At 35.6% G+C, this 57,671-nt stretch carries 43 protein-coding genes, 2 tRNA genes, 1 rRNA gene, 2 pseudogenes and 1 riboswitch (1 of these 49 running past the window's edge); of the genes and pseudogenes, 38 read left to right on the top strand and 10 right to left on the bottom strand.

All coding sequences use genetic code 11. The features are described from left to right. Window positions 1-9: 9 nt before the first annotated feature. The 14 genes from rrf to fusA all read left to right on the top strand — a co-directional run bounded on the left by rrf (window position 10) and on the right by fusA (window position 11,356). Window positions 10-125: ribosomal RNA gene (gene rrf / locus HOY35_RS00005) — 5S ribosomal RNA — on the top strand. Between the two features lie 33 nt (window positions 126-158). Beyond that, a tRNA-Asn gene (locus HOY35_RS00010) sits at window positions 159-232 on the top strand. 45 nt (window positions 233-277) lie between these two features. Then, window positions 278-348 (top strand) — tRNA-Cys (locus HOY35_RS00015). Between the two features lie 188 nt (window positions 349-536). Further along, window positions 537-899 carry a ribonuclease P protein component gene (rnpA, locus tag HOY35_RS00020; protein WP_172209972.1) on the top strand — a complete coding sequence of 121 codons (363 nt, stop codon included), beginning with the start codon at window positions 537-539 and terminating at the stop codon, window positions 897-899. After that, on the top strand, window positions 883-1,695 hold the full coding sequence (locus tag HOY35_RS00025; protein ID WP_172209973.1) for a YidC/Oxa1 family membrane protein insertase: 813 nt from the start codon (window positions 883-885) through the stop codon (window positions 1,693-1,695). The genes rnpA and HOY35_RS00025 overlap by 17 nt, the downstream gene beginning before the upstream one ends. Before the next feature lie 34 nt (window positions 1,696-1,729). Continuing rightward, window positions 1,730-2,704: an RNA-binding cell elongation regulator Jag/EloR gene (jag, locus tag HOY35_RS00030; protein ID WP_172209974.1), complete on the top strand. Its 975-nt coding sequence runs from the start codon at window positions 1,730-1,732 to the stop codon at window positions 2,702-2,704. A gap of 114 nt (window positions 2,705-2,818) precedes the next feature. Further along, on the top strand, window positions 2,819-2,953 hold the full coding sequence (gene rpmH / locus HOY35_RS00035) for a 50S ribosomal protein L34 (protein ID WP_172209975.1): 135 nt from the start codon (window positions 2,819-2,821) through the stop codon (window positions 2,951-2,953). Between the two features lie 141 nt (window positions 2,954-3,094). Continuing rightward, a complete protein-coding gene (gene mnmE / locus HOY35_RS00040; protein ID WP_172209976.1) occupies window positions 3,095-4,492 on the top strand; it encodes a tRNA uridine-5-carboxymethylaminomethyl(34) synthesis GTPase MnmE in 1,398 nt (465 codons plus the stop codon). Between the two features lie 118 nt (window positions 4,493-4,610). Then, a riboswitch (FMN riboswitch) is annotated at window positions 4,611-4,727 on the top strand. 100 nt (window positions 4,728-4,827) lie between these two features. Beyond that, window positions 4,828-5,409, top strand: a complete 582-nt coding sequence (locus HOY35_RS00045) for an ECF transporter S component (RefSeq protein ID WP_172209977.1) — start codon at window positions 4,828-4,830, stop codon at window positions 5,407-5,409. A 188-nt stretch (window positions 5,410-5,597) separates the two neighbouring features. Beyond that, window positions 5,598-6,596 (top strand): catabolite control protein A, encoded by a 999-nt coding sequence (gene ccpA, locus HOY35_RS00050; RefSeq protein ID WP_172209978.1) that lies wholly within the window; start codon window positions 5,598-5,600, stop codon window positions 6,594-6,596. A 244-nt stretch (window positions 6,597-6,840) separates the two neighbouring features. Next, window positions 6,841-7,821, top strand: a complete 981-nt coding sequence (locus tag HOY35_RS00055; protein ID WP_172210523.1) for a GMP reductase — start codon at window positions 6,841-6,843, stop codon at window positions 7,819-7,821. Between the two features lie 348 nt (window positions 7,822-8,169). Next, complete coding sequence (rpsL, locus tag HOY35_RS00060) at window positions 8,170-8,583, top strand: 30S ribosomal protein S12 (RefSeq protein WP_172209979.1); 414 nt, start codon at window positions 8,170-8,172, stop codon at window positions 8,581-8,583. An 83-nt stretch (window positions 8,584-8,666) separates the two neighbouring features. Beyond that, on the top strand, window positions 8,667-9,137 hold the full coding sequence (gene rpsG, locus HOY35_RS00065; protein WP_172209980.1) for a 30S ribosomal protein S7: 471 nt from the start codon (window positions 8,667-8,669) through the stop codon (window positions 9,135-9,137). Between the two features lie 134 nt (window positions 9,138-9,271). Continuing rightward, entirely contained in the window at window positions 9,272-11,356 is a 2,085-nt protein-coding gene (gene fusA, locus HOY35_RS00070; RefSeq protein WP_172209981.1) for an elongation factor G, read from the top strand. A gap of 128 nt (window positions 11,357-11,484) precedes the next feature. Here the strand turns inward: fusA and HOY35_RS00075 are convergent, their stop codons facing one another. From HOY35_RS00075 to HOY35_RS00095, 5 genes are all read right to left on the bottom strand, one after another. After that, window positions 11,485-11,994: an HdeD family acid-resistance protein gene (locus HOY35_RS00075; protein WP_172209982.1), complete on the bottom strand. Its 510-nt coding sequence runs from the start codon at window positions 11,992-11,994 to the stop codon at window positions 11,485-11,487. 63 nt (window positions 11,995-12,057) lie between these two features. Next, window positions 12,058-13,263, bottom strand: a complete 1,206-nt coding sequence (locus tag HOY35_RS00080) for a hypothetical protein (RefSeq protein ID WP_172209983.1) — start codon at window positions 13,261-13,263, stop codon at window positions 12,058-12,060. Between the two features lie 14 nt (window positions 13,264-13,277). Continuing rightward, the gene (locus tag HOY35_RS00085; protein ID WP_172209984.1) at window positions 13,278-14,117 is read right to left on the bottom strand and encodes a YitT family protein; all 840 of its coding nucleotides are present in this window, start codon (window positions 14,115-14,117) and stop codon (window positions 13,278-13,280) included. Between the two features lie 6 nt (window positions 14,118-14,123). Then, window positions 14,124-15,245: a M20/M25/M40 family metallo-hydrolase gene (locus HOY35_RS00090; RefSeq protein WP_172209985.1), complete on the bottom strand. Its 1,122-nt coding sequence runs from the start codon at window positions 15,243-15,245 to the stop codon at window positions 14,124-14,126. A gap of 167 nt (window positions 15,246-15,412) precedes the next feature. Next, window positions 15,413-16,903 (bottom strand): helix-turn-helix domain-containing protein, encoded by a 1,491-nt coding sequence (locus tag HOY35_RS00095; protein WP_172209986.1) that lies wholly within the window; start codon window positions 16,901-16,903, stop codon window positions 15,413-15,415. A 265-nt stretch (window positions 16,904-17,168) separates the two neighbouring features. Here HOY35_RS00095 and HOY35_RS00100 point away from each other — a divergent pair, with 265 nt between their 5' ends. From HOY35_RS00100 to HOY35_RS00135, 8 genes and pseudogenes are all read left to right on the top strand, one after another. Beyond that, window positions 17,169-18,596 carry a MucBP domain-containing protein gene (locus tag HOY35_RS00100; protein WP_172209987.1) on the top strand — a complete coding sequence of 476 codons (1,428 nt, stop codon included), beginning with the start codon at window positions 17,169-17,171 and terminating at the stop codon, window positions 18,594-18,596. A gap of 148 nt (window positions 18,597-18,744) precedes the next feature. Next, window positions 18,745-20,025, top strand: coding sequence for a leucine-rich repeat domain-containing protein (locus tag HOY35_RS00105; protein WP_172209988.1), 1,281 nt, complete (start codon window positions 18,745-18,747; stop codon window positions 20,023-20,025). Window positions 20,026-20,174: 149 nt separating this feature from the next. Next, window positions 20,175-21,362, top strand: coding sequence for an AI-2E family transporter (locus HOY35_RS00110; protein ID WP_172209989.1), 1,188 nt, complete (start codon window positions 20,175-20,177; stop codon window positions 21,360-21,362). Window positions 21,363-21,935: 573 nt separating this feature from the next. Next, the gene (locus tag HOY35_RS00115; protein ID WP_172209990.1) at window positions 21,936-22,259 is read left to right on the top strand and encodes a hypothetical protein; all 324 of its coding nucleotides are present in this window, start codon (window positions 21,936-21,938) and stop codon (window positions 22,257-22,259) included. Window positions 22,260-22,262: 3 nt separating this feature from the next. Then, window positions 22,263-22,649 carry a biotin/lipoyl-containing protein gene (locus HOY35_RS00120; protein ID WP_172209991.1) on the top strand — a complete coding sequence of 129 codons (387 nt, stop codon included), beginning with the start codon at window positions 22,263-22,265 and terminating at the stop codon, window positions 22,647-22,649. 11 nt (window positions 22,650-22,660) lie between these two features. Next, window positions 22,661-23,756 (top strand): annotated as a pseudogene (locus HOY35_RS00125) (sodium ion-translocating decarboxylase subunit beta). Between the two features lie 16 nt (window positions 23,757-23,772). Continuing rightward, entirely contained in the window at window positions 23,773-23,910 is a 138-nt protein-coding gene (locus tag HOY35_RS00130) for an OadG-related small transporter subunit (RefSeq protein WP_172209992.1), read from the top strand. Continuing rightward, complete coding sequence (locus tag HOY35_RS00135) at window positions 23,907-25,295, top strand: oxaloacetate decarboxylase subunit alpha (protein WP_172209993.1); 1,389 nt, start codon at window positions 23,907-23,909, stop codon at window positions 25,293-25,295. Before HOY35_RS00130 ends, HOY35_RS00135 begins: the two co-directional genes overlap by 4 nt. A gap of 517 nt (window positions 25,296-25,812) precedes the next feature. On the opposite strand, the gene HOY35_RS00140 is transcribed toward HOY35_RS00135, so the two are convergent. Beyond that, a complete protein-coding gene (locus HOY35_RS00140) occupies window positions 25,813-26,253 on the bottom strand; it encodes an NUDIX hydrolase (protein ID WP_172209994.1) in 441 nt (146 codons plus the stop codon). Between the two features lie 13 nt (window positions 26,254-26,266). Further along, a complete protein-coding gene (gene treR / locus HOY35_RS00145) occupies window positions 26,267-26,989 on the bottom strand; it encodes a trehalose operon repressor (RefSeq protein WP_172209995.1) in 723 nt (240 codons plus the stop codon). 220 nt (window positions 26,990-27,209) lie between these two features. Between treR and treP the strand changes: the two genes are divergently transcribed. Continuing rightward, window positions 27,210-29,159, top strand: a complete 1,950-nt coding sequence (gene treP, locus HOY35_RS00150; RefSeq protein WP_172209996.1) for a PTS system trehalose-specific EIIBC component — start codon at window positions 27,210-27,212, stop codon at window positions 29,157-29,159. Between the two features lie 111 nt (window positions 29,160-29,270). Then, complete coding sequence (gene treC, locus HOY35_RS00155) at window positions 29,271-30,890, top strand: alpha,alpha-phosphotrehalase (protein ID WP_172209997.1); 1,620 nt, start codon at window positions 29,271-29,273, stop codon at window positions 30,888-30,890. Between the two features lie 294 nt (window positions 30,891-31,184). On the opposite strand, the gene HOY35_RS00160 is transcribed toward treC, so the two are convergent. Then, the gene (locus tag HOY35_RS00160; RefSeq protein WP_172209998.1) at window positions 31,185-32,645 is read right to left on the bottom strand and encodes a UDP-N-acetylmuramoyl-L-alanyl-D-glutamate--L-lysine ligase; all 1,461 of its coding nucleotides are present in this window, start codon (window positions 32,643-32,645) and stop codon (window positions 31,185-31,187) included. Window positions 32,646-32,863: 218 nt separating this feature from the next. Here HOY35_RS00160 and HOY35_RS00165 point away from each other — a divergent pair, with 218 nt between their 5' ends. The 4 genes from HOY35_RS00165 to HOY35_RS00180 all read left to right on the top strand — a co-directional run bounded on the left by HOY35_RS00165 (window position 32,864) and on the right by HOY35_RS00180 (window position 38,651). Beyond that, window positions 32,864-33,829 carry an ornithine cyclodeaminase family protein gene (locus HOY35_RS00165; RefSeq protein ID WP_172209999.1) on the top strand — a complete coding sequence of 322 codons (966 nt, stop codon included), beginning with the start codon at window positions 32,864-32,866 and terminating at the stop codon, window positions 33,827-33,829. Window positions 33,830-34,078: 249 nt separating this feature from the next. Beyond that, window positions 34,079-35,731, top strand: coding sequence for a polysaccharide biosynthesis protein (locus HOY35_RS00170; RefSeq protein WP_172210000.1), 1,653 nt, complete (start codon window positions 34,079-34,081; stop codon window positions 35,729-35,731). After that, a complete protein-coding gene (locus HOY35_RS00175) occupies window positions 35,728-36,435 on the top strand; it encodes a pseudouridine synthase (RefSeq protein WP_172210001.1) in 708 nt (235 codons plus the stop codon). The genes HOY35_RS00170 and HOY35_RS00175 overlap by 4 nt, the downstream gene beginning before the upstream one ends. Window positions 36,436-36,548: 113 nt before the next feature. Next, on the top strand, window positions 36,549-38,651 hold the full coding sequence (locus HOY35_RS00180; RefSeq protein WP_172210002.1) for a penicillin-binding transpeptidase domain-containing protein: 2,103 nt from the start codon (window positions 36,549-36,551) through the stop codon (window positions 38,649-38,651). A gap of 53 nt (window positions 38,652-38,704) precedes the next feature. Here the strand turns inward: HOY35_RS00180 and HOY35_RS00185 are convergent, their stop codons facing one another. Continuing rightward, window positions 38,705-38,887: a YjzD family protein gene (locus HOY35_RS00185; protein WP_172210003.1), complete on the bottom strand. Its 183-nt coding sequence runs from the start codon at window positions 38,885-38,887 to the stop codon at window positions 38,705-38,707. A gap of 155 nt (window positions 38,888-39,042) precedes the next feature. Here HOY35_RS00185 and dnaE point away from each other — a divergent pair, with 155 nt between their 5' ends. From dnaE to HOY35_RS13415, 5 genes and pseudogenes are all read left to right on the top strand, one after another. Continuing rightward, the gene (gene dnaE, locus HOY35_RS00190) at window positions 39,043-42,255 is read left to right on the top strand and encodes a DNA polymerase III subunit alpha (protein WP_172210004.1); all 3,213 of its coding nucleotides are present in this window, start codon (window positions 39,043-39,045) and stop codon (window positions 42,253-42,255) included. A gap of 105 nt (window positions 42,256-42,360) precedes the next feature. Next, complete coding sequence (pfkA, locus tag HOY35_RS00195) at window positions 42,361-43,326, top strand: 6-phosphofructokinase (protein ID WP_172210005.1); 966 nt, start codon at window positions 42,361-42,363, stop codon at window positions 43,324-43,326. Between the two features lie 77 nt (window positions 43,327-43,403). Then, a complete protein-coding gene (gene pyk, locus HOY35_RS00200; RefSeq protein ID WP_172210006.1) occupies window positions 43,404-44,903 on the top strand; it encodes a pyruvate kinase in 1,500 nt (499 codons plus the stop codon). Window positions 44,904-45,657: 754 nt separating this feature from the next. Beyond that, window positions 45,658-48,282 (top strand): annotated as a pseudogene (locus tag HOY35_RS00210) (S8 family serine peptidase); the annotation flags it as partial. Between the two features lie 33 nt (window positions 48,283-48,315). Beyond that, window positions 48,316-48,711 carry an S-layer homology domain-containing protein gene (locus tag HOY35_RS13415; protein WP_249641454.1) on the top strand — a complete coding sequence of 132 codons (396 nt, stop codon included), beginning with the start codon at window positions 48,316-48,318 and terminating at the stop codon, window positions 48,709-48,711. 167 nt (window positions 48,712-48,878) lie between these two features. Here the strand turns inward: HOY35_RS13415 and argR are convergent, their stop codons facing one another. Next, entirely contained in the window at window positions 48,879-49,334 is a 456-nt protein-coding gene (gene argR, locus HOY35_RS00215; protein WP_172210009.1) for an arginine repressor, read from the bottom strand. A 152-nt stretch (window positions 49,335-49,486) separates the two neighbouring features. On the opposite strand from argR, the gene argS reads away from it, so the two are divergent. The 5 genes from argS to HOY35_RS00240 all read left to right on the top strand — a co-directional run. Next, complete coding sequence (gene argS, locus HOY35_RS00220; RefSeq protein ID WP_172210010.1) at window positions 49,487-51,178, top strand: arginine--tRNA ligase; 1,692 nt, start codon at window positions 49,487-49,489, stop codon at window positions 51,176-51,178. Window positions 51,179-51,751: 573 nt separating this feature from the next. Continuing rightward, window positions 51,752-52,351 (top strand): peptide deformylase, encoded by a 600-nt coding sequence (gene def / locus HOY35_RS00225; RefSeq protein WP_172210011.1) that lies wholly within the window; start codon window positions 51,752-51,754, stop codon window positions 52,349-52,351. Window positions 52,352-52,575: 224 nt separating this feature from the next. Continuing rightward, the gene (locus tag HOY35_RS00230) at window positions 52,576-54,201 is read left to right on the top strand and encodes an alpha-glucosidase (protein WP_172210012.1); all 1,626 of its coding nucleotides are present in this window, start codon (window positions 52,576-52,578) and stop codon (window positions 54,199-54,201) included. 484 nt (window positions 54,202-54,685) lie between these two features. Then, the gene (locus HOY35_RS00235; protein ID WP_172210013.1) at window positions 54,686-57,064 is read left to right on the top strand and encodes an InlB B-repeat-containing protein; all 2,379 of its coding nucleotides are present in this window, start codon (window positions 54,686-54,688) and stop codon (window positions 57,062-57,064) included. Between the two features lie 303 nt (window positions 57,065-57,367). Next, a protein-coding gene (locus HOY35_RS00240) for a CtsR family transcriptional regulator (RefSeq protein ID WP_172210014.1) crosses the window boundary here: on the top strand, window positions 57,368-57,671 show its 5' portion. It continues 155 nt past the right edge of the window; the window shows 304 of its 459 coding nt (coding positions 1-304); its start codon is at window positions 57,368-57,370; the stop codon falls past the right edge of the window.

The following is a 57,671-nucleotide window of genomic DNA, read 5'->3' on the forward strand; positions in this document are numbered from 1 at the left end:
GACGCCCAGTGTGGCAGCGATAGCAAGAAGGACACACCTGTTCCCATGCCGAACACAGAAGTTAAGCTTCTTCACGCCGAATGTAGTTGGGGGTTTCTCCCTGCGAGACTAGGAAGTTGCCATGCGAGAGAAAGAGATCAGTTGATCTCTTTCGTTATTCCGGCATAGCTCAGTTGGTAGTAGCGCATGACTGTTAATCATGATGTCGTAGGTTCGAGTCCTACTGCCGGAGTTTTAACGCCATCTTGTAAGATATGGCGTTTTTTTATTAATTAATGGCGGTATAGCCAAGTGGTAAGGCACGGGTCTGCAAAACCTTGATCACCAGTTCAAATCTGGTTACCGCCTTTATGAATTTTCTGGTGAATGAGAATGTTGCTTGTCAACGTTCTCATTTTTAATAATCTGATTTGTTTAATTGCTTTTGATGAAAATATTACAAAATGATGACAGATAAAGAGGTTTTATTTTTAAGTTAAAAATCAGGGTTTTCTGTGGTATGATAACATTTAGAGGATTTAGAAGGACGGTGCTTCGTGAAGAAAAGCTATCGTGTAAAGTCGGAAATTGAATTTCAAAGAGTGTTTGATCAGAAGAATAGTATAGCGAATAAATATTTTATTATTTATCAATTTAAACGTTCACAAAATAAACATTTTCGAGTTGGCATATCAGTTGGGAAAAAAATTGGTAACGCAGTTAACCGAAATTTTGTAAAAAGAAGAATCAGGCAGGTTATTTATCAATTTTCCAGTTCGTTAAAAAGTGATGTTGATTTTATAATAATTGCTCGTCCTGAGGTTAATGTTCTAGAATTTGATGAGTTTAAAAAAAATTTAAAGCATGTCCTAAGGATTGCTAATTTATTTGAGGATGATATTAATGAAAAAAAAGACTAAAATATTACTATTAGGCAGCTTCATATTAGTTTTTCTTTCTGGTTGTGGCCGTTCTGATATTACCCAGTACACACCAGGTGCTTGGGAAAAATTTGTTTATTTATTTGGTGAGGCGATTAAGTTTCTTTCAATTGGTGGTAATGTTGGTCTTGGGATTATTATTTTCACCTTGATTATTAAAACACTTTTACTACCGTTGATGCATTTTCAAACCAAGTCAACGCGTAAAACGCAGGAGCTACAGCCACAAATCAAAGCAATTCAAGCCAAATATCCTGGTAAAGATGCGGAATCTAGACGATTAGTTGGTGAAGAGACACAACGCCTTTATAGTGAAAATAATGTTAATCCTTATATTGGATGCTTACCATTGTTAATTCAAATGCCAATTTTATGGGCATTATATCAATCTCTAACTAGAATTCCTGAATTAAGGGTTGGTAATTTTTTGTGGCTGAACATTGCTGAAAAGGATCCGTATTTTATTCTGCCAGTATTAGCTGCTATTTTTACTTTCTTGAGCTCTTGGTTGTCAATGAAATCATCTCCTGAGCAAAATGGAATGACTAAATCAATGACTTATTTGATGCCAGCTATGATTTTCTTTTTTGCGCTTTCTGTTTCAAGTGGTGTCTCGCTATACTGGGTGGTTTCTAATGCCTATCAGGTTTTTCAAACTTTACTATTGAACAATCCCTTTAAAATACAAAAGGAACGTGAAGCAAAAATTCAAGTAGAGAAGGATAAGGAAAAACGAATCCGTAAGGCACGGAAAAAAATTCAAAAAAAGAAATAGGGTATTTTCATTCTTATTGAAAAGGAGTTATGAAATGGCAATTTTCAGTGGAAAAGATGTTCATGAAGCGATTGATAAAGGCTTGCAGGAGCTTGGTTTGCCGAGAGAGCGTGTGCACATTAATGTTATTCAAAAAGAAAAGAACGGTTTTTTTGGCTTTGGGAAAAAAGAGGCAAAGGTTAATATTGAGGAAATTTCATCACACATTCGCCAACAGGCAGATCGCCATGCAGTTCGTGGTATTCCTGATGAGGTCAAGGCCAAATCAGATAAGGTACCTACTGCTTCTGAGGCAACGGTTGAGCTATCACAAGTAATTGCTGCAGTTAAAGAGGCTGAAGCAAACAATATTAAGGTTTCAAAGCTTGAGAAAAAAAAGATTTTTGAACAAAAATCTGATAAAATTGTGCCTATTGCTCAAGAAGAAGTCTATACGGAAACGATTATTTCTAATGATCCTACTTCCAATACTGTGCCTGATTTAGCTGTCGAGCTTTTAAATGAGAGTAGTAAAGAGTTAATTAATAATCAGGAAAGTATTCCAGAAATTCATGAGGTCGCTGAAAAATTATCAATTTATTTAAGTGAAATTACTAAGGAAATGGGAGTTCCGACCTTAATCAAGGTTAAAGAATCTGGTAGAAATTTGAGTCTTGATTTAGAAACTTCAAAACAGGGTACGTTAATCGGTAAGCATGGTAAGACCTTGAATGCCTTACAATATATAGCGCAGGTCTTTGTCCATCGTCATACTGAGGAGCGAATTAATTTAATAGTTAATATTGGTTCTTATCGTGAAAAGCGAAAGGAAATTTTAGTTAAGCTAGCTACTCGGACAGGTGAGAAGGTTCAAAGAACTGGTAATCCAGAATTTTTAGAGCCGATGCCTGCGTATGAGCGAAAATTAGTGCATAGTGTGATTGCTAAAAATCCTTATTTAACAACGCATTCAGAGGGGGAAGAGCCCTACCGTTATCTAGTAATTCAAAAATCCAAAAAGCAAATTTAAACAGAAATTAGATTGACAACCATCGTAAAAGAAGCTATACTATCATAGTATGTTTTAATAGTTGATGGAACACTCTAAGATAAACATAAAACTTAAACGGAGGTAATTGAACTTATGAAACGCACTTATCAACCTAGCAAACGTAAACGTCAAAAAGTACACGGTTTCAGAAAACGTATGTCTACTAAAAATGGTCGTCGTGTTTTACGCAAACGTCGCCAAAAAGGTCGTAAGACTTTAGCAGCATAATTATCGTTGAATATATAAAATTTGAAAGTATGGGTGCATAGCATCTGTACTTTTTATTTTATATTTTCTTCCAACTAACTGTGTTTTTTTTTCTGTGATAGAATAAAGTAAATCATCAAGCAAAAAGGAAGTATTAATATTATGAGTAATATAATTAAAGAGTTTGATACGATTGCAGCAATTTCAACCCCACCTGGAGAGGGAGCAATTAGTATTGTGAGATTATCAGGTAGTGAAGCAGTAAGAATCGCCAATTCAGTGTTTAATATGGGTGAAAGTCACTTATCTTCAGTCAGCAGTCATACAATTCATTATGGTCATATTTTTGATCCGAAACGTGCAAAAATCTTAGATGAGGTAATGCTTTCTGTCATGAGGGCGCCTAGAACCTTTACTCGTGAAGAGGTAGTAGAGATTAATACCCATGGAGGAACGGTGGTTGTTAATCAGGTCTTGCAATTATTGCTTCGTCAAGGTGCTCGTCTAGCTGAGCCGGGCGAATTTACTAAACGTGCATTTTTAAATGGTCGAATTGATTTATCACAGGCCGAAGCAGTTATGGACGTCATTCGAGCAAAAACTGACCAAGCAATGCAGGTTGCTGTGAGTCAGTTAGATGGTGATTTATCTAAGCTGATTCGCCATTTGCGACAAGAAATTTTGGAAACCTTAGCGCAAGTTGAAGTTAATATCGATTATCCAGAGTATGATGATGTTGAGACCTTGACAACACAATTATTGCTAGAGAAAACGAGCGAGGTTAATCAGCATTTGGATGCACTATTGCGCTCAGCGAAGCAAGGTAAAATCTTACGTGAGGGTTTAAAAACAGCAATTATTGGTCGTCCTAATGTAGGTAAATCATCGTTATTAAATCATCTCCTTCAAGAAGATAAGGCGATTGTAACTGAAATAGCTGGTACAACGAGAGATGTAATTGAAGAATATGTGAATATCAATGGTGTCCCTTTGAAATTAATTGATACTGCTGGTATTAGAGAAACGGATGATATTGTAGAAAAAATTGGTGTTGAACGCTCTAGACAAGCGCTTGACGAGGCGGAACTAATTTTATTAGTATTAAATGCCAGTGAAACTTTAACTGAACAGGACATACGATTAATTGAGCTGACAGACAATCATAAACGAATTGTTTTATTAAATAAAACTGATTTGGTGGGACAATTAGATTTAGAAGAACTTAAAATGCTAGGTATTGACAAGCCTTTGTTGATTTCGGTTTTAAATAAGGATAATTTAAATTTGCTTGAAACAGCAATTAGTCAATTATTTTTTGAAGCAGGTGATTTAAATAATCAAGATGCAACGTATATATCTAATACTCGTCATATTTCCCTAATTGAAAAGGCCAAGGCCTCATTAGATGAGGTTGAAGCAGGCATTGAAGCAGGCATGCCAGTTGATATTGTTCAAATGGATATGACAAGATGCTGGGATTATTTGGGTGAGGTTGTTGGAGATAGTGTACAGGATGAATTAATTACGCAGCTTTTTAGTCAATTTTGTTTAGGTAAGTAACCAATTAGTTATTTTTTCACTGGGCAGTATGGGAATTGTATGCTATTTATATGTAATTGGAATGTTTTATTTTACACTAAGTATAAAATATGCTAATATGATATGGTAATAAAAATTTAATAGTCTTCAGGGCACCGTGAAATTCGGGACCGGCAGTTAAAGTCTGCGAACCTTAACAGGTTGAATCAGTGAAATTCTGATACCGACAGTAAAGTCTGGATGGGAGAAGTAAGTTTAGCTAGTGATTTCACTGCTCTCCTTTTTTGGTGAGCAGTTTTTTTCGTTTAGCAGAACAAAACTCCCTAAATTTGATGAAAATTTAGGAGGATTTTTTTATGTCAAATCAAAAAACGCGTCAAATGGCAATTGTTGCAATGCTAACGGCCTTTTCGGTTCTGTTTATGGAAATATTTCAATTTCCGATTATTCCAGCCTTTCCGTTCTTAAAGGTCGATTTATCAATTATTCCAGTAATTGTTGGACTGTATACCTTAGGCCTATCGAGTTCAATCTCGATATTAATGCTGAGAAGTTTGATTCATTTATTTATCGCACCAGATATTTCAACATTTATCGGTTTACCGATGAATATTGCTGCAATGACAATCTTTATTTTAGGCATTTGGTATTTTTCAAAGAAAGCGAAGCAAATTGTTGTTAAGGATTATTTTATTGGCGGTGCAGTTGGAACAATCAGTTTAACATTAGTTACAACAGTTCTCAATATTGTCTATGCGATGCCTTTATATAGTAAGCTTATGAATTATGAATTGCCCTCAACTTATATTACTGCTGGTGTTCTACCATTTAATTTAATACAGGGTATTATTTTAACCACAATTTCAGGTGTTATTATTTTTTCTCTAAAAAAAGTGATTGAAAAACAGCGTCAAATTGTACATCCAGTTAAACATTAAGAATTAAATCATGATTATTAATATTACCTTAGAAAACGCTATTAATTCTAAGGTATTTTTTTATAACTTTTTTCATTCTTAAAAAATGTGAAAAAATATGGAAAATAGTTGAAAACGCTTTAAAATATTGTTATTATAACCTATGAAATGAAAATGAAAGTTTCAGAAAAAAATAAAGGATGATGAAAATGGCAAATGAATCAATAACAATTTATGATGTTGCACGAGAGGCAAATGTTTCTATGGCAACAGTATCACGAGTGGTTAATGGCAATCCTAATGTTAAGCCACAGACCAGAGAACGCGTATTAGAAGTTATCGATAAATTAGATTATCGTCCTAATGCGGTTGCTCGTGGTTTAGCAAGCAAAAAAACAACAACGATTGGTGTGATTATTCCAGATATTGCCAACGTTTATTTCTCAACCTTGGCTCGAGGTATCGATGATATTGCAACGATGTATAAATACGATATTATCCTGACCAATTCTGATGGGGATCCTAAAAAAGAGGTTCATGTCTTTAACAATTTATTAGCTAAACAAGTGGATGGCATTATTTTCCTTGGTCATCGGATCACTGATGCGCTCCGTGCTGAAATTTCACGATCTAAAACACCTGTTGTTTTAGCGGGTTTAATTGATCCAGATAAACAGGTCGGATCAGTCAATATTGACTATATCCGTGCAACAACAGCGGCGGTCAATATTCTTGCAGAGCATAATAAAAAAATTGCTTTTGTATCAGGGCCACTTGTAGATCCAATTAATGGTAAGGATCGTTTAACTGGGTATAAAAAAGCACTTCGTAAAAATGGTGTTGAATATCAAGAAAGCTTAATTTTTGAAGCAGATTATAATTATAATGAAGGACTAAAAATTGGGCAGCGTATTTATAAATCAGGTGCGACGGCAGCATTTGTAACTGATGATCAATTAGCAGTGGGCCTTTTGAACACTCTACTAGATGAAGGAGTTAAGGTACCAGAGGAGTTTGAAATTATTACAAGTAATGATTCACTAATCACACAATATACGCGTCCAAAATTGACGAGTATCGCGATGCCGATTTATGATTTAGGTGCAGTTGCTACTCGTTTATTAACAAAATTGATTAATAAAGAAGCATTGGATGAAAAGACAGTTGTACTACCTTACACCATCGAAGAAAGACAAACAACAAAATAAATAGTTAGGCGAAGTCGAAAATTCAACTGAAATTTTCGGCTTTTTTGATGGAAATCCGAATGTTTTCTTAAAAATATATATAAAATTGCCTGCTTTGATTGAAAATGACACCGACTCTCTTTATATTATCTTATGGAAGCTTTGCTGGAGAATCAGACTGATGGTAAAGTAGTTCAAAGTCAACGTGCTTTGGGGTGGGTATCTCAAATAATCATATAAGGAGTGTTTTTTTATGAACAATTTTATGCCGGTTTTTGATTATGAGGATATCCAGCTAATTCCAAACAAGTGTATTATCAATTCACGTAGTGAGGCTGATACAACGGTTGAATTTGGAAAGCATACTTTTAAAATTCCAGTGGTTCCTGCCAATATGCAGACGATTATTGACGAAGAGATTGCTGAATTTTTAGCATCAAATGGCTATTTCTACATTATGCACCGTTTCGATGAAGCAGGTCGAATTGATTTTGTTAAAGCAATGCAGGCGAAAAAATTAATTGCTTCTATCTCAGTTGGTGTAAAGGAATATGAATATGACTTTATTGACCAGCTGGTAAATGAAAAATTAATCCCAGACTATATCACGATTGATATTGCGCATGGTCATTCAGAGTCAGTGATTAGAATGATTCAATATATTAAAGCTAATTTGCCAGAAACCTTTGTGATTGCGGGGAATGTTGGTACTCCGGAGGCGGTTCGTGAGCTTGAAAATGCTGGAGCGGATGCAACTAAGGTTGGGATTGGACCAGGAAAGGTTTGTATTACTAAGGTAAAAACGGGCTTTGGAACAGGTGGCTGGCAACTAGCGGCGTTGAGATGGTGTGCCAAAGCAGCACGTAAGCCAATTATTGCCGATGGTGGTATTAGGACGCATGGCGATATTGCAAAATCAGTTCGTTTTGGTGCGACTATGGTAATGATTGGTTCATTATTTGCAGGTCATGATGAGTCGCCCGGTGATGTGATTATTCGTGAAGACGGTAAGATGATGAAGGAATATTATGGCTCAGCCTCTCAATTTCAAAAAGGGGAATATAAAAATGTCGAAGGTAAAAAGATTGAGGTTGAAACAAAAGGGCCTCTAAAGAATACCCTGATAGAAATGGAGCAGGATTTACAGAGTGCGATTTCGTACGCAGGTGGTCGTGATTTGGAATCGATTACCAAGGTAGATTATGTAATTGTTAAAAATTCAATATTTAATGGTGACTCAATTTAAAAAGTAAGGTGGTACTTCGGTGCCACTTTTTTTGCCATGCCGACTTGTTTTTAGTATACGGGCTAAACCAACCAATGTCTGTACTTCTGTTGCGCATCCATGAGCAAGATGGTTTAGCAACTCAAGCAACTAAAGGACGCCTTAAAAGATGAGTTCAAGGATTCAAACTTTAAATGTATTTATTTCGTATAGCCCTTGACTAGTAGGGTGTAAAGGTGGTATGATAGCAAAGGTGTATTTTGCGCTTGGTCTTCCGATGTACAAGGGGACGTGCTGACAGGATAGCGGATGCACAATCACATTCTAGTATTATAAGCATACAAAAAAAGCACAGGAGGAATATTTAGAATGCCTACTATCAACCAATTAGTACGTAAATCTCGTAAATCAAAAGTAGAAAAATCTAACTCACCTGCCTTAAACAAAGGCTATAACAGTCATAAAAAGGTATTGACTAACGTGAACTCTCCACAAAAACGTGGTGTAGCAACTCGTGTTGGTACGATGACGCCTAAAAAACCTAACTCTGCATTGCGTAAATACGCACGTGTACGCTTGTCTAACTTAATTGAAGTGACAGCTTACATTCCAGGTATTGGACATAACTTACAAGAGCATAGCGTTGTTTTATTACGTGGTGGTCGTGTTAAGGATTTACCAGGGGTACGTTATCATATTGTGCGTGGCGCACTTGATACTGCTGGAGTGACAGACCGTAAACAAGGTCGCTCTAAATACGGAACTAAGAAGCCTAAAAAATAATTAGGACTTAGCTACCAAAACTTTTAAAATACTGAAACTTATATACTGATTAAATTTTAAAAAATGTACAGGAGGGAATTTGGATGTCACGTAAAGGGCAAGCGCCAAAACGCGAAGTTTTACCAGATCCATTATACAATTCAAAAATTGTTACTCGTTTAATTAACCGTATTATGTTAGATGGGAAACGCGGTATTGCTGCAAATATCGTTTATAAAGCATTTGAACAAATCAAAGAAACAACAGGTAATGATCCATTAGAAGTTTTCGAACAAGCAATGGAAAATATTATGCCTGTACTTGAAGTTAAAGCTCGCCGTGTCGGTGGTTCTAACTATCAGGTGCCAATCGAAGTTCGTCCAGAGCGTCGTACGACTTTAGGCTTACGCTGGTTAGTAACATTTTCTCGTAATCGTGGAGAACATACAATGCAAGAGCGTTTAGCTAAAGAAATTATGGATGCAGCTAACAATACTGGTGCTTCAGTTAAAAAACGTGAAGACACACATAAAATGGCAGAAGCAAACCGTGCCTTTGCACATTACAGATGGTAAGAATAGCTACAAATTTCGGCTGAATAGCCCCAAAGCTGAGGTCAAATCTCAGCTTTTTATTTTCTTATATTTAATAAATCATGCTATAATAAATAAGCATAAATTAACTCATTTCTGAGAGGAGAAATCTTTAAATGGCACGCGAATTTTCATTAGAAAACACTCGTAATATCGGTATCATGGCTCACGTTGATGCTGGTAAAACAACAACAACAGAACGTGTACTTTACTACACTGGTAAAATTCACAAAATTGGTGAAACACATGAAGGTGCTTCACAAATGGACTGGATGAAGCAAGAACAAGAACGTGGTATTACAATTACTTCAGCGGCTACAACTGCGCAATGGAAGGGTAACCGCGTTAATATCATCGACACACCAGGGCACGTGGACTTTACAATTGAGGTTCAACGTTCACTACGTGTACTAGATGGTGCAGTTACTGTTTTGGATTCACAATCAGGTGTTGAGCCACAAACTGAAACAGTTTGGCGTCAAGCTACTGAATACCGAGTACCACGTATCGTATTCTGTAATAAAATGGATAAAATCGGTGCAGATTTCTTATACTCTGTAAGTACTTTGCATGATCGTTTGCAAGCTAACGCACACCCAATTCAAATTCCAATTGGTGCTGAAGATGATTTTACAGGTTTAATTGACTTAGTGACAATGAAGGCTGAAATCTATACCAATGACTTAGGAACTGATATTCAAGAAACTGAAATTCCTGAGGATTACCTTGAATTAGCTCAAGAATGGCGCGAAAAATTAGTCGAAGCAGTAGCTGAAACTGATGAAGACCTAATGATGAAATATCTTGAAGGTGAAGAAATCACTGAAACTGAATTAAAAGAAGGTATTCGTCAAGCCACTCTTAAAGTAGAATTTTACCCTGTTTTAGCTGGTTCAGCATTCAAAAACAAGGGTGTTCAAATGATGCTTGATGCAGTTATTGATTACTTGCCTTCACCATTAGATGTTGAAGCAATCAAAGGAATTGATCCTAAAACTGATGAAGAAACAGCTCGCCCTGCTGATGATTCTGCACCATTTGCTTCATTAGCATTTAAAGTGATGACTGACCCGTTTGTAGGTCGTTTAACCTTCTTCCGTGTTTACTCTGGTGTCCTTGAAAGTGGTTCATACGTGTTAAATGCCTCAAAGGGTAAAAAGGAACGTATTGGTCGTATTTTACAGATGCATGCGAATAACCGTAATGAAATTGATTCAGTTTATTCTGGTGATATCGCTGCTGCTGTTGGTTTGAAGGATACGACAACAGGTGATACATTGTGTGCAGTTGATGCACCAGTTATTCTTGAAAGTATTGAATTTCCAGAACCAGTTATCCAAGTTGCTGTTGAACCTAAATCAAAAGCAGACCAAGATAAGATGGGCGTTGCCTTACAAAAACTTGCCGAAGAAGATCCATCATTCCGTGTTGAAACAAACGTTGAAACTGGAGAAACTGTTATTTCTGGTATGGGTGAATTGCACTTAGACGTATTAGTTACACGTATGAAAGACGAGTTTAAGGTTGAAGCCAACGTTGGTGCACCACAGGTATCTTACCGTGAAACCTTCCGTGCGCCTGTTACCCAAGCTGAAGGTAAATTTGTTCGTCAGTCTGGTGGTAAAGGTCAATATGGTCACGTTTGGGTTGAATTTACACCAAATGAAGAAGGTAAAGGCTTTGAATTTGAAAACGCAATTGTTGGTGGTGTGGTGCCTCGTGAATACATTCCAGCAGTTGAAAAAGGATTAGCTGAATCAATGAATAACGGTGTACTTGCTGGTTATCCATTAGTTGATATTAAAGCGAAGCTTTATGATGGTTCTTACCATGATGTCGATTCAAATGAAACAGCGTTCCGTGTCGCTGCTTCAATGGCATTGAAGGCTGCTGCTAAAAAAGCAAATCCTGTTATTTTAGAGCCAATGATGAAAGTGACAATTACTGTTCCAGAAGATTACTTAGGTGATATCATGGGACACGTTACAAGTCGTCGTGGTCGTGTTGAAGGTATGGAAGCGCATGGTAACTCACAAATCGTTAATGCAATTGTCCCATTGGCTGAAATGTTTGGTTATGCAACAACATTACGTTCAGCAACACAGGGACGTGGTACATTTATGATGGTATTTGATCATTATGAAGATGTTCCAAAATCTGTTCAGGAAGAAATCATCAAGAAAAATGGTGGACAAGCTTAAACTGATTTACTCTGTCAGAGTATTCAGTAGTTAGCAATATAATAAAGGTAAGTGAAGTAGCATTATTATGACTACTCACTTACCTTTATTTTTTAATAATGATTGTATTAAGGAATAAGTCTAATTTATCATCTCCGAATGCCTTGGAAAATAAGAGCTATTCCAAAAGAAATAGCAGAAAATCCTACTAATATTGGAAGTGTTAAGACTGCAATTAAAGGATTAAATAGTAATATTATCGAAAACGCAAAGCAAAATAGATCAAAAATTAAGATTAAAATCTTAAAAAAACCTTTATTATTACTAAAACGAGTATTTATAAATAAGTTAATGATACTTTCAACCATGAACCATATTGAGAATAGAATACCTAAAAATAAAGCACCGCGAATTAAATTTGAAACCAATGCCAATCCAATTATGATATCAATAACCCCTAAAAAGATGCGCAGTCCAGTTGGTTTCTCTTTATTATTAATTTCTAGTCCAAAAATACTAGTAAAGCCCCTAACGATTGCTAAAACACCAAAATAAATCACAAGAATCCCTAAAGTTTTTGCTGGTCTATTTAAAGAAAAGATTCCTAAAAATAAAAATGTTATGCCTAAAATAAAATCTAATATAGAACTTTTTTTCATGATTACCATTCCTTCCAATTATTTTTTAATATTAAAGAAGTATAATTGCTTCTATGGAATTGATTATCCTATCATTAAACCAACAATTAATCCTCCCGTAATTACCGAAGTAATTGTAACGGTTGAAAAACCTGCCGTCACCATAATTGGAAGTATGTTTTGCTCGATTACTTCAATTTCTTCTTCAGATTCTCCGATTGCTGCAGCAGCTTCTTTGGTTAAAACCATTGTTCCTGGAAATCCAAATAATGTAGTCATACCGACAGCTATGGATAGGGGACCAGAATATCCAACCCATTTGCCAATAAAATAAGAAGCTAGGAAGATAATGCCAACACCTGCGAGTAAATAAAATGCAATTGGCCAAATTAAATTAAGTAAATCGGAAGGGACGATATCTGCCAATGGACCAAAGGCAATGACCATGATTGAAATCATAAGTAGTCCGAATGAATCAGTAGTAGATAATGCATTTGGCTTCAAGATTTTAAAATGTCTAAGTGCAATACCAAACAATAATGCAATTACAAAGGTATTAAGATAGCCATCAGTCAAATTACTCAAGATTCTGGCGATATAAACGGTCAACCCTAAGAGAAATAATGTACCATACGACGTTTGAAGGAAATCTGGTAAGATACTTTCATGATCGGTTTTATTGTTTTCTTTTACTTCTTCTTCGTAAAATTTAAGATTACCCTTTCGATACTCTCCACGAACCCGTAATGCTTCTTTTTTCAAAATACTAGAGGTTACTAAAAAGCCGACTAAATTTTTTAAATTTAATACGAGTAATGGAAAAACGGCTAGAAGATAGCCCGAGAGCATTCCTAAGCTACCATTTGCATTCATAATATCAGATACTTTATCCTGTACCATTAATATGGATAAGGTACCACCTGTGATTGCTGCGGTTCCTGCAATTGCAATATTGCGATCAAAGAAAACTTCTCCTAATAGAATTAAGGTAATAGTCATTAAGACAACAGTAGCTGAGCCAATCACAAAAGTTCGCCATTGTGCTTTTAAATCCTCCATACTCATCATTGTACCAAGATGGACGATGATAACACCAATCACAGCATTCCCTAGACCTAATAATCCTGAATTTTGAATCAAGTCATGAGGTAAAAAATCTCCGGCAAATCCGATTAGAAAAATCATTGAAGCGACAAGCATCATTGAAATTAACGCTTTAGTTTTAATGGATACGAATTCCCCGATTGTCCAAATTAACATAACAATTGTAAAGGCTAAAATTGGTTCCATAATATCTCCTCCAATTACTGAATAGGATGATAACTAAATCCTAGTCCATGAACTTCTGCGACATTGTATATAATTACAAAGCTTGATGGATCTATTTTATCTATAACTTCTTTTACTGCGGGATATTCCCTTCCAGAGATCACCATCAAAATCATTTCTTTATTTTCTTCAAGGTTACCACCGCGAACATTAAAAAGTGTCATACCTCGATTTATATTTTCGAATAACTCTTTTTTTAGGATTTCTGAATGATTTTGACTAATAATCATAATTGCTTTTTTCCGCTTTAGTCCAGTTTCTATGTAATTCATTACAACTGAGGTGATAACAATTGAGAGAATTGCAAAAAGGAATTCCTCAAATCCAAAAAAATATAAGTTCATGCACACGATGATAACATCTGTTAAAAATAAACCTAACGAAGTACTTATATTAAAATACTTCTCTAAAATTAATGGTGGAATAGTTGTACCACCGCTAGAGGCTTGAATTTTGTAAAGAATAGCTACTCCGACGGCGAATACGACGCTGCCAAATACGACAGATAATAATCGATCTTGGGTCAGCATTATTTCTGGGATAATTCTTAAAAAAATTGGGAAAAGCAAGCTACCTAAAAGTGTATTTAGAAATACTTTTTTTCCTAAAAAAATAGCCGCTAGAATGAGCATTATAAGGTTCAAGAAAAGGACAATCCAAGCACGGTTTATGCCAAAAGCAAACTCAAGTAAAATACCAATTCCACTGACACCACCAGCAGCTATATGGTGGGGTCCTAAAAACATATTAATGCTGAGTGCCAAAAGAAAAACAGCAGCAGTAATTTTTATTGCCTGCTTCAATTGTTTTTCCATATAAAATCACCTCTCCTTTGGTGGAGAATTTTTTGCTAGCTCAAGAACCAAATTGACAGCCCTTTCCATTTCTTCAATTGGAATATATTCATCCGTTGTATGAATTTTTTCATAGCCGATTGAAAGGTTGACAACCTTTTTACCTTTTTCATTAAATATATTTGCATCACTACCGCCACCACTTATTTCTTTTATGACTGTGTAGTTTAAATTATTTGCTGCGGCTTCAAGTAAGCGCATAATCACCTCATCATCAGAAATATTAAATCCTGTAGCCATTTTTTTAAGATCAATGCTGACCTTACCGCCAAAAGTGGTAGCTGCAGTTTCAAAAGCCGATTTCATTTCTGAAATTAAAGTCTCTGCGATGGTTGGGTTGATTGCTCTCACCTCACCCTTAACTATTAATTGATCCATCACAATATTGGTCGCTTCACCACCTTGAATTACTCCAATATTTGCTGTTGTTTGCTCATCAATTCGCCCTGTTTTTATTTTGGTGAGTGCACTGGTCAAAATATCAACTGCTGATACTCCTTTTTCAGGCTCTAATCCTGCATGTGCAGAATGACCAGTGATTTTTACTTCATACATAAAAAGAGTAGGACTGGCAATGGTTACCTTACCGACAGTACCGGCACTATCAAGGACATAACCCATTTTAGATTTTACTAATTGAATATCCAAGGCAGAAGATCCAATTAACCCAATTTCTTCACCGGGAGATAAGATAAACTCTAAATCGCCAGTATCAAGCTTTAATGCCCGAATTCGTCTAATTGCTTCAATCATAATGGCAATTCCAGCCTTATCATCTGCTCCTAAAATTGTATCGCCTTCAGAATAGAGAATCCCATTTTTTTCAACAGCTCGCACTCCAGTTCCAGGAACAACTGTGTCAGTATGAGACGAGAACAACAAAGGTTCTTTGTCAGGATTGCCATGTAAAGTCGCAATCAAATTATTAGCACCAAGTCCTGTTTTTTGCATGCTATCGTCTTCAGTAATTTTTAAGTCATAAGATGAAAAAATTTTTTTTAAATAGTCATGAATTTCTTTTTCATTACCTGACACGGAATCAATTGCAACAAGTGTTTTGAATACTTCTACCAATTTGTTTTTAGTCATAAAATAACCTCCCATCTGTTTTTTATTATATTCTTTTAATAATAATTTTATTATTGACAAGATTACACTTTTTTTTATTATTTTTGAAAAAAATATAATCCAAAGAATAATATTTGTGTGTTATATTAAATTTATATGTGAAAAAATTAAAATTATTTTTTATTTTATTAAGAGAATAATTTTTTTATCTTTTCAATATATAGCTTAGTTAATTGCTGCTTTAAAAAAAGAATATCTCTTTTTGAATAACGTTGATTAATTAGATAAGCTGAAGTCACATTAGCTGGGAAAAAAATAACTGAATTAGAAATAACTAAATCTAATTTTTCCGGAGATAATGTAGTGTGAAACTGGATTTTACAGGGTGCATAATTTTGTATAGTTTTCCTAAGGGCAAGCTCATCTTCAGTATTCCAAATTAATAAAATGTCTATTTTAGGAAGATAACCATGTTTTTCGATTTCATTAAATAAAAAATGATGATAAATATTTAGGAAATCGGGTGATTTTTTGATCATTTTTATTAAATTCTTATTTGCTCGATTTATGTCTATTCGGCTAACGAAGTCGTTTAGAACATGGGATTCAATACTAGCCTTTGAATCTGTTTTTTTTAATCTAAAAGAGTTAATATTTCCTTTAAAGAAAGTGTAGCGGATAATTAATTTTATGCCATTTTGTAGTAATTGATCCTTTAAGGTTTTATCCAAAATTAATTTATACATTGTATAAAAAGTATGATTAAGATAAAGAGAAATTGCCTTAAACAATTGAATGTCTATTGCTTGGGTTCGTTCTAAGAAATTTTTCTCAGATTGATGAGCTAAGATATTTCGATCATCAAAAATATAAAAAAATAACAATAACACATGGTATTCATTGCTAATTAGTGCTTTATTTTTTAAATTTTTTGTCTTGTTAAATAGATTATCATCAATGGATGAGATAGATTTTAGATCGGCTGTGAATTGATATGAAAATAATGGCGCTTTTATGGTTTGATTTAAACTAATTCTTGCAATGCAAACGCCAACACAATAATAATAGAACTCTTTTTGCATAATGGAAAAGGAAGCTTTAAAAATATTTTCAATCGTTTCAACAGCTTCTATCGCTATTTTTTTATCAAACTCAAATGGCCAGTGGGCTCCTCTATACACTTCCCAATATAGCAGTATATAAAAATAGCGAATCTGGCTTTCTGAGCCTAATAATTCGTTATTGGAGGATAGATTAATTTTTAAATTGAAGGCATTTAAAGCGCTCCGAATTTCATTTATATTTTTATAGATCAATGTTGTACTAATATAATGATTTTTTGCAAAAATTTTAACATCATAAAATTTATTTCTAAAAAGTAAATTTAATATTTGAAAGGTAATACTTTCTTTAATATATCTTTCAGTTAGCAGCGTATAGAATGAGGTATTATGCTCGTGCATCAAATATGCACTCAATGTAGGTGATTTTTTAATTTGTATTTCCAAGGGGATATTATATCTTTGCAAATCAATATTTAAGTCGTATAGAGTTGTTTTAACCGTTACATTAGCAGCTCCGATTTGCGTAGCTAATTCCGAAATAGTATAATCTCGATTTTCAGAATCTAATATGTGTAGTAGCTCTAGCTTTCTTAATTGATAAGTATTATAAAACATAATTTACTCCTTATTTTATAATTTTATTAATATTTAACGCTATAAAATATATTGGAAAAAAATGATATTGAAATGTTTAAAAAATGAAATTATTGAAAAATAAATAACAGCTATAATGGTAATTATAAGAAAAAAAGTATATTTATACAAGTGAGTAAGCATTAATAATTTTAATGGAATTAGAAATCATGATAATTTTATAAAATTAGTTTTTTTGTTTTTTATAAAATTTTAGATTAATTTTTTATTAAATGAGGTGGGGATTATGAAAAAAATATTGGTATTTTTTATAAGTTTTATTATGTTATTATTTGGGATAATTTTGATTGGAGAATATTCAGTCAATGCTGCGGAAAATAATGTTTCAACCGTATCAACTGATTTTGTTGACTATAATTCATTGAGTAGAGAACAACAAAATGAGATTACAGAGGGTATTCCTAGAAATATCATTCAACATGATAGCGAATCATTTATTCTTGTTTACAAAAAAATAGATTCCAATAGTATGCCTGTAGCAGCTTCGCTGCCAAAGACAAGCGAACAGTCAAAAAATATTTTTCTTATTTTGGGTATTATTGTGATGGTTGTAGCTATGATTTTTATTTATAAATTCTTTAAATGGCAACGGAATAAAATAATTATTTTGTTTATCATTGCTACAGGGACTATCGGCATGGTAAAAAATGTATTTGCCACAAATAGAACTGTTTTTCCTGATACTAAAATAACCCTTTATTCATTTGGAGATATCTATTCAGAAAGTATACCCGAAATTTCTGGTTATCAATATTTTGGTTTTCTTCATAGCTTTAAAGATAATCAAAATCCAATCCCAGGCGCCAATCTAACGGCTAGCTATGTGGATGAATCTGGTAATCAGCTTGTAGATTCAGTTATTTTAACAGGTAATATTGGTGACTCATTTGAAGCAGTCCAAAAGGACATTGAAGGTTATACTTTTAAAGAGATTCAAGGCAATCCAACTGGGACCTTTACTTCAGAAGAGCAGAGCGTCACTTTTGTATATACAAGAAATCTTGTTCCAGCCGCAAATGTGATAGTCAATTATATTGATGAGACCGGGACTGCACTCTCAGCTTCGGTGATCTTAGCGGGTAATATTGGTGACTCATTTGAAGCAGTCCAAAAGGACATTGAAGGTTATACTTTTAAAGAGGTTCAAGGCAATCCAACTGGGACCTTTACTTCAAAAGAGCAGAGCGTCACTTTTGTATATAGTGAGATGGATCAGAGTGCCATAATTATTGTCAAATTCGTGGATAGTTATGGTAACCCATTTACGATTCCTGACTTTTCTTCACTTGAAAATGGCGTTTTTGTTACAAATCATCCTAACCTATCTGAGTATCATACTGTATTAGAATATACAGAACAGCGATATGAACAGAATGAAACCGTGAATGAAATCTCTATTCCTGCCCGAATTGGAGAATCATACTCACTACCCAATTCGTTCACTTTTACCATCAGAAACAACCTTGATAATAATGTACAACTATCCTATACCTATCGTATCCCAAACGGTTATGAAACGATAACATTATATGATTATCACTCCGATGTCATTCCTGATGATGTTAGTGGGGTAGTAAATGAAAAAATTACTATTGTAACTTATAAGATTGTTCCTTATATAATTCGTCAGTCAGTAGTTTCTCCAGAGGATTAGTCACAACATTTAACGAAGCAAGCTCGAACAGGCGTATATTGGACTAAGAACAAATATCTAATATAAATAAGTTTACTTGAAAATTGGTTATGTTAATGCAAATTATTATATTTATTCTTTATTAAAAATTAAAAATTAGGAGAAAAAGATGAAAAAATTATTAGTATGCCTAACAGGATTTGCCCTGACATTGCTGAGTTTAACTATTGGCGGACATTCTGCTTATGCAGATGTCACTGTAGATTCAGCTCAGTTTCCAGATGACAATTTTAGAAACTATATTTCACTATATATTGATACAGATCAAAACGGTATTTTGTCTGAATCAGAAATTTCAGGTGTTACAGCAATTACAGTATCTTCTCAAAATATTTCTTCACTAAAAGGAATTAATCTTTTTACAAATATACATACTTTATTTGCTGAAAATAATAGTATAATTTCCTTGGATTTAACTGGATTAGTTAATTTACAAAATGTTTATGCTTCTCACAATCAAATTTCTTTGTTAAATATCTCAGGATTAAATAACATAGGAGGTTTATCCATAGGAGATAATCAATTAACGACCATTGATTTGTCCGAATTATCTAATCTATCATTTTTAGCGTTAGATAATAATCAATTGACTAGCCTAGATGTAAATTCTCTTTATAACTTGCAGTTTCTATCGATTAGCAATAATCACCTCACTTCTTTAGATTTACAATCAATTGCGGGAATCAATATATTATCTCCTCAAACAACTAATGCTGGAACTTATTTCAATCATACTTGGCAGGTAGATTTAAAGCAGCTCGGTTTAACTGCCGATTCCTTGAATCGCCTAACTATCACGACTCCTGATGTAACGCTTGATCCAATCACAGGAATTGTTACCTTTAATCATGAAGTTGATTCAAGTACACCGCCTACTGAATTGAGCTATCAATATGCGACACAATCTATCACAAATGCCCTGATGACAGTTACAGTAAGCTTAGAACCCATTGCTACTTATACCATTCAATTTAATACCGACCAAAACGGAACTCTTGTCAATGCTGAGGCTCAAATATTATTTAACGGCAGCAAATTAAATATTATTCCAACCCCAATTCCAAATAATGGTTATGAATTTAGTCATTGGACTGATTCTAAAGGGCAGGAATATACTTCAGATGACTTATTAGCTTATATTGTGAGTGGGGACGAAACTTTTTTAGCTAATTTTAAAAAAATAGAGACAGCTATCGTTGAAGAGCCAAAGCCAAGCGACGAGGGCAATGAATCAGCTAATATTACTAATATTAATAATCCAGATGCAACGCAAAACACAAATAAAGAGTTACCGAAGACAAGTGAAGAAAATCAAAATCTACTAATTATTGTGGGTATTACGATGATTATTATAGCCGGCTTAGGAAAATATAAGCGAGCGAGATTATAATAAATTTGCTATAATGACTTAAACTATGACAAAAGAGCACAAGCGCTCTAAATCAATTGAAGCTGCTTGTGCCCTTGAATTCTAAAAGTACTTATTATTCATAAATATTCAGAATAAATTTAAAATTATGAAATAAAAAGAGGAATATCATGGATAAAAAATCGGGAAATACTTGGATAAGTTTTTTAGGTGGAAAAGCGACAATTTTTTCATTACTAATTTTATTACTTTTCAGTGGTGTTATTTTGATGTTCACAAAGATATCTTTTATTTTTGTACCTTTAGTAGTAATACTACAAGTAATAATTCCGCCAATTATATTGACATTAGTGCTATATTATATTCTAAAACCAGTGATTTACTATCTAGAAAAAATTGGATTTCATCGAACTTTGGCGATTATAATCGTACTATTACTTTGTATATTTATTTTGATAACCTTATTCATTGTATTAATTCCGTTATTATTAGAACAGATTGAACGATTAATTATTAATTTTCCTAATTATTTGAGAGAAGTGGATCAAATTATTGAGCGATTGCTCCAAGATTCTCGATTTCAAGGGCCAATAACAAGCGTAATGGAAATATTCAGCGATTGGCTAAATCAAGTTTCAACCAATTCAGGTGAATATTTAAAAAATATAGCATTGGGAGCAACAACTGTTTTTTCTTCTGTTACTTCAGCTTTGCTTTTATTTTTAACAGTGCCAATTTTTACATTTTTCTTATTAAAGAATGATCAAAAATTTTATTCATACTTTATTGAGCTGTTGCCGCCTAAATTCCGAAAAGATGGCAATGAGCTATTGCAGACGATGGACAATCAGGTAGGTGCATATTTGAAAGGACGCTTCATTGTTTCTGTTATTATAGGTAGTCTGACGTTTGTTGGGTTTTTGATAATTCAAATGCCGTTTTCAGGTGCCTTATCTGTAATAGTAGGTTTAACAGCAATTATTCCCTATATTGGTCCCTTTGCAGCATTTATTCCTTGTGCAATTATTGCTTTAATGGTTTCTCCAGAGCTGCTTTTACAGATGTGTATTGTATGGGTAATTGTTCAACTTTTAAATGGTGAATTGATTGAGCCACAGGTTATGGGCAAGCATATGGTAATTCATCCTGTTACGATTATTTTTGTTTTATGGATCATGGGCGATTTATTGGGAATTGTAGGCTTAATTTTTGGTATACCAATCTATGCGATTGGTAAAGTGATTATTGTCTTTTCATTTCGAAAATTTAAAAGTCGATATAATAGGTTTTATGGACAGAAAGACTGTGAATATGTACAAACTGAATTCACAAAAGAAGATTATACTGGAAAATCTTAAATATGATTAATTTCATACGAAATGCAATTGGCACTTTCCTTTCGAAAGTTGTTTGCAACTTGAGATAGCCATTTAAATAGTTGTGCATAATATGAATAAAATTCATGGCATTATTGTCATGAATTTTATTGTATTATGCTGAAAAATTGTCATTTTCAAAGCTGGAATACTAACAGTATTGAGGTCGCTTCGTTTACTAGCATTAGAAGCGAGATTTATTATCAGATATTTAATACGGCTTGAGACGAGTTTATAATGGGGGACGACATTTAATTATTGAAAAAAGCTTCTAATTTACTTGACTACGACTTTCCGCCAACATTTTTTTATTTGGAGTGGACTTAAATTTAAACATTTAAAGCCCATTATAAAAGCTTAAGTCAAAGAAGAAAACAATTTAATTTCCGAGAATTACTTGCATGCTGAAGGAATATAGTGAGCTAAAATGACTTGTATGTAAAGACAGGCTTCTTTTAAAAATGCATTGTTTAATAAAATGGTAGCTACAAATAAGTAAGCGCTTTCATAATCTGGCTAGATACGTTATAATGAGAATATGAGGGGGCGATTAGAATGCTTTTAGACTGGTTTAAAAAAATTTTGAAATGGCAAGATAATGTCATAGCACCATTAGATCAAGGGACGGTTGAATCAGAATATCTATTACTTGAGCCATATGTTGAAACTCCCTTAAATGCTCGAGAAGAGCGACGTGTCTTTTTGATTGCAACATCAATTGCGGCGGGTGATGCACCAAGCTCACAATATAAAATTAAATCAATTAAGAAAGAAAATCCAATTTATAAGGAAGTGAGTATTATTACTGCAAGCATCGTAGCGGAGAACGCCGTTCAATCAGGCTTTAAAATAAGGTCAATTAAAGTGAGAAAGGAGTAAACAATGCTACGAAAGTTTAAAATTAGTATTGATGGTGTTAGCTATTTAGTTGAAATGGAAGAGTTGACTGCTAATAATTCAAGTGTCGTATCTGAAAATATATCGCCGACTAGACCTGTAGAAATCCGTCAGCCATCTTCAGCTGGAAATACTTCTGAAATTAACGAAACCTTACTTGGCACACCGGTTTATGCCCCAATGCCCGGTAAAATTTTAAAATTATTAGTTCAAAAGGGCGATAGTGTTATTGAAAATCAACCATTATTAATTCTGGAAGCGATGAAAATGGAAAATCAAATTGTTGCCTCTAAAGCAGGTGATATTGTTAAGGTTCACATTTTAGAGGGACAAAATATTGATAGTGGGGGATTACTTTTAGAAATCGGCTAAAGGGGGGGAAAATGGCAGCTTTGATTGAAGGTATCTTGTCAATTTCTATTGGACAAATTTTTATGATGTTTATTGGTCTAATTTTGTTGTATTTGGGAATAAAAAAACAATATGAGCCAACACTTTTAGTACCGATGGGCTTAGGAACGATTTTAGTTAATTTTCCAAATTCTGGTTTGATTGGTGCGCAGGGTCCATTAACTGTATTGTTTAATGCAGGGATAGATACTGAGCTTTTCCCGTTATTATTATTTATTGGCATTGGTGCAATGATTGATTTTGGCCCGTTGCTCTCAAATCCATTAATGCTCTTATTTGGTGCTGCGGCACAATTTGGTATCTTTTTTACAATTATACTCGCTGTGCTTGCTGGATTTGATATTAAAGAGGCTGCGAGTATTGGCATTATTGGTGCTGCCGATGGTCCAACCTCAATTTTTGTTTCCAATGTATTGGCTAAGCAGCTTCTCGGTCCGATTTCTGTCGCCGCCTATTCATATATGGCACTTGTGCCAATTATCCAACCATTTGCTATAAAATTAGTGACTACAAAAGCAGAACGGAAAAATCGGATGAATTACCAAGCCGCATCTGTATCACCATCGGCTAAAATAATTTTTCCAATTGCGATTATTGTTGTTGCAGGTCTAATTGCACCAATTAGTTTACCGCTTGTTGGTTTTTTAATGTTTGGTAATGTTTTAAGGGAATGTGGGGTGTTAGAAAGATTAAGCTTATCTGCTCAAAATGAGCTTGTCAATTTAATCTCGATCTTACTCGGCTTAACCATTTCAGCTCAGATGACGGCTGATAAATTTTCAAACATTATTAATTATTTTATTTGGTTTAGTTGCTTTTATTGCAGATTCAATTGGTGGCGTTTTATTTGCTAAATTAATGAATTTATTTAGAACAGAAAAGATTAATCCAATGATTGGTGCCGCAGGCATTTCTGCCTTTCCAATGAGTAGTAGGGTGATTCAAAGGATGGCAACTGAAGCTGATCCGCAAAATTTTATTTTAATGTATGCCGTTGGTGCTAATGTTGCTGGGCAAATTGCAAGTGTGATTGCCGGCGGTTTATTATTGAGCTTTTTTGCAACATAGAATTGTGAGGTGCAAAATGAAGGAAAGCTTATTACTATCGTTACAATTAATGCTTTTTGGAATGGGTGGCGTTTTTCTAGTTCTATTTTTAATTTATTTAATTAGTCAGGTATTAATTAAGCTATTTCCAGCTGAAAAGAGGATCCATAAATGATAACTAGAACGATTAAAATAACAGAAACAGTTCTACGTGATGCTCAGCAAAGCTTAATCGCTACCCGAATGCCAATTGAGGATATGATACCGATATTAGAGGAGATGGATGAGGCGGGCTATGAGGCTGTTGAGTGCTGGGGCGGTGCAACCTTTGATAGCTGCTTGCGATATTTAAATGAAGACCCGTGGGAGCGTTTGCGAATTTTTCGTAAAAAATTTAAAAAAACTAAGCTTTTAATGCTTTTACGTGGTCAGAGTCTGCTTGGCTATCGACATTATGCCGATGATGTTGTTGATGCATTTGTAAAGCAGTTTATTCTTAACGGTATTGATATTATTCGTATTTTTGATGCGCTCAATGATGTTAGAAATATCGAAAGCTGTCTAAAAGCCTGTAAAAAATATGGTGGTCATGCACAATTGGCGATTGCTTATACGGTGAGTCCCATTCATACGGTTGATTATTTTACAGAATTAGCGACTAAGCTGGCTAAAATGGGAGCAGATTCCTTATGTATAAAGGATATGGCAGGCATTATGACACCCGATGTCGCATACAAGCTAGTTTCAAATATTAAGTCCGCTGTTAATTTACCACTTGAGGTCCATACCCATGCGACTGCAGGTATTTCGAAAATGACCTATCTAAAGGCCTTGGAGGCTGGAGCAGATATGATTGATACAGCAATTTCACCTTTTTCTGGTGGGACCAGTCAGCCGGCAACTGAATCAATGGTTTTAGGCATGTCGGGCTTAGGCTTTAAAACGGATTTAAATATGGACAGATTAAATGAAATTGCGATTTATTTTAAAAAGATTCGTTCAAAATATCATGAAAATGGATTATTAAAATTGAAAATGTTGTATACGGATCCGCGTGCCTTGACATACCAAGTACCAGGGGGAATGCTATCAAATTTGCTGTCACAGCTTACACAGCAAGGCTTAGAAGGGAAATTTGATACTGTTTTAAATGAAGTACCAAATGTTAGAATGGATTTGGGTTATCCACCGCTTGTGACACCATTGAGCCAGATGGTAGGCACACAGGCATTAATGAATGTATTAACAGGTCAACGTTACCAGCTAGTTTCTTCTGAAATTAAAAATTATCTGTTGGGTAAATATGGGCAGGCAGTTGCACCAATTGATGAAGATTTACGGCAATCAATTATTGGTGATGAAGCAGTTATTAGAGGACGTCCGGCAGACTTATTGGAGGCCGAATTACCACGGCTGACTGAAGAAATTGCAGATTATGCTAAAAATATTGAAGATGTCTTAGACTATGCGCTTTTTCCGCAAATTGCACGGGATTTTTTGGGCAGAAGAGAGGACCGATTTTACGATATACCAATTCAAGAGATTGAGGTTATCATATAAAATTATCAAAAAATAAAGCCTCAGTGTCAAATTAGACTGATTAATATAGAAAGATTAATATGGATGTTAGGCAGCTGTCTTTAGACGACTGCCCTTTTTGCTATTGCCACTTACCTCCCGAAAATTACTTGCACTTTTAGGCGTTTAGTGGCAAAGGTATGCAGCGGTACTTTAACCAAGGCTCGTAACAACTGTAAGCCCCTTAGTTTGTACAAAGCTGTGAGCATTCTCGTAGTCTACCGATAAAGCCCGTCCAGCAGGATACACTTAAGCGTCTGCTGAAAGGTGTTATTATTGTCAAGCTTGCTTTGAGTGCTGTAGTTTTAGAAATATTTTTATTTTAAGCTTTATATTGTGTGGCTTTCGCGATGCTTTCCAAAAAGAATTTCTTGCTTGCAAATATAAAGGTGACTTCATTTTAGGACGATATATTTTTTTACATCTCATGATTAATAAAAATTGGACCGAAATATTTATCAGTCCAATTTATGATATCAGCAGTTTTGAGTGCTAGATCCTATTTTTGAGCCAGCCATTCATGAATTCCCCATTGATGAGAGCCTCGTTTTAAGGCTTTAATTGCTTCTTGAACTGGAAACCATTTGATTTGGTTAAAGTCTTCAAGTGGTGTACCAATATCATGCCATTTTTTGACGTTATAAATGTAAGCAGGATTAAAAAAATAGGTATCGCGATGTCTAGAGTAAAAATATTCATCTGCTTGTCCGAGATAGCTTTTTTCATCCGCCTGAACGCCAAGCTCTTCGACTAATTCTCGATCAAGTGCTTGGTTGTGATCCTCGCCAGCCTCAATTTCACCACCTGGCAGAAAATAGGCACCGTTAGGTGCCTGTACGAGCACAATTTCTTGATTATGATTGCGTGTTATGATTGCGTAAACACCATATCGCGCTTGATAATTTTGACCGTCAATTTTTTTTCCAAATGTTGGGTTCATATTATACTCCATTCTAAATTGCACCGTTTGGCTTTCGCCGAGCAAAGTCAACAAATCTAAATTTTGATAATTTATGGCGGCTATCTGTATACTGAAATTGTCTTGAATCACCGAGGAAAACCTGTGATTTGACTGATACAATTTGAAGATCCTGACCAAGATCGAGATATTTTTTTTCTGTCGCACCGACGGGCTCAATTGTAATTTCCTTATAAGCGTAAGAAATATCTAGCTTTAGCGCCTGTTCAAAATATTCATAAATTGAATTTTCAGCAATAGTTGGTGTTAGGCTGGGAACGATATCTAAAAGTAAATAATCCTTATCAATAACTGCTGGAATATCATCAATAATCCGGCAACGAACTAGCTTCCATGCTAGCGCACCTTGAGGGAAGCCGGTCACCTGAGCTAATCCCTTATCAATTTCAATCTTATTTAGACTGATAATCTTAGTTTTACTTTTAAAGCCCTGAGCGTCGACTAGTTCTCGATAGCTCGTTAGACCTGAAACAGGAAAGTTTAATTGACCTCTATCTAGGACGATTGACCCTTTGCCTTGCATCTTTTGAATATAGCCTGCATTTGTTAATAGATTTAAGGCTTTTCTAACTGTATCTCGGCTTGCCTGATAAATTGCCTGAAGCTCTTTTTCGCTAGGCAATATTTCATGCTCGTGATAGTAATTGGTTCGGATTCTGTGTTCAAGATCTTGGTAAATCGCTTCATAACGTTTCATAATTTCACCATCATTTATATCTATTTTCTTGATTTTATCAGAGAACTGGGGGAAAAAACAAGTCAATGGTAGCAGTTGCCTCTTTTGAAGTGCTATTACTGTAAATTTTCAAAATTAATAAAAAAATATTTTCTGGTAGAAAACGCTTGCAATTTCGGCGAAAGCGTTATATATTTAACTTGTACGTACAAGTTAAAAAATGAAATAAAAGGAGTGTCAAATGGGAAAATTTGAGAAGGATGCTAAAGATTTACTCGAAGCCATTGGCGGTAGAGAAAATGTTGTTGCAGTCACTCATTGTGCGACTAGAATGCGTTTTGTTTTAGCGGATGATAATCATGCTAATAAAGACAAAATTGAAAAAATTCCTGCAGTTAAAGGTATGTTTACAAACGCTGGACAGTTTCAAGTCATTATCGGGAATGATGTTTCGGAATTTTATCAAGAATTTTCAAAAATATCAGGAATTGAAGCCGTTTCTAAGGAAGCTGCAAAATCAGCTGCAAAAGCAAATCAAAATATTTTACAACGTTTGGTCGCAACCTTAGCTGAAATTTTTACACCATTATTACCTGCTATTATTGTTGGCGGTCTTATTTTAGGCCTTAGAAATATATTGGAGGGTGTGCCCTTTGGTTTTTTAGGAGACCAAACGATTGTTGAGGTTTCTCAGTTTTGGAATGGGGTGAATAGCTTCTTATGGCTACCCGGCGAGGCGATTTTCCATTTCTTACCAGTTGGTGTAACTTGGAGTGTCACACGCAAAATGGGTGGTACTCAGATTTTAGGGATTGTATTAGGGATTACTCTTGTTTCGCCACAGTTATTAAATGCTTATGCTGTGAACAGTACGAGTGCTGCGGAGATTGCTAATAATTGGACTTGGGATTTTGGTTTCTTCACGATTGATAAAATTGGCTATCAAGCACAGGTTTTACCTGCAATGTTTGCTGGTTTCTTGCTTGTATATTTAGAGCGCTTCTTTAGAAAACATATTCCAGAAGCAGTTTCAATGATTTTTGTACCATTGTTTGCCTTGTTACCAACGATAATTGCAGCCCATGTTATTATTGGGCCAATTGGCTGGAAAATCGGTACAGGTATTTCTTGGGTTGTTAACACTGGCTTAACATCGTCATTCTCATGGCTATTTGGTGGTATCTTCGGTGGCTTATATGCGCCACTTGTGATAACAGGTCTACATCATACAACCCTAGCTATTGACTCACAATTGATTGCTGACTTTGGTTCAACGAATTTATGGCCAATGATTTGCTTATCAAATATTGCACAGGGTGCTGCCGTTCTTGGAGTAATTTTGGCCCATAAAGGTAATAAAAAAGAACAAGAAGTTTCAGTACCATCACTTATCTCGGCTTGGTTGGGTGTTACTGAGCCCGCAATGTTTGGGATTAATTTAAAATTTATGTACCCTTTCGTTGCCGGTATGATTGGTTCTGCTATTGCCGGTATGTTTGTGACCTTTATGAAGGTTCGAGCAAATGCAATCGGTGTTGGTGGCTTGCCAGGGATTTTAGCAATTCGTGGTAAGGATATGCCAGTCTTTGCGATTGCAATGGTAATCGCGATTGTAATTCCAATTGTTGTGACGTTAGCCTTCAGAAAATTAGGCATTTTAAATAAGGCTGAAGCGGAATTATCGGCGATTGAGTCTGATACAGGCTTAGCTCCTGTTAATGAAATAACAGTTGCTTCAGTGGCAATTTCAGCACCCTTGGCTGGACAAGTGAAGCCTCTTAATCAAGCAAAGGATCCTGTCTTTTCTCAGGGAGCACTAGGACAAGGTGCAGTCATCGAACCACAAGATGGTCACCTAGTAGCGCCGTTTGATGGCGTTGTTGTATCATTGTTTCCTTCTAAACATGCCATTGGTCTAGTGAGTGATGACGGTGTTGAGCTCTTAATTCACATTGGATTAGATACGGTTGAGCTAGATGGCAAGCATTTCACTGCCAAAATTGAACAGGGTGCACGTGTCACTAAAGGACAGGCTTTAATTGATTTTGATGTTGATGCCATCCAAGCAGCCGGCTATGTCACTGAAACACCAATTGTCGTAACGAATACGGATAAATTTCAAGCTGATTTAATCCAAACGGCATCAGAAGTAGCCGTTGGTGATGAACTTTTGACTGCTAAAGCAATCTAATGAATAATGATGTCCTCTCTAATTAATTCTAAGATGGGGGCATTCATTGTTTTTGATGATTAATTGAGTTTGATTAATTGTAAATAGTTATTAATATAGAAAGAGAAGACGATGCTAGATAAAACAAAAGTAATCTACCAAATTTACCCCAAATCATTCAAGGATACCAATCAGGATGGGATCGGTGATATTCCAGGGATTATTGAAAAGATACCCTATTTGGCTGAGCTAGGGATTGATATGGTCTGGTTAAATCCAATATTTCCGAGTCCACAAAATGATAACGGTTATGATATTTCTGATTACTGTGCACTAGACCCGGTTTTTGGGACGATGAGTGATTTTGAAGAAATGATTCGCGTTGGCTCACAATATCAAATTGAATTTATGTTTGATATGGTTTTGAATCATGTTTCAACAGAGCATAGCTGGTTCAAAAAAGCTTTGGCGGGTGATGCCTATTATCAAGATTTTTTTATTCTGCGGGAGCAACCAACGGATTGGCAATCTAAATTTGGCGGGAGTGCATGGAGTCAATTTGGAGATACCAATCGTTATTATCTACATCTTTATGATCAAACACAGGCTGACTTAAATTGGCGTAATGAAAATGTCCGCAACGCATTATTTGATGTTGTTAATTTTTGGATGGCAAAAGGCATTCGTGGTTTCCGTTTTGACGTGATTAATGTGATTGGAAAAGATGAGATTTTAAAGGATAACCCAGAAAATGAAGGCAAGGCTGAATATACAGATAAACCAATTACGCACGATTATTTAAAAATGATGAATCAGGCAAGCTTTGGTAAAAATCCCGAAATTATTACAGTTGGCGAGATGAGCTCAACCACTATCGAAAATTGTATTTTGTATACAGCACCAGAGCGTCACGAGTTATCAATGGTCTTTAATTTTCATCACTTAAAGGTTGATTATGCCGACGGGAAAAAGTGGACAATTCAGGACTTTGATTTTCATGCCTTAAAAGAATTATTTCATTCATGGGGCGAGGTAATGAGTGATAATGATGGTTGGAATGCTTTATTTTGGAATAATCATGACCAACCACGAGCACTGAATCGTTTTGTAGATGTCAAAAATTATCGTGTAAAGGGTGCAACAATGCTTGCTTCAAGTATCCATCTTTCACGTGGGACACCCTATGTTTATATGGGTGAAGAAATTGGTATGCTAGATCCGGATTTCGATTCAATTACTGATTACATAGATGTTGAAAGTAGTAATGCATATCAGCTATTACTATCAGAGGGCAAGTCTAAAGCTGAGGCCTTTGAGATTATTAAAGCAAAATCACGTGATAACTCAAGAATACCAATGCAATGGGATAATTCTAAATATGCAGGATTTTCTGATGTGAAGCCATGGCTAAGGATTGGCAATACTTATTCAGAAATCAATGTAGAACAGGCAAAAACAGGCGAAATTTTTAAGTATTATCAAAAATTAATTCATCTGCGGAAAATTTATCCAATTATTCAAGAAGGCACTTATCATGCATTTGCGAAGGATAGCTCAGAAATCTACGGCTTTGAAAGACAACTGGGCAAGCAAAAATTATTAGTCCTAAATAATTTTTTTGCGAAGGCCGTTGAAGCTGAATTGCCTGAGGAATATCGAAAAGGAACGATTTTGATTTCTAATTACGCTACCGAAATTGAAGAAAAAATGATATTACAACCTTATCAAAGTATTGCTATATTGGTTGAATAATCATGATAGATTGAGCCTTATTATGAAAGGCTGACCCAAAAATCTTTTAAAGAAATAACCAGAAAAGAAAAGTCGAACAATCAAGTATCAGTCACGAAAGATACATAATTGATTGTTCGACTTTTTTAGAGCACTCTATAGTGTTAATTGCGCCACGTTTTGAGTTCTGGCTACGCCAGAAGAATGCTTCGCATTCGTTTGCTCCGCAAACCTCAAATCATGTCGCAAAAAAGCTCTCTCCGCTGAAAAGTAAACTTTTCGACTTCGTTCCACTTTTTTATTAATTATTAATTGTTAATTATTAATTATCTCTCTAGCAATCAAGTAATCACCAAGATAAGCTTCATGCTGTCCTGCAACGATTTGATACAAATCAGCCCCCTTACCTGCTAAAATGACCGCATCATCGGCATTACTAGTTAGGCTCAGCGCTGCTTCAATCGCTGCTTTTCGATCAATCAAGATTTCTATTGGTAAATTGGCGGTTATTGCTGCCTTGATTTCTTCAGCAATCGTCATTGGTGACTCATGGTTTGGATCGTCAGCAGTTAGGATGACAATATCAGCTAATCGACTTAAGACATCACCAAAGTCTTTGCGTCTCGATTCGCCTTTATTTCCTGGTGCTCCGATGACCACGATAATTCGTCCAGAATGTGAATTTCTAACCACCTGGATTAAATTTTCCAAGCTAACCTTATTGTGGGCATAGTCAATATAAACTTTAGCGCCATTTTTTTGAATGAGCATCTCCATGCGTCCTGGAACCGTTGTTTTTGTAATCCCTGCTTCAATATCTTCAATCGTTGCCCCAAGCTCAGCTGTCGCCAAGCTAGCAGCAAGCGCATTTTCTTGATTAAATTTGCCAAGCAAGTTGATTCTAAAATGGCCTGATATTATGCCTTTTGTGCTAAAATCAAAATCATTTGATTCGATAATTTTGTTGCTGCTATCATTGTAGTACAGTGTTGGAACGTTTAATTCCTCCCTAAGTAGCTCAATTCCTTGCATTTCAGCATTGACAATCATTTTTTGGCTATTATGTAATAATTGACGTTTACAATAAAAATAATCTTCAAAGGTTGGATGTTCAATTGGTCCAATATGGTCGGGTGAAATATTTAAAAAGACACCAACATCAAAGGTTAATCCGTAAACACGTTTTGTCTTATAGGCTTGTGAAGAAACTTCCATTACTAGATGGGTCATGCCATTATTAACAGCCTTCGCCATCATTTTAAATAAGTCGAGCGATTCTGGCGTGGTTAATTCTGATTTAAAAAAATTTTTACCGTCAAGTGTTGTATTCATCGTTGAGAGCATTGCAACCTGATGCGCTGGATTTTCACTTAAGATTTGATAGGCAAAGTAGGCGCTGGTCGTTTTCCCCTTGGTACCAGTAAATGCTAGTAATTTTAGCTTGTGATTTGGGTAATCATAGAATGCTTGTGCTATTAAACTCATTGCCTGTTTGACATCGTTGACAATGATTGCAGGAATATTGATTTCATAATCCTTTTCGCTAATATAAAATGATAAACCATTTTGGATGGCTTCTTCTAAATAGCTTTTTTTAAAATTTAAGCCCTTGATAAAAAATAAGGCATCATTAGTAACCGTTTTTGAATTATAAGTCAGCTGCTCAAAGGTTTGCTCGTATGGTGCTTGATAATGCCAGCCATCTAACATTTGTATTTCTCTAAAATTTTGATCTGATTTTAAAATTTGAACGATTTGTGTTAATTGAATAGCCATCTTTCACCTCGTAGCGATACTAATAATTTTGCATTTTAACTTAATATTAATTAGTATAACAAATTTTTGGGATTACGCTTTTAATTTTTATTGATTTTGATGGCCAATCATCATAGAAATTTGATAAAGGATAGCACCTTTTAGCTTAAACGGTTATAATATTTAAATGACAATCGCTATTTTTATAGATATATCATTATTTTAGAGTGGAGAAGTCGATGAAAAAATTAACGGAAGAAGAAATATGTCGTTTTTATTCAATGGATGATTGTATTTTAGCGGTCAGTGATGCATTTCGCTATTTTTCAGCTGGAAAAATTCAACTGCCCTTACGAACCAAAATATCCGAAGCAGCAACTGAAGGCACTTATCTTTGTATGCCAGCAAGCTGTGAAGCTTACAACGCTGCTTGTGTAAAAATATTAAATGTTTTTCCTAGAAATGCGCAAAAGCAGCTACCAACAATTCATGCAGAGGTAATTTTGATAAATACGACCACCGGGCAATTTGAAATGATGCTTGACGGTAATTATATAACCCAAATTAGGACGGGTGCTGCCACAGGCGTTGCCTTTGATCTCTTAGCCAATAAAACATGCCAGATTGGCGCATTAATTGGGACGGGTGGGCAAGCCGCAGCACAGCTTGAAGCGATGTTGACGGTTAGAAAATTGGCTGAAATTCGTATTTTTAGTCAGAATAGCCAAAAGACAGCTGTATTCATTGAAAAAATGCAACCCTTAGCTCAAAAATATCACTGTCAGCTCATTCAGTCAAAATCGGGTAATGACGCTGTGACAGCTGCGGATTTGATTGTTACAGTGACTTCATCAATGACTCCTGTTTATGACGCTGATAAGATAAAGAAGGGTGCAACAATATCAGCTGTCGGTTCATATCTCCCTGAGATGCAAGAGACACCGAGTGAACTTTTTGAAAGAATAGATAAAATTTATTTTGATTCAAAGGAAGCTGTACTTGCAGAATCAGGTGATTTGTTAGTACCAATTCAAAAAAAGATTATTTCAAAAAAAGATTTTAATGGTGATATTGGACAAGTCATACTCGGTGAAATTGCAGGCAGAACTTCGGAAGATGAAATTATCTTTTTTAAAACCGTTGGTATTGCAGCACAGGATCTAATAACTGCAAAATCAATTTATAATCAATATCAAAATCAATAAATAATTGATAAAAATGTGCATTTTGAAATCTCATTTTCTGGCGCAAATTGAACTACCGATCATGTATATTATTTTATGTTTAGAATTTTGATTTTTTTAAGACTGCTGCGGAAAATGTGATATAATTCTAAGTTAGAATTAGTAAAAAAATAACGAGTAATTATTATCATTTTTCCTATTTTGATAATAGTTTATTTTAGACATAATTTGATAATTAAGTGACATGATGAATAAGGAGAGAAGGAACTAATGGAGCAGCTTACAGAACAGCAACTTAATGAAGAACGCCAACAAAGTCAAATGGTTAGAGGCTCACTGTGGCTTTCAGCGGGTAATCTGATTTCTCGTTTATTAGGCGCTATCTACATCATTCCTTGGTATGCATGGATGGGCAGCCACGCCAATGAAGCAAACAGTTTATTTGGTATGGGTTATAATGTTTATGCCCTTTTTCTGCTAATCTCAACGGCAGGTATTCCAGCGGCAATTGCTAAGCAAACAGCAAAGTATAATGCTAGAGGCGAATATGCACTATCTAAACGCTTATTTATTCAAACAATTAAAGCAATGTCGCTTTTTGGATTGGTTGCAGCAGTTATTTTATATCTCCTGTCTCCATTGATTGCTAATTTGTCAGGTGGTGGTGCTGCACTAGTACCTGTCATCCGAAGCTTATCTATTGCTGTTTTGATTTTTCCAACAATGAGCGTCATGCGCGGCTTTTTCCAAGGCAATAATAATATGAAGCCATCAGCAATTTCTCAAATTGTTGAGCAAATTGTCCGTGTTATTTGGATGTTAATGACAGCCTTTATGATTATGAAAATCGGACAAGGTGATTATCAAAAAGCAGTTGTTCAATCAACCTTTGCGGCATTTATTGGGATGTTAGCAAGTATGGCCGTTTTACTTTGGTTCTTTAAAAAGGAAAACGAACGCTATAATCAGCTGATTGAAGTGCATGGCGAAGATAATCGAACATTAAATACTAAAGATTTATATATTGATGTGATTCGTCAAGCCATTCCCTTTATCATTGTTGGTAGTGGTATTCAGGTTTTTAAACTAATTGACCAAATTACGTTTATTAATGTCATGCATCTATTTTCAAATTATTCAAAACAGCAGTTATTGACTTTGATGAGTTATTTATCGGCCAATCCTGATAAGTTAACGATGCTAATCATTGCTTTTGCCATCTCAATCGGTGGTACAGGTATTCCGTTAATCACTGAAAATTATGAAAAAAGAAATACAAGAGAGCTTGCAAGATTAATTAATAATAATATTCAGTTATTTTTATTGATTATGTTACCATCTGTTTTTGGAATGATTATTCTAGCAAAACCTCTATATACGTTATTTTATATCACTCCTGTACCATTAGCGGTTAATTTATTGATTTGGAGCACGGTACAAAGCTTGTTTTTAGGATTTTATATGGTCATTGCTACGATGTTGCAAGGTATTTACCAAAATAGAAAAGCAATTCAATATTTTGGAATTGCTGTGCTCATTAAGGTAATTATTCAAATTCCATTGCTATATCTTTTTGAGATTTATGGTGCGGTTATCGCTACATTTATTGGCTTTGGAGTCGCTAATTATTTACTCTATAAAAAGGTGCATCAAATTACCCACTTTAATCGCCAAAAATTATATAAGAGAAGCTTGTTTATTTTGATTTTATCATTAATTATGGCATTGATTGCATGGCTAACTAAAGCGCTTCTATCACTCTTTTTATCAGATGAAAGTCGGATTCAGGCCTTTATTATGATTATTTTGGTCATTATAGTGGCTGTGGCAGTCTATGGACTTTTAGTATTAATAACTGGTATTGGTGAGCAGCTACTTGGTAAAAAGCTAGTGAAGTATAAAAATAAATTGGGTCTCAAATGAAACGGATAGATAAATTATTAGCAGAGCTTAATTTTGGGAGTCGAAAGACTGTTCGTCAAATGATTAAGCAAAAAAGAGTTCAGGTAAACGGCGTTATCATCCAGCAATCAGATTTTAAGATTGCTGAAGTAGATAACCTGGTGGTTGATGGTCAGGTGATTGAGCACCAATCACTCGTTTATTATTTATTGAATAAGCCTAAGGGCTATATTTCGGCAACAGAGGATTTAAGTCAGCGAACGGTTTTAGAACTGATTGACGAATTGGATCGTCGCAAGGGACTGTTTCCGGTTGGTAGACTGGATAAAGATACCACAGGGCTACTAATAATTACCAATGATGGTATGCTGGCACATCAGCTCTTATCACCCAAAAATCATGTTGATAAAGTTTATTTTGCGGAAATTCAAGGTATTGTTTCCGAGCAATTAATTGAAGTATTTGCTGATGGACTGTTGGTTAGTAAAGATTTTAAGGCGTTACCTAGTGAATTAGAAGTATTAAAGAGTGATACTATTTCAGAGATTAAGCTAACGATTCATGAGGGTAAATTTCATCAGGTTAAACGAATGTTTAAAGCTGTTGGCTTAGAGGTGCTTAATTTAGACCGTATCCAAATGAAAGCTTTAACTCTTGGTCAGCTTAAACGGGGCAGCTATCGGAAATTAACTGCAAATGAAATAGAGAGCTTAAAAAATATTTAATTTTTATTGAATAATGTGAAAAGTGCGTTAAACTGAGCACTAGTATATAAAATAATGATAAGATAAATACTTACTGCAGGTGTTTATTGATTAGTCTGAAGAAGGAGTTGTTGATGGCTCGACTAAATTTAAAAAAGAATGCCAATGATGATCAAGGTAAGGTCAAGGTGAAAAAAGGTTTTATTCCTATACGTCTGAATCTTCTCTTTTTTGTTATTTTTCTGTTGTTTGTTACTTTAATTGCTAGATTAGGCTATATGCAAATTATGAATACGCAAAGCTATGTTCAAAAATTAAAAGCCAATACAACACAAACTGTAAAAACTGCAACACCTCGTGGGCAAATCTATGATTCTAAAGGCGTAGCTTTAGTATCAAATGTTGCAAAACCATCAATTGTTTATACACGTGGTAAAAATGTAACCTCAGAGGATATGAGAAAAATTGCTCAAGAGCTAGTAGAGCTTGTACCTTCAATCCAACCATCAGATAATTTGACAGATCGTGATAAGCAGGACTATTGGTTAGCTGATCCAGACAATTTAAAAACGGCGGAAGCACGTGTTCCTGAGAATGAAAAAGTCGACAAGGACGGCAATAATATTTCGACGAGTGATTTTTATAAACTAACAGTGGCTCAGGTGACGGCGGATGAAATTAATTTTTCTGCTGCTGATTTAGCTGCGGCGAGTATTTTTAAAACGATGAATGGCGCAACTACCTTCAATACGGTTTTAATTACCTCGGATAATATTTCAGATACGGATATTGCTGTTATTGGTGAAAATCAAAGCACCTTAACGGGTATTTCCGCATCTACAAACTGGGACCGAAGCTATACGGAGTCTACCTCATTAAGAAGTATTTTAGGTACAATTTCGACTGAAAAAACTGGATTACCTGCTGAAGAGCTAGATGAATATTTAGCCAAGGGCTATTCAAGAAATGATCGAGTTGGTACGAGCTATTTAGAAAAGCAATATGAATCAGAGCTACAGGGCAAAAAATCAGAAACAGAGATTACACTGGATAGCTCTGGTAACATCGTTTCAGAAAAAGAGGTCAGTGAAGGCGCCAAGGGTAATAATTTAAAATTGACGATTGATGTTAATTTTCAAAATAAAGTGGATGAAATATTAACGCGCTGGTTTAATTCGATGCTGAGCAGTGGTAAGGCGAAGTATTCTGAAGGGGTTTACGCAGTTGTGATGGATCCTAATACGGGAGCCGTTTTAGCAATTAGTGGCGTCGCTCATGATTTAAAAACTGGTGCTGTAACTGAAAATGCATTAGGTACGATTAAAAATAACTTTGTACCCGGCTCTGTCGTTAAGGGGGCAACAATAACTGCTGGTTATGAAACAGGGGTTATTACGGGCAATGACACAATTATTGACCAGCCTATTTATCTACAGGGGACAGCGATGAAATCTTCGGTCTTTAATACAAATCGCCAAATTCCATTGACTGCAACTGAAGCACTCCAATGGTCTTCAAATAGCTATATGATGCAGCTTACAATGAAAATGTTAGGCACAAATTATACACCAAATATGGTCGTACCTACTGAAAAGGAGGATCAGGTTTATGAAGAGCTGAGAACTGCTTTTTCTCAATATGGTCTTGGGGTAAAAACTGGTATTGATTTACCAGACGAAGTACCTGGTTATATTGGTGACAACACGACTTCAGATAACTCAATGGCAAATCTATTAGATTTATCCTTTGGACAGTATGATAACTATACAACGATTCAGCTTGCTCAGTATGCGGCAACCGTTGCTAATGGCGGCAAAAAGGTTCAGCCACATGTGGTAGAAGGCATTTATGGGAATAAAACTGATGGCGGCTTGGGTGATGAATTAACTAAAACGGAGACAACAACATTAGGTACAGTGCCTATTACAAGTGAGCAAATGTCTTTAATTCGTCAAGGCTTTTATGATGTGGTACACTCCTCTGGCTATGCAACTGGTACGCTTTTAGCTGATGCAAAATTAACGACAAGTGCCAAGACTGGTACTGCGGAAACTTATGCACAGGATGGTACGGCTTTGGTAAATGCCAATATTGTGGCTTATGCGCCAAGTGAGAATCCTCAAATTGCAATTGGCTTAATGTTCCCAGAATTAACTGATGAAACAGACCAACCAAATAAGAATATTGTGAAGGAAATAATCAATGCTTATGCAGAGATGTATAATGTTACAGGCTAATTAATAAAAAATCATCCGGCTTATCTTGAAATAAGATAGGCTGGATGATTTTTTTAATTTTCTTCTGATTTGTTCGGTACTGCAATCTCTGTAAAAATAATGACTAGGATGGCAAATACAATGGAGAGGAAAAACATTAGCTGCATATTGTTTTCGCCACCTGAAAGTGAGCTTGCAATATAACCAATTACCTGACCAAATATTAACGACCAAAAAAGTACGGTGAAGTATTTCACGGAATCATCTCTTTTCAAATTTTTTCAAATTCATTCTAACACAAAAAAAGGAAATGTAAAAATAATAATGTGCTAAACTATAATTAAGCACAAAAGGCTAATTTTTTTATTATAAAGCATTAATCTATTTTAGACTGATTTGAAAGGAGGCAGCAGTGTTTGTTCAGCTTGAAACGAAAACGAGTTATTCATTATTAGATAGTGTAGTTGGGATAGAGCGCTACGTAGAAGCAGGCCTAGAAAAAGGCTACCGTACTTTAGGTATTATGGATAATAATGCCCTTTACGGCGCTTATAAATTCATTAAGCAAGCGGTTAAAAAGGGGATTCAGCCAGTTGTCGGCTTGACGATTGAAATTTCGATTCAGGAATATAGTATATCAATACATTTAATCGCTCAAAATACAGATGGCTTAAAAAATTTGTTTCAAATATCAACCTTACAAATGACTGAGGGACAACAGAACATTACGACGATTTTACCATTATTAAAGTCAATCGCCGTCATTTTACCATTTAAAAGTAGACTGGATGACTATCAACTTTTAAGCTCGTATTTAACAGATTTTTATCTTGGTGTGTATGTAGAGAGTGATTATTCTTTAATTGAATCAATACCACAGCAGCAAATTCCTTTAAAAACAGTTAGATTTATTGAGCCAAAAGAGAGCGATGCCTTTGAAGTGATTCAGCAAATTAAAAAGCAGACAGTTTTGGCAGATTCAGAGCAGCTAATGGTGCATCAAGCCTACTTACCAGAACCAATATTCGAGACTGAACGCTTCAAAGCTCAAGGCTTTACTAATTTTAAGCCACTTAGGGCGCTGATTGAGACAATTAAGTATGATTTACCGAAAGCACATCATTTGCCTAAATTTTCAGCAGGCAATTCGGCGCAATTGCTACGTCAACTTTGTTTTGAAGGCTTGAAGCGACTTTCAATTGACTCAGAGCAGTATCATCAAAGATTGGAAATTGAATTGAGCACAATTCATAGAATGAATTATGATGATTATTTTTTAATTGTCTGGGATTTATTACAATTTGGTAAAAAAAATCATTATTATACTGGCATGGGGCGTGGCTCAGCGGTTGGCTCATTGGTTGCTTATGCTCTAGAAATTACTCATATTGATCCAGTCAAGCACCAGCTACTCTTTGAACGTTTTTTAAATCCTGAGCGCTTTTCAATGCCAGATATTGATATTGATATTCCGGATATTGTTAGAGATCAGTTTATCCAATATGTCTATCAAAAATATGGCGCGGGCTATGTCGCACAAATTACGACGTTTGGTACCTTCGGTGCAAAAATGGCATTAAGAGATGTCGCGCGTGTCTTCGGTTTATCAATGAATGAAGCACTCTCGCTTTCCAAATTGGTCCCGGCAGGTGAATATGGCCGAAAAGTTGGCTTAAAGCAAGCTTATCAAAATAAACATTTTGCAGAAAAAATCAATCAACGCCCAATCTATCAAAAAATTTTTCAGATTGCCTCGCTTTTAGAGGGATTACCAAGGCATACATCAACTCATGCGGCGGGAGTTATTTTAAGTGACGTGCCACTAAATCAATTTTTACCGCTTCAGGCGGGTAATGCTGAGGTTGAAAACACGCAGTTTGATATGTATGATGTTGAAGCGATTGGACTTTTAAAAATGGATTTCTTAGGGTTGAGAAATTTAACTTGGGTTCAAAAAATGCGTGAAATGGTTGAGAAATATCAGCATCAAAAAGTAGATTTATATCGGCTTAATTTTGAAGATGAAAATGTTTTAAAAGCATTTGCTCAAGGTAACACGATAGGTATTTTCCAATTTGAAGCCGCAGGTATGCGTGAGATGCTAAAGAGAATGCAGCCAGTCAAATTTGAGGATTTGGTTTCGGCAACCTCGATTTATCGACCGGGGCCGTCACAAAACATTGAAAGCTTTATTAGACGCCGTAAAGGACAGGAAGCAATTTCCTATTATGATGACTCGATTGCTGAATTATTAAAATCAACATCGGGTATCATACTCTATCAAGAACAAATTATGCAAATTGCCTCCAAATTTGCGGGCTTCTCATTGGGGAAAGCCGATTTATTACGTCGCGCAATTGGCAAAAAGAAGCAAAAGGAAATGCAGTCTTTACGCCAAGATTTTGTTCAGGGCGCAATCCAGAACGGACATACAGTAGCTAAAGCTGATGAAATTTTTGATTTAATTGAACGCTTTGCAAATTATGGCTTCAATCGTTCTCATGCTTATGCCTATGCCGCGGTTGCATTTCAGCTCATGTATTTTAAAGTCTACTATAAGGCAACTTTTTATCAGGTATTGCTAAATGATACAGGCAATGATAAAAAGAAGCGTATCCAGTTTCTAACAGATGCAATAGAGAATCATTTAAAAGTTGAATTACCGAATATTAACACAATTCATCTAGGTTATCTTGGTGGAAAAGCATTGCAAATTGGCTTGATTGGTATTAATGGTTTTAATCGTGAACTGGCACGGACAATAATTCAATTGCGAAAAGAACGACAATTCAGTAATCTTGATGATTTTATTGTCCGCTTAGTTGCAGCTAATGAGCGTCTTACAACAGTTGAAAATTTAACGCCACTGATTCAATTAGGGCTATTAGATAATTTTCAGACTAATCGGAGGATGCTAATTAATGCTCTGGATAAGTATATAACCAATGCCAAATTGGTGAATGGAACCAATGCAAGCTTTTTAATGTCGGATTTGCCGATTAAGCAGGAAGCTTGTGATGACTATACTTTAAATGAGCGAATGCAGTTTGAACGTGATTACCTATCAATCCAATTAATTGAGAGTCCATTAAAGCAATTAGCTAGTGTGCTAGGTCATCAAATTGATTACATTGCCAGCTTGAAAGATCAGCAAGAGGTGCAGCTTTTAGTGGAAATTATAGAGCTTAAAACATACAAAACTAAGAAGAATAATGAAACGATGGCTCGCCTTAAACTACAAGATTTAAGAGGTGAAATCGAAGCTGTTCTTTTTCCAGCAGAATATCGAGCGCAAATTCAAAAGATTGATTGTGATGGTCCATATTTCTTAGTTAGTGGTAGTGCAAGGCAAAATCGTGAACATTTAGAGATTATCGTACGAAATGTTCAAGGGATTTCTCAAAATCAAAGACTTTGGTTAAAGGTAGAAACGCTTGAAGCAAGTTTAATAGCAAAAATTAAAAGTATTTGTAACCAATATCGGGGCACTATTCCAGTGTTTATATTTGAAGTAAGTAAGAAACGGACAGAGGTTATGAATCGTATCTTTGTTAATTCAGCTTTAGACTTAATTAATAATTTAAAAGAGATAGGGGTGGAAAGCGTTTTCAGAAAAAAAGATTGAAAAACAATATAATTTCTAAGTAAATTCAAGACAATTAGTTGAATAAATGCTAAAATGAATTAGTCGAAATGAAATATTTCATAATAAAAATATTGAGGTGAAGAGATGAAACGCATCGCAGTTTTAACGAGTGGCGGAGATGCCCCAGGTATGAACGCTGCTATTCGTGCGGTAGTACGTCAAGGTATTTATGAAGGCATGGAAGTATACGGTATTAATTACGGATACGCTGGTATGGTTGCAGGAGATATTTTTCCACTACGCATTGAAGATGTAGGAGATAAAATCCAACGTGGTGGTACTTTCCTATACTCTGCACGTTATCCAGAATTTGCAACACTTGAAGGACAACTTGCAGGCATTGAGCAATTAAAGAAACATGGTATTGAAGGTGTTGTTGTTATTGGAGGAGACGGTTCCTATCATGGTGCTATGCGCCTTACTGAACATGGTTTTCCTGCAGTTGGTGTGCCCGGAACGATTGATAATGACATTCCAGGTACAGACTATACAATTGGTTTTGATACCGCAGTAAATACAGCTTTAGAGAGCTTAGATCGTTTGCGTGATACAGCAACCTCTCATATTCGTACCTTTGTTGTTGAGGTTATGGGTCGTGGCGCTGGTGACATTGCATTATGGGCAGGTGTTGCTTGTGGTGCGGATGACATTATTGTTCCTGAGTATAATTTTGATGTCAAAGAGGTCGTTGGGCGCATTCAAGCCGGTCATAAGCGTGGTAAAAAGCATACCTTAATTGTACTTGCTGAAGGTGTTATGGGTGGTGCAGAGCTTGCTGAACAATTGAAAGCAAATGGCGATGAATCTGACCTGCGTGTCTCTATCTTGGGGCATATCCAACGTGGTGGTTCTCCAACAGCTCGTGACCGTGTTTTAGCTTCAAAATTTGGTTCGTACGCTGTTCAACTGCTTAAAGCTGGTAAGGGTGGTCGTGCAATTGGTGTTTCTAAAGAAAAAATGGTAGATTATGATATCATTGATGCTTTGACAAACCATAAGCACGAAGCTGATTTGTCATTGTATGAATTGAATCACAGACTTTCAATCTAGTCTGAATGTTTTGAATGTTGATGAACCAGTTTAAAACTGGAAATAAGTTTTCTTACAGAAAGAAGGATAAAGACAGAATGAAAAGAGTAAAAATTGTTGCAACATTAGGACCAGCGGTAGAAATTCGTGGCGGTAAAAAATTTGGTGATGATGGTTATTGGGGCGAAAAACTTGATGTTGAAGCTTCAGCACAAAATATTGCTAAATTAATTCACGAAGGTGCTAATGTTTTTCGTTTTAACTTTTCACATGGTGACCATGCTGAACAAGGTGAACGTATGGCTGTCGTTCGTCGTGCAGAAGAAATTGCTGGTCAAAAGGTTGGTTTCTTATTAGATACTAAAGGTCCTGAAATTCGTACTGAATTATTTGATGGTGATGCTAAAGAGTTTGCTTATAAGACTGGTGACAAGCTTCGTGTTGCAACAAAACAAGGCTTGAAATCTACTAAAGATGTTATCGCATTGAATGTTGCGGGTGGTCTTGATATCTTTAATGATGTTGAAATCGGTCAAACTATTTTAGTTGATGATGGTAAATTAGGTTTAACTGTTGATGATAAAGACATTGTTACTCGTAATTTTGAAGTAACTGTTCAAAATGATGGCGTGATTGCTAAGCAAAAGGGTGTTAATATTCCAAATACTAAAATTCCTTTCCCAGCACTAGCAGAACGTGATAACGCTGATATTCGTTTTGGTTTAGAACAAGGTCTTAATTTTATCGCTATTTCATTTGTACGCTCTGCAAAGGACGTCAATGAGGTTCGTGCCATTCTTAAAGAAACTGGTAATACTCATGTTCAATTATTCCCTAAAATTGAAAATCAACAAGGTATTGATAATATCGATGAAATCATCGCTGTTTCTGACGGAATTATGATTGCCCGTGGTGATATGGGAATCGAAGTACCATTTGAAATGGTACCAGTTTATCAAAAACAAATTATTAAGAAATGTAACGAAGCAGGTAAAGCTGTTATTACAGCAACTAATATGCTTGAAACGATGACAGATAAGCCTCGTGCAACTCGTTCAGAAATTTCTGATGTTTTCAATGCTGTAATTGATGGTACAGATGCAACTATGCTTTCTGGTGAATCTGCTAATGGTAAATATCCTGTTGAATCTGTTCGTACAATGGCGACTGTTGATAAAAATGCTCAAGGATTGTTGAAGGAATACGGACGTACTTCATTTAGAAATTATGACCGCTCTGATGTGACAGAAGTTGTGGCTTCAGCTGTTAGAGATTCAACTAAATATATGGACATTAAATTGGTTGTTGCAATTACAGAATCTGGTAATACAGCACGTTTAATTTCTAAATATCGCCCAGAAGCAGATATCTTAGCAATTACATTTGATGAAAAAATTGAACGTGGCTTAATGATTAACTGGGGTGTTAACCCAATGCTAACTGAAAAACCTTCATCAACAGATGATATGTTTGATGTTGCTGAAAAATATGCTTTAGAGAGTGGTTTAGTTTCTTCTGGTGACAATATCGTTATCGTTGCTGGTGTACCTGTAGGTTCAGGTCGTACTAATACAATGAGAATCAGAACGATTAAATAATTAATTGATTCAAGTCTTTTTCCGAAAGGAGAAAGGCTTTTTTTTTTTTTTTTGTGTATAAAAATGGTGTAAGGATACGATCATACGGCTTGATGGTCGAATTTTCTTTTGGAATTAGATTAACTTTAGATTAAAATAATGTTAAAATTTAATTAGACTAAAGGCTGTTTTGAGCTTTGCTGAATAATAAATTTAGCTTAAACAATTTTTTTAGGAGATGATTTAATGGAAAGCTGTAAAATTGATTTAATTTTAATGATTGCGATAGTGATGCATTTTCTTATTGGTGATATTTCATTTTTATCTAAGAAATCACAAATAGCAATTAATTTAGTAAGACTGTGACAGTCTGCCTGTCACAAACTGACTTATAAAATCAGCTACAAAATAATCCAATTGTTGAATTTTAGAAAGAGAGGACTCGATTATGTCTCATAAAAACAAAAATATTAAATTTTTAATATTGCTTTTTGGCATCTTTTCTTTTTTTGGAATACCTTCAAAGGCGAGTGCAAAAATTATTTGGAATAATCAAATGCCCCCCAGCAATAGTTTCAGTCGTCAATCAATCCCAGCTGATATTCCGAACGATAATGAGAAAAGACGCTTTATTATTGTCTATCATTCGCAATCTATTGAAGTAACTGAAGAAATTATAGAAATTACTGATAAGGCACCCATTTTTGAATATGATGAGGTGATGACGGGTGTTGCGACTGAGGCAACTGTTGAAGCAATCCTCGAGGTTGAAAAAATGCCTGAGGTTGCCTATATTGTCGAAGATTTTAAGCTTTACACGCTAGATACGAGAGGTAATGACCTAGCTGGTATTTCAGCTTATCAAGCATTGAGTAATGATAAGGGGTCAGGATTAGCGGTTGCGGTGATTGATGATGGGGTCAATTATTCACATTCAGCTTTTTTTAAAACGCCTGCCAACCCTAAAATTACTTCTGGTGCGTTAGATAATAAAGGCACTTATATCAGTGATAAAATTCCGTTTAGCTATAGCTATTTAGATAGTGGTAGTAAGACTCAAACTCAAGCAGGTGCACATGGCAGTAATGTCGCAGGAATTATTGCTGCTGACAGTAGTAACGCTTATCAGGGCGGGATTCCAGATGCACAACTCATTAATCTGCAAGCACTCAATCCAGCAAATGGTGAAGGCACTCTCTCAGGAGTTATCGCAGCAGTTAACGATGCGGTTAGTTTAAATGTTGACGTGATTAATATGTCTCTTGGCGTAGGGGAGCAAACAGGGCATATTGCAGTATTAGAAAATGTAGTGAATGCTGCAAGAAGTCATGGCATAATTGTGGCATGTGCGGCGGGGAATGAATCCTCAGCCAATTTTTATCCTGCGCCCAAGCTAGACCTCAAAGCATAGTGGACTGTCAATAGCCCAAGTCTTGCCATAGGGGCAATTAGTGTTGCTGCGAGTGGACTAGATAGCGAAATGGCGGATTATTCCTCATGGGGTGGCAACACTGAGTTAGACTTTAAGCCAGAAATCACAGCATTTGGTGGTGGCGGTAAGAATGCCTCTGATTATGCCTATGGGCCACACACAGACAACAGCTCCTATAATGGCATGGCAGGTACGAGTCAAGCAACACCGCTAGTTTCTGCCAGCGCTGGTTTGGTCAAAAAAGCATTAAGTGCTTATTATTCAGGGAAGGAATTGGCGGATAAGGTTGATTTGGCACTGATTAATACATCGCAGCCTTTAATGGAAGTGGCAGAGCAGCCATATTCACCTAGAAAACAAGGCGCAGGGCTCATTCAAGTTCAAAGGGCGATTCAAAATAAGGTTGAACTGACTGATATCGCCAGTTCAAGCGATACGCAATCTGACGGTATTTTGGAGCTAAAGCAAATAACTTCGAGGCTGATTACGCGTCAAATCAATCTAAAAAATACAAGCAGTACACCGATGTCTTATCACTGGAAAGATTTGGGCGTTTATAAAAATGCTGATAGCATTTCAGCCAATCAAGCCTTAACAGATGTTGCGGTCAATTATTCTGAGGTCTTTATCAAAGATGCAAAAGGGTATCTCACTGAAAATACGGACACCATTACTGTTCCAGCTAACGCTTCAATCGATTTAACGGTGGAAATTAATGTCAGTGGTGATTTTTCTGGAAATAATTTTATTGAAGGCTTTATTCGTCTAGTGCCAATAGGTTCTGATGAAGTAGAAATTGGGGTTCCCTTTATGGGATTTGCAGATAATTTACCTCAGACAGTTACTGCAACTTTTGATGCTAATGGTGGCACGATTGTTGATTTGGCAACCCGAAAAGCTGAAATCAATACTTATCTTGGTAATTTGCCTCAAGCCAATTACTCAGAAAAATCATTCTTAGGTTGGTATACCTCAAGAAATGGTGGTGAAAAGATTAGTGAACGAACCAAAATAGCTGCCAGCACAACCTATTATGCAAGATGGGATCGACTATTTACATTAAACATCAATAAGGATAACAGCCCATGGCAAAATCATAATAAACAATTTACGCTCAAACAAGATACAAACATTATAGCAACAAGCACGATTTTAGAGGGTAATCCGGTGTTTACTAATGTCCTTGATGGCAACTATGATTTATATGAAGGCGCTAAGAAGCTCATCTCGCAATTAACGGTAACCAATGATGCCACTCAAACGCTAGATTACTACACAGTTTCGTTTGATACTAATGGCGCAGAAAGTAATGTACCAATCAGTCAAATTGTCTATAAAGGCAAGACTTGCGACATTCCAAGTAATCAGCCAGTCAAAAAGGGTTATGATTTTGTTAAATGGGTGACTGTAGATGGCAGTACGGCCTTTGATTTTTTGAATATCGTTACTGCTAAAACAGCTTATGCCAAATGGCAAGTGATTACCTATCCAATTTCTTATGAGCTAGATGGTGGCACGAATTTTAGTAATCCGCCATCAAGCTATACGGTTGAAACAAGCACAATCACTCTAGCTAATCCAACCAAACAGGGCTTCAGCTTTGATGGTTGGTACCAAGAGGCAGAGTTTACAACTAAAGTAACTGAAATCCGTCGTGGTTCATTCGGAGCCATCACTTTATTTGCTAAGTGGCGTCAAAATCAAACTGGGAATAGTGAAGGCTCTTCTGGCAATGAAGACCAGCCAACAGAAGAAAAGCCTGTTGAGCAAATGCCATCAGAAGAGAAGCCTAATCAAGAAATACCATCAGTATCAGTAGAAGAACCAATTATTCGTTTTTCAGACATTGTCTCATTAAATCAAGAGTCGATTTCAGCGATTCAGTGGTTAGTCGATCAGCAGATTACGACGGGGTATCAGAGCAATAATAATAATGTTCGGATGTTTGGTCCTCATGACACTTTGACAAGAGGACAAATGGTGACATTCTTGTATCGTTTTATGGGTCAACCATTTATTTCTAAAACGTCTACCTCATTTGTAGATATTTCAAATTGCAGTGAAGAATTTAAAACGGCAATTGCTTGGGCAAAAGAAGGAGGCATTACAACGGGCTATAATAAATTCTATTTTGGACCGAATGATTCAATCACACGTGAGCAAATTACAGCCTTTTTATATCGACTTGCCGATAGTCCAAAAGTCACAAGTAAAACTACATTTACAGACATTAGTCAGGAATCTCAATTTTATAATTCAATTACTTGGTTAAGTAGTCAGGGCGTGATTAAGGGCTACAATTCTCAGCAATTTGGACCAACAGATTTTACAACGCGTGAACAGATGGCATTGATTATTAAACGATTTAATGATGCGGACATAGTCAAGCATAGCTAAGTATTATTGACTTACAAAAGATAATCAATAGATAAAGGTATTAAGATTCACAACAATTAAGGCTTTTTCCTTAAATCATCGTGTAGCAGAATCTTAATACCTAGCGTTATATTTTAGTTGATATGCTTATCTTAGAATTAAAAGCTTAAAAAAAGCTTAGCTGAGCCTTAAGCTAAACTTATTTGTGCTTCAATTATTTGCTTCAATTCACTTGCGTATTGTTCATTTTTGGTGATTAATAGTATGGTATCTGCACCAGCAATTGTACCAACAAGACCAGAAATTTCGCTTTCGTCTAAAATAGATGCCAATGCGTTGGCGTCACCAATCGCTGTTTTGATCACTAGAACAAATTCTGCCTGTGAAATGCTTAAGACAAATGTTTTATAGGCTGCATCAAGCTCAAAACCGACTTGCTCACTTTCTTGCTTTAGTAAGCTATAAAAGGTCTGATTATCTTCACGAAGCTTCACAATACCAATCTCTCTGATATCTCTAGAAATTGTGGCTTGGGTTGCATTAATACCGTTTTTTTTTATTGCACTTAATAGCTCTTCTTGCGTGCCGATTTTATTGGCTTGAATAATATTTTTGATGACCTGTTGACGTTCATTTTTTTTCATAAAATCACCCTAACTGAAAAGTATAGTCTATTCAATAAAGACCTCTCATATATTTATTATACATTTTTTTGAATAAAAACACATTTTAAACTTCGGAAAATATATTGGAAATATGTTAAAATAAAATGATTAAGAAATAAGGAGTAAGGTAGATGAATGAAAGAGCACTGGTTGCAAAAAATTTATTTCAAGTTTTAAATGAGTATCTAACACCTGAGGAAATTGAACAGCTATTAGAAAAACCGAAATCCAAAGAGCATGGCGATGTTGCATTTCCAACTTTTGTCTTAGCTAAAGTCTTGAGAAAGGCGCCTCAAGTGATTGCCAAAGAAATTGCTGAAAAATTAAACTCAGATGATTTTGAAAAAATTGAGGTAGTTGGTCCATATTTAAATTTTTTCTTAAATAAAATAAAAGTAAGCCATGACGTTCTGAGCCAAATTATTACCGAAGAAGAAGCATATGGGAGCGCTACAATTGGTGCGGGTGAAAATATTGTGATTGATATGAGTAGTCCCAATATCGCCAAGCCTTTTTCAATGGGACACCTTCGTTCGACTGTTATCGGTAATGCCTTATCAAATATTTCTCAAAAGCTTGGTTATCAGACGATTAAGATTAATCACCTCGGTGACTGGGGGACACAGTTTGGCATGCTAATTACCGCCTATAAGAAGTGGGGCACTAAGGCGGCAATAGATGCTAATCCAATCAATGAATTATTGGCGCTTTATGTTAAAATCAATAAGCTAGCAAAGGAAGACCCTACTTTAAAAGATGAGGCAAGAGCTTGGTTTAAAAAATTAGAAGATGGCAATGAAGAAGCAATTGAGTTATGGAATTGGTTTAAATCGGAAAGCTTAAAAGAGTTTAATCGCATTTATCAATTGCTTTCTGTCAATTTTGATTCATATAACGGTGAGGCATTTTATAATGATAAAATGTCAGAAATAGTCGATCTTTTGGCAGAAAAAGCATTGCTTACTGAGTCTCAAGGTGCAACCATTGTTGATTTGGAGCGCTATGATTTATTACCGGCACTAATAAAAAAATCTGATGGTGCAACGCTTTATATTACACGTGATCTTGCTGCTGCGGTTTATCGGAAGCGGACCTATCATTTCAAAAAAGCTTTATACGTTGTCGGAAATGAACAATCTGGACATTTTAAGCAGTTGAAGGCTGTCATCAAAGAAATGGGCTACGATTGGTCTGAGCAAATTACACATGTTCCTTTTGGCTTGATTACTAAAGATGGTAAAAAGCTATCGACACGTGAGGGTAATGTTGTCTTGCTAGAAGAGGTGCTTAATGAGGCTGATCAACGCGCGTTAAATTTGATTTTAGAAAAAAATCCAAACTTACCAAACCCAGATTTGACCGCCCACCAAGTCGGAACAGGTGCAGTGATTTTCCATGATTTGAAAAATGATCGCCTTAATAATTTTGATTTTAATTTAGATGAGGTTGTCCAATTTGAAGGTGAAACGGGACCTTATGTTCAATACACAAGAGCGAGAAGTATTAGTATTCTAAATAAGGCGAATTTTAAGCCAGATCAATTGGCTAATTATTATTTAGAGGATGCTGAAAGCTGGGAGGTTATCAAGCTGCTTCAGGCATTTCCAGAGGTGGTAAAAAGGGCTTTTGATAAGCTGGAGCCTTCGGTCATTGCCAAGCATGCGATTCAATTAGCACAGACCTTTAATAAATATTATGCTCATGTGCGTATTTTGGATGACAATGAGGAAAAGGAATCACGTTTGGCCTTGGTGTATGCAGTGCAAATTGTCTTAAAAACAGATTTGACGCTACTCGGTGTGTCAAGCCCAGATCAAATGTAATTTTTTTAACTAAGGTGCTAAATGTACTCGCTTGTGATTTTTCAAAAATCACAGTGCATTTAGTCCGTTTCGAGATTGTCAAAGCAAGGTCACTCAGCTTTTTTGAAATCCAGCTTCGTGACCTTGACAGTGCTCTTTCGAAACATTTTATTTTTTCAATAACTCAGCTAAAACGCTAAAGCGTTAAGCTTCGTTTATTTTAAAATATAATGTTTACCGTTCGAGATTGTCAAAGCAAGGTCACTCAGCTTTTTTGAAATCCAGCTTCGTGACCTTGACAGTGCTCTTTCGAAACATTTTATTTTTTCAATAACTCAGCTAAAACGCTAAAGCGTTAAGCTTCGTTTATTTTAAAATATAATGTTTACCGTTCGAGATTGTCAAAGCAAGGTCACTCAGCTTTTTTGAAATCCAGCTTCGTGACCTTGACAGTGCTCTTTCGAAACATTTTATTTTTTCAATAACTCAGCTAAAACGCTAAAGCGTTAAGCTTCGTTTATTTTAAAATATAATGTTTACCGTTCGAGACTGTCAAAGCAAGGTCACTCAGCTTTTTATGATTAGAGGAGAAAAATGTCAGTACTAGAAAATTTAATTCAAACAGACCATAAAATTGATATGGATGATATCATTCGTGAGGGTAATCCAACCTTAAGAGCAGTAGCTAAACCAGTTGAGCTCCCCTTATCAGCTGATTTAGTCCAATTAGGCGATAAAATGCTAGAATTTTTGATTAATTCTCAAGATGCTGAAATTGCTGAAGAAATGGGGCTTAGAGGCGGTGTCGGTTTAGCGGCGCCGCAGCTTGATTTATCAATTCGAGTCATTGCAGTACATGTACCAAGTGCTGATCCAGAGGTTAAGGTGCCACAGCTATCTACTGTGATGTATAATCCAAAGGTTATTTCACATTCAGTAATTGATGCTTGTTTAGCCGATGGAGAGGGCTGTCTCTCGGTTGACCGTGAGGTGCCAGGCTATGTTGTACGACATGCAAGATTAACCGTAAGATATATTGATCAAGCTGGTGAGGAAAAGACCTTGAAATTAAAAGGCTATCAAGCAATTGTTGTTCAGCATGAACTAGATCATATTAATGGGATTTTATTTTATGATCATATTAATTCAGAGGCACCTTTTAGCATAGCTGAGGCTGTTCAAATTATTGAATAGTTTATTAAACTACACGGAAAATTACGTGTAGTTTTTTTTGTTTTCTTTGATTTTTCACTATTGTAAACGTTCCCACCTTATGTTAATATTGCCTTAGGTGTTACGCAACACCCAAGGCGTAATATAGAATATTAAACTTAATTTTATCTATTTTAAGCTGGAATAATTGCTTGTTTAGCCGGAATTAAATATAAGTATGTAATGAAAAATGGGAGGTAGTTATTTTGAAAAAAAAATGGTGGCAGGAATCAGTGATCTATCAGGTTTATCCAAGGAGCTTTCAAGATAGTGATGGTGACGGGATTGGCGATCTTCAGGGTATTATCAGTCGATTGGATTATTTGCAAAATTTAGGGATTGATGCGATTTGGTTATCACCAGTTTATAAATCTCCTAATGATGATAACGGATATGATATCAGTGATTACGAAGACATTATGGATGAATTTGGTACAATGGCTGATATGGATGAATTAATTCAAAAAGCAAAAGAGAAAAACATTAAAATCATTATGGATTTAGTTTTAAATCATACTTCCGACGAGCATGCTTGGTTTATTGAAGCGAAAAAGGGAAAAGATAATGCTTATCGGGATTATTATATTTGGCGTGATCCCGTAGATGGTGAAGTGCCTAATGATTTAAAATCAACCTTTAGTGGTAGCGCATGGCAATATGATGAAGACTCTAAGCAATATTTTTTGCATTTATTTAGTAAAAAACAGCCAGATTTAAACTGGGAAAATCCTAAAGTCCGAGAAGCAATTCATTCAATGATTAATTTTTGGATTGATAAGGGTGTCGGAGGTTTTAGATTAGACGTAATTGATTTAATCGGTAAAATGCCAGATCAAAAAATTAAAGAGAATGGTCCAAAATTACATGAATACCTTCATGATATGAATCAAGCTACTTTTGGTCGAGGTGATTTAGTTACTGTTGGCGAAACCTGGGGTGCAACGCCTGAGATTGCTAAACTATATTCTGATCCCAAACGTGATGAATTATCAATGGTTTTCCAATTTGAACATATTTCTTTAGACCAAGAGGATGGCAAAGAAAAATGGGACTTGAAACCATTAGCAATTTCTGATTTAAAACGAGTTTTATCGAAGTGGCAGGTTTCCTTAGGTGATGAAGGCTGGAACAGTCTGTTCTGGAACAATCATGATGTACCACGTATCGTTTCACGATGGGGGAATGACCAAGAGCTTCGTGTGGAAAGTGCCAAAGCCTTTGCGATTTTATTACATTTGATGAAGGGCACACCCTATATTTATCAAGGTGAAGAGATTGGTATGACTAATTGTCCAGTGACATCTATTGATGAGGTTGAGGATATTGAAGCGGTTAATATGTATCATGAGCGTATCGAAGCAGGCTACAGTCCAGCTGAAATTATTGCATCAATTAATGCTAAAGGACGTGATAATGCACGTACTCCAATGCAATGGGATGAAACAGCAAATGGTGGCTTTACGACAGGCACGCCTTGGCTTCATGTCAATCCAAATTATCGAACCATTAATGTTGCTGATAGCTTAGCAGATTCAAATTCAATTTTTTATACCTATAAAAAATTAATTGCGCTTAGAAAGGCTCATCCAATTATTGTTTGGGGTGATTATGAACTGCTTACAAATACGGCTGATGAAGTTTTTGCTTATACACGCCATTATCAAGGCGAAAAATGGTTGGTGGTTGTTAATTTATCGGATAAGGAGCAATCGTTTGAATTAACAGAGAACGTTCATGAAATTGTGATTCAAAATAAACAGGATAAGGAATATCAAAATGGTCAAATTATACTTGAACCCTTTGAAGCCTTTGCGGCAATTATTGAAAATTAGCTCTTGCATAAATATTTCAATATAAGAATATAATATCAAACGTCTGAATTGAACGATCGTGTCAATTCGGGCGTTTTTGAATGGAATTGGTGTCAGTTGCTTTTTTTATTATTGCAATTAAGTGGCATTTAAATTAAAATAAAATTAGAATAAAGCTTTTTTTATCATAAATGCTTGACAGGAGGGGTGACGATGTTTAGACTTGGACGACACGACACGACACGACACGACACGACACGACACGACACGACACGACACGACACGACACGACACGACACGACACGACACGACACGACACGACACGACACGACACGACACGACACGACACGAAAATTAGCTTTTATGATGATAGCTGAATAGATGACTTCACTGAGCGTTCCGGCTAATTCACAATTATATATTATTAATTGTGAATTAATTTAGAACGGTTGGTTTATTGACGTACCATTAAAACGAGAAAAGATAAACGAGAAAAGAGATGAGAATGATGAAGACAATTAAAATAAAATGGTGCCTACTTTTAAGTGCTTTGACAATATTTTCATTCGGCTTATTGCCAGCTAGTGTTATTTCTGAAACGAGTGATGTCGATACGCATTTTATGGTTGATATTGTCGAAACATCAAAAAGCAAGCATGGTGCCGAAGAGGTTAGCGTGACAGTCAAAAACATTTTCAACCAGACCGCAACTAATACGGTCGCCAAGGTTGCTTTGCCAGAGGAATTTGCGAAAAGGCTCGGTAAAGCAACGGTCACTGAAAACATCGGCACTTTAAAAGCTGGCGCCAGTCATCAATTTTTAATCAGGCTTTCTGATGGGTCAATCAAATTTTTGCCAATGACCAGTGAGAAGATTTTCAGAACAGCTAGAGTTTTAGGTTTAATTCTATTGGCAATTGCTGGCTTCGTTTTGCGTAAGCGTAAAATACTGGTTATATTTATTATGCTACTTATTTTGACGGAGGTAACAGCTGCTGGTGCCTCAAGCTATAATCACAAGGCAACTCACGGTCACCAAGTAGCAGTGGCTGGACAAAAATTGACATTTTATACATTGGTGACTGGTGATTTTGAAACGGAAAATAATTCAAGCAGTAGCTCAGGCTCTTTTGGTGATTCTGGGCATTTGACAGAATCTGTTACGACAAAATTTATTGTTTCATTTGATTTAAATGGTGGAGAATCCGATAACATTCCAAACCAAGAAGTTGAGGAAAATGGTATGCCATTGCCACCAATAGATCCATCAAAAACAGGTTATAGTTTTAATGGTTGGTATGAGATAGGTACTGAATTATTATTTGATTTCACAACCAAAATTACAAAGGACACCGCTCTGATTGCTCAATGGGTGCCGATTGCTTATTCAATTGATTATGAATTAGATGGTGGTCTTAATTTTTCAGATGCTCCGAGTAGCTACAATATTGAAAGTCCAACGATTACTTTGGGTATACCAATTAAACTAGGCTATAATTTTGAAGGTTGGTTTACTGATCCGGATGCAACTATTTTTGAAAATACTATTGCTCAGGGCTCAATAGGTAACAAAATGTTTTATGCTAAATGGACCGCAAATCCCAATACCGCCTACAAAGTTGAGCATTATAAGATTGCAAGCGACGGCATAGCAACGAAGAGTGAAGTAGAAAATAAATCAGGCGAAAGTGGCAGCTTTGTTAATGCCGCTTCAAAAAATTATATTGGCTATACCTATCAAGCCAATTATCATCAAAATGCTTATAAAACAGTTGCCAGTGGCTGTATCGCAGGTGATGGTTCGCTTATCTTGAAACTTTATTATACTGAAAATCATACGGTAAAATTTAATAGTAATGGTGGTAATTCAGTAAACGATATTACGAATATAGTAAGTAATGCTAAAATTAATGCTCCTATATCACCAACAAAAAATATTGATGAAATTTTAACAGAAATAAGTGATGATTTTATTTTTGCTGGCTGGTTTAAGGATAGTAACTTAACTCAACCATTCAATTTTTTGGAAGATACTATTACTGATAATATTACCCTATATGCGAAGTGGAAATTGCCAGTTATCGATGTAGGTAGTGTCAGTAATTCAGAGATACCAAATGATTTTGTCGGAGATGAGTTTGATACTGTCTGGCTTTCCAATAGTTGGTGGCGCATACTGAAGACTGATAATGGAAAAGCCTTAGTTGTCAAAGAACAGGTTCTGGGTGTGTCAGAATTAGGAGAAGCTGCGGAAAGTTATTATGTGCAATTTGATTTAACTGCTGAGACTTGGAATGGCTTGTATTTTCATGACGCAACTACTTCAACAGGTTATGGTGAAAGTAATCTAAAATCGGCAATTGATACTTATTATAACACTTATATTGGTTCAAGCTATAGTGAATACGTACTACCGGTTGATTTAAATCAGCCAAATTGGACAAGTTATAGTGAGGCTATTAATTTTGTAAAATATGATGAAGAGATAGAAGCTATTGACTATAACAATTGGGATTGGGGCGATGATGAGGAGAGCTATTATACAAATTCAAGATTTGCGACGTCCTTGATCAATATTAATGACAACGATGTAGGCGTATCCAATGAAGTAAATGTCTTTAAAAAACAAGCCTTTGCGCTGAGCTTGGGAGATATTCAGAGCTTAGATAAGACTACTTTTTATTGTAATGGTAAATATGGTTCCCAAGCTGCTAGTGGATGGTATACTACATTAATTGATTTTTATGACGAGTTTTGGCTTCGCTCAGCGGGGATATCAAGTACTCGTGCTGGCAGTGTCGATTATGGCTCTTTTTTTGACTATAATGATGTTAATACTCGTTTACCAATTCGTCCAGCGCTATGGGTTACGTTGGATAGTTAATTAGATATATTAAAACAGCTAATCTGACAGTTAAATAATATAATATCAAGCGTTTGAATTAGCTGATTTTTGTTAATTTAGGCGTTTTTTGACTGTCCAACTTTAAATCTGGGCGTATAATTTATCACATGAATTAGTATAAAATGTTATGATAATAGAAATAGTTTACTAAAATTAAAATATTGTCTGATTTTTCTGATAATTTTTTGGTTTTTTAGGCGCAAAGTTTGATATTTTAACCGTTCATGTTTATAATTAAAGTCAGTAATGGTCAAAGGTTATGGCAGTTAGGAAGTGATAAAAATGAGTCCTAGAAATACATCAGATATGATTGAGAAATATTTAAAAGAATTATTGGAAGATGCTGGGGTCATTGAAATTAAAAGAAATGAGCTTTCAATTCAATTTGATGTCGTACCAAGTCAAATTAACTATGTAATCAAGACGCGATTTAATATTGAACAGGGTTATGAGGTTGAAAGTAAGCGCGGTGGTGGCGGTTATATTAGAATTGTCAAAATTAAGCTGACGGACGCTAGTAGCTTTTTAAGGCAGTTAATTCATTATGTTGGCGACCAAATTTCTGAGAAAAATAGCTATGAACTGA

This window comes from Enterococcus sp. MMGLQ5-1 (genome assembly GCF_013155265.1).
Classification (GTDB): Bacteria; Bacillota; Bacilli; order Lactobacillales; family Streptococcaceae; genus MMGLQ5-1.

Bases quoted from the DNA above. Each gene is read 5' to 3' on its own strand.
- HOY35_RS00025 (WP_172209973.1), top strand. From the start codon at position 883: ATGAAAAAAAAGACTAAAATATTACTATTAGGCAGCTTCATATTAGTT.
- jag (WP_172209974.1), top strand. From the start codon at position 1,730: ATGGCAATTTTCAGTGGAAAAGATGTTCATGAAGCGATTGATAAAGGC.
- rpmH (WP_172209975.1), top strand. From the start codon at position 2,819: ATGAAACGCACTTATCAACCTAGCAAACGTAAACGTCAAAAAGTACAC.
- mnmE (WP_172209976.1), top strand. From the start codon at position 3,095: ATGAGTAATATAATTAAAGAGTTTGATACGATTGCAGCAATTTCAACC.
- HOY35_RS00045 (WP_172209977.1), top strand. From the start codon at position 4,828: ATGTCAAATCAAAAAACGCGTCAAATGGCAATTGTTGCAATGCTAACG.
- ccpA (WP_172209978.1), top strand. From the start codon at position 5,598: ATGGCAAATGAATCAATAACAATTTATGATGTTGCACGAGAGGCAAAT.
- HOY35_RS00055 (WP_172210523.1), top strand. From the start codon at position 6,841: ATGCCGGTTTTTGATTATGAGGATATCCAGCTAATTCCAAACAAGTGT.
- rpsL (WP_172209979.1), top strand. From the start codon at position 8,170: ATGCCTACTATCAACCAATTAGTACGTAAATCTCGTAAATCAAAAGTA.
- rpsG (WP_172209980.1), top strand. From the start codon at position 8,667: ATGTCACGTAAAGGGCAAGCGCCAAAACGCGAAGTTTTACCAGATCCA.
- fusA (WP_172209981.1), top strand. From the start codon at position 9,272: ATGGCACGCGAATTTTCATTAGAAAACACTCGTAATATCGGTATCATG.
- HOY35_RS00075 (WP_172209982.1), bottom strand. From the start codon at position 11,994: ATGAAAAAAAGTTCTATATTAGATTTTATTTTAGGCATAACATTTTTA.
- HOY35_RS00080 (WP_172209983.1), bottom strand. From the start codon at position 13,263: ATGGAACCAATTTTAGCCTTTACAATTGTTATGTTAATTTGGACAATC.
- HOY35_RS00085 (WP_172209984.1), bottom strand. From the start codon at position 14,117: ATGGAAAAACAATTGAAGCAGGCAATAAAAATTACTGCTGCTGTTTTT.
- HOY35_RS00090 (WP_172209985.1), bottom strand. From the start codon at position 15,245: ATGACTAAAAACAAATTGGTAGAAGTATTCAAAACACTTGTTGCAATT.
- HOY35_RS00095 (WP_172209986.1), bottom strand. From the start codon at position 16,903: ATGTTTTATAATACTTATCAATTAAGAAAGCTAGAGCTACTACACATA.
- HOY35_RS00100 (WP_172209987.1), top strand. From the start codon at position 17,169: ATGAAAAAAATATTGGTATTTTTTATAAGTTTTATTATGTTATTATTT.
- HOY35_RS00105 (WP_172209988.1), top strand. From the start codon at position 18,745: ATGAAAAAATTATTAGTATGCCTAACAGGATTTGCCCTGACATTGCTG.
- HOY35_RS00110 (WP_172209989.1), top strand. From the start codon at position 20,175: ATGGATAAAAAATCGGGAAATACTTGGATAAGTTTTTTAGGTGGAAAA.
- HOY35_RS00115 (WP_172209990.1), top strand. From the start codon at position 21,936: ATGCTTTTAGACTGGTTTAAAAAAATTTTGAAATGGCAAGATAATGTC.
- HOY35_RS00120 (WP_172209991.1), top strand. From the start codon at position 22,263: ATGCTACGAAAGTTTAAAATTAGTATTGATGGTGTTAGCTATTTAGTT.
- HOY35_RS00130 (WP_172209992.1), top strand. From the start codon at position 23,773: ATGAAGGAAAGCTTATTACTATCGTTACAATTAATGCTTTTTGGAATG.
- HOY35_RS00135 (WP_172209993.1), top strand. From the start codon at position 23,907: ATGATAACTAGAACGATTAAAATAACAGAAACAGTTCTACGTGATGCT.
- HOY35_RS00140 (WP_172209994.1), bottom strand. From the start codon at position 26,253: ATGAACCCAACATTTGGAAAAAAAATTGACGGTCAAAATTATCAAGCG.
- treR (WP_172209995.1), bottom strand. From the start codon at position 26,989: ATGAAACGTTATGAAGCGATTTACCAAGATCTTGAACACAGAATCCGA.
- treP (WP_172209996.1), top strand. From the start codon at position 27,210: ATGGGAAAATTTGAGAAGGATGCTAAAGATTTACTCGAAGCCATTGGC.
- treC (WP_172209997.1), top strand. From the start codon at position 29,271: ATGCTAGATAAAACAAAAGTAATCTACCAAATTTACCCCAAATCATTC.
- HOY35_RS00160 (WP_172209998.1), bottom strand. From the start codon at position 32,645: ATGGCTATTCAATTAACACAAATCGTTCAAATTTTAAAATCAGATCAA.
- HOY35_RS00165 (WP_172209999.1), top strand. From the start codon at position 32,864: ATGAAAAAATTAACGGAAGAAGAAATATGTCGTTTTTATTCAATGGAT.
- HOY35_RS00170 (WP_172210000.1), top strand. From the start codon at position 34,079: ATGGAGCAGCTTACAGAACAGCAACTTAATGAAGAACGCCAACAAAGT.
- HOY35_RS00175 (WP_172210001.1), top strand. From the start codon at position 35,728: ATGAAACGGATAGATAAATTATTAGCAGAGCTTAATTTTGGGAGTCGA.
- HOY35_RS00180 (WP_172210002.1), top strand. From the start codon at position 36,549: ATGGCTCGACTAAATTTAAAAAAGAATGCCAATGATGATCAAGGTAAG.
- pfkA (WP_172210005.1), top strand. From the start codon at position 42,361: ATGAAACGCATCGCAGTTTTAACGAGTGGCGGAGATGCCCCAGGTATG.
- pyk (WP_172210006.1), top strand. From the start codon at position 43,404: ATGAAAAGAGTAAAAATTGTTGCAACATTAGGACCAGCGGTAGAAATT.
- HOY35_RS13415 (WP_249641454.1), top strand. From the start codon at position 48,316: ATGGGTCAACCATTTATTTCTAAAACGTCTACCTCATTTGTAGATATT.
- argR (WP_172210009.1), bottom strand. From the start codon at position 49,334: ATGAAAAAAAATGAACGTCAACAGGTCATCAAAAATATTATTCAAGCC.
- argS (WP_172210010.1), top strand. From the start codon at position 49,487: ATGAATGAAAGAGCACTGGTTGCAAAAAATTTATTTCAAGTTTTAAAT.
- def (WP_172210011.1), top strand. From the start codon at position 51,752: ATGTCAGTACTAGAAAATTTAATTCAAACAGACCATAAAATTGATATG.
- HOY35_RS00235 (WP_172210013.1), top strand. From the start codon at position 54,686: ATGATGAAGACAATTAAAATAAAATGGTGCCTACTTTTAAGTGCTTTG.